The organism is Oryzibacillus soli (assembly GCF_051594765.1).
Taxonomy (GTDB): domain Bacteria; phylum Bacillota; class Bacilli; order Paenibacillales; family NBRC-103111; genus Paenibacillus_AR.
Genome location: NZ_JBPPGJ010000010.1, coordinates 1 through 57671, shown reverse-complemented (window position 1 = coordinate 57671; position 57671 = coordinate 1). Strand labels below are relative to the sequence as shown.

Here is a 57671-nt window from a genome sequence, read left to right as displayed (position 1 = left end):
CGTTCTCGGCCGAGGTGCTGCCTACGCCGAAGTCGTTATCGTTGACGATAACCAGGGTGCTGCCGTTCACGAGTGCCAGCCCTTCGATCTTCTCATACGGGTAGCGGAAGGATGCCAGATCCACCAACGTGCGCTTGGAGGGAGGCTGGATGCCGGCTTTCTTCAGATCGCTCAGGCTCATCTGCTCTAGCGTCTTGCCGGCCGACTTGGCATCGTCATACTTGCTCAGGATATCGGTCGCTCCGGTGAGATCGACGGCATAGATCCGCTTCAGCTGGGCCTGATCGCCGGCGTTCTTATCCCGCTCATCGATCAGAAGCGTATTCCCGTTCAATGCCACCATATCGGAGATGACGATGTCGGACTGCTTCAAGCCCTTCAGCGCCTTGGCGTCCTCTGTAATGTATGCGTACTCGGCTACCGGCTCCAAGGTAGACAGATCCAGCTTCAGGATCCGCAGCTGCCGGGCATTGTCCGTATCCTTGCTCGGATTGCGGAGCGGGCTCTGCATGGCCATGAACATATATTGGCCGTCGGGGGTGATGCTGACCGCCTCGGCGCCGCGGTTCTGGCGAAGCTTGTTGTAGACGGCGGGAAGGGTTTCCCGGGCGGGAACCAGCGGAGTCGCTACCTGAGCGGCCCAGCCCTTCGGTACGATCCGCTCGATTAGGGTGCCGTCGCGCTTCACATGAATGAGGGACGGACCGTATTCGTCGGATAGCCAGAAGGTATCGTCCTTCGGATTGTAGGCGAGTCCTTCCACATCCAAGCCGTACGGGTCATAGGCCAGCTCCTTGGTGCCGGCGGCATCATAGGGAGTCTCGTCCCGTCCCTTGATGTTCGGAAGTCCGGTAATTCCGGCATTGCCGGATACCGGATCGGTGCCATTGACCTTCAGGGGGGTCTGGCTCAAGATGCGGATCAGGCCTTCCTTGATCTCGATCTTGTAGATCGTGGGGGTGTAGTTGACGAGCGGGAAGGTCCGGACCGTCGTTCCGTTCACGTCCTTCTCTCCGTTCGGGCCCCGGTCTGCGGTCGTATAGAACACATTCTCCGGATCGCCGGGCAGATGGAGGAGGGAGGACCCGATTCCCATCTTGATGCCTGTGGCCAAATCCGGTGCGGACAGCTTGTACTTCCCGGTCAGCTTCGGAGCGTCCGTCAAGGACACTTTATGGCGGAACTCATCCCAATCCACATATTTGCCGGTGGCTTCTCCAATGGCCCTCAATGGCAGGTACAGGTGTCCGTCAACGGATAGAGCCGGCGAAGACGGGACGACAGCCTGTCCGTTGCTGGAATAAGTGATGCCTTCCTCCGCGGCCTCCTGCGTGCCTGCGGCAGACACGCTTCCTGACCCCGATGCCAATGTAAGTACCGCCGCTGCGGTGATCAACCATGTTCTCTTCATATCTCCTGACACTTCTCCCCTCGATGGTGGATTGCCGAATCCTCCTGAATATACCAAGGGATTGTTAACGCCATGCAAAGGGATTATGAAGAGTTCATGAAGCCTCATCGGCTGTCTCATGCAGACGGTCAGGTGTAGGCTTCTCCGGCGGCTTGCGCTGCGGGGCACTGCGGTGCTCCCCGAGGAAGGCCGCCTTCTGAAGCGTGCAGATGGATTCAGCCTTCCGCATCTCGGAATCGTCCCGGCAGCGGATGACGAGCAGGAAGTCCAGGTCGTTGCGGCTGCGCAGGCCCGGACGCCGCTTGATCTTCCTGCGGTCCAGGAGGTAACCGATGCCGGCTCCGGCGACAGCTCCGAGGATGCCCAGTGCAACCGGGCCAACCAGGACCTGGGAGCCGTAGATCACCCCAAGTAGCATGCCTGCCATAGCCCAGGCCGCCATGCCGTCGGATAGGCTGATGCCGTCGGAATGATTCAGATTGTCCAGAATATGGACATCACTTCCGCCTTGGGAGCTTAAGGGAATGACGGTAATGCCATGCTCCTCTACACCTTGGGTGATCAGTTCCTCAATGGCGATTTCCAGATACTCACTGGATTCGAAGCCTGCAAAAATGTGCATAAGTTCACCTTTATATAGAAATAATGGTAATAGTATACACATGAAGTAATACACATATACTCTGGAGGTCTGGGCGGTGGAGGATCGGATTCCACAAGTTCGCTTGGCGGCACCAAGGCGGTCGAAGATTCACATCGGCGTTTTTGACATCAACTACTTGGTGAAGCGGAATCCCTGGGTACCGGCCTGGTGGTCCATGGCCCTGCCCGGTATGGGCCATCTTCATCTGGGGATGTACATGAAGGGCTTCATCCTCATGAGCGGGGAGATCTTCCTGAACACCGCAGGCCACATCAATGAAGCGATCCTCTACACCATGACGCTGCAGTGGGACAAGGTCAATCCAACCATCAACCACAATTGGGCCTACATCTACGTCTTGATCTGGGTATTCGCCATTTGGGATTCCTACCGGCTGGCCGTCGATCTGAACAAGCTCACCTTGCTGGAGAGCAGGCAGCCCGGGCGGAATATGAAGAAGATGGTGCTGAGTACGGTCGGCATCAATTTTTTGGACAAGCGGACGCCGTGGATGTCAGTCTTCCTCTCGCTCTCCTTCTCCGGATTAAGCCATATCTGCAACAGCAAGCTGATCAGCGGGCTGACCATGCTGGGATGGATGGTGGCGATCTCCACCTATACGCATTATCCAAGTCTCATCGTCTATACGTTCACCGGCAACTTCGACCTGCTGCACGATGCGGTCAACTACCAATGGCTGCTGTTTTTTCCGTCGATCTATTTTTTTGCCGCGTATGACGCCTATGCTCACGCCATTCATTCCAACAATCTGTTCAAGGAGGAGCAGCGGGAGTATTTGACGGAGAGGTTCGGGAGGAACGGCTTCCGGCTGGAGGAGTAGCGGCAGGCTCCATGGAAAGCGACGGCAAAGGAAAGGTAACGAAGCGCATGCGCCCCTTAACGTGTCATCGGTCCAGCCCCCGGTGAGTGCGGGAGGGGTTTTTGTTATGGAGAAAAAACTAGAATTCCATGATAATGAGAATCAATTTCAACAATACGCGATTGTGTGACGGTTAGCTGCGGCCTTCTGCTGCGGCTTTCGTATTTAGAATCACTATAATGTGATAATGATGGTGCCCAATTTTTCCAAAAAGTCGTTGACAATAAACGATGATAATGATTATCATTATTAACATAGTGAATTTTGGGGGTGTAGGGTTGGAAGGGTTATATACGCAACAATTGGACATCGCTTATGGCGATCGGCTGATCGTGGAGGATCTCCATCTGTCGGTCCCTATGGGCTGCATTACCGCCTTGGTCGGGGCCAACGGCTCCGGAAAATCCACGATCCTGAAGACCATGGCCCGTCTGATGAAGCCTAAGGGAGGAACCGTGTACCTGGACGGCCATTCCATACATAGCAGGTCCACTAAGGAAGTCGCCCGCCAGCTGGCCATCCTGCCGCAGAATCCGACTGCTCCGGAGGGGCTGACCGTCAGCGAGCTGGTGTCCTATGGCCGGTTCCCGCACCAGAAGGGGCTGGGAACCGTATCCGCCAAGGACCGGGAGATGATCCGCTCAGCCATTGAGATGACCGGAATGACGGAATTCGCAGAGCGTCCGGTGGATCAGCTGTCCGGAGGACAACGGCAGCGGGCTTGGATCGCCATGGCCCTGGCCCAGGAGACGGGCATTCTGTTTCTTGATGAGCCGACGACGTTCCTCGACATGGCGCATCAGCTGGAGGTGCTGAAGCTCCTGCACAAGCTGAACGAGGAGGAGCAGCGGACCATCGTCATGGTAGTGCACGATCTGAACCATGCCGCCCGTTACGCCCATCATATCGTGGCGGTCAAGCGGGGCAAGATCGTCCGTGCCGGGACCCCGCAGGAGGTCGTGACGGCCGAGGTGCTTCGGGAGGTATTCGGCATTGAGGCGGATGTCATCCCCGATCCCCGAACCGGTTATCCATTGTGCTTGCCGTATGAATTGGCATAATTCCTATAATTCTATATCCCTACTGGAGGAATTCGATCATGCAACGCTTATCCCGCGCTCTTGCGCTTAGTCTATCGGTTATGATGCTGTTGGTGGCCGCTGCCTGCGGCTCTGGCGGGAATGACAAGAAGGAAACCGCTTCGTCGTCCGCTCCGGCTGCCAGCGTACAGCCTTCCCCGTCTGCTGCACCAGCCGTGAAGTCTATTAAGCACGCCATGGGAACCGCTGAAGTGAAAGGAACGCCGAAGCGAATCGTGGCACTGGAATGGACGTATGTGGAGGATCTTCTGGCATTGGGCGTTCAGCCGGTAGGGGTAGCGGATATCAAGGGCTATAAGACCTACCTGAACATTCAGCCCGCATTGTCCGCCGATACGGTCGATGTGGGAACCCGCCAGGAGCCCAATCTGGAGGCCATTACCGGCCTGAAGCCGGATCTGATCATCACGTCGTCCAACCGGGCGAAGACCAACTATGAGGCATTGAATAAGATTGCTCCGACCATCGTTTTCGAGCCGTATCCGGCCGAGGGTGCCGGCGATCAATACGCCGAGATGGAGAACACCTTCAAGACCATTGCGGACCTGGCCGGCAAAAAGGCGGAGGCCGACAAGGTGCTGGCGGACCTGCAGAAGGCTTACGACGACACCAAGGCCAAGCTGAAGGCCGCCAACAAGGAAGGGGCGGAATTCGCGCTGACCCAGGCGTACAGCAATCAGAATGCCGCCGTGCTCCGCCTGTTCACGGACAACTCTCTGGCGGCTCAAGTCTTGAAGCGCGCAGGGCTGAAGAATGTGTACAAGTCGGATAAATTCGAGGTATACGGCTTCGCGACCGGCTCCGTGGAATCGCTGCCTGCCGTTCAGAACGCCAGCTTCCTGTATATCGTACAGGACAACGACAACGTATTCGAGAAGCAGCTGAAGGACAATGCCGTCTGGAAAGGCCTCATCTTCGTCAAGGAGAACCGGGCCTACAAGCTGCCGGGCAACACCTGGCCCTTCGGCGGACCGATGTCGGCTAAGCTCTTCGCGGAACTTGCCGCAGACGCCATGATCAAGGGCAGCGGGAAATGATCTCGTCTTCGCCGCTTCCTAGCAAGCCGCTATGGCAGATCGGGCTGGTCTTCGGGGGCGGCTTCCTGGCCCTGATGCTGATGATGGCCGCCGGGCTGACCCAGGGGGAAGCGAAGATCCCCTTGCGGACGGCTGTGGAGGCGCTCACCGGTCCGAAGGATATCCTCGAGCACCATCTGGTGCTCGGGGTTCGCCTGCCGAGGGCCGTGCTCGGTCTTTTGTCCGGCGCTGCTCTGGCCGCCGCCGGCGCGCTTCTGCAGACGGTGACCCGCAATCCGCTGGCTTCGGCCTCCACGTTGGGCTTGAATGCGGGAGCTTATTTTGTCATTGTGCTGGCGGCGGTGTATTTTCCGGGATTGAAGGCCGCCGCCCCGCTGCCGCTGGCCCTGGCCGGCGCCTGCGGAGCCGCTGCCATGGCCTATCTGATGGCGGGCGGGCGCCGCAGCACTCCGGTCCGGACCGCCCTCTCGGGGATGATCGTCTCGCTGGTGCTGGCCTCGCTGACGAGCGCCCTCCAGCTGCTCTACGAGAACGAGACGAACGGCTTGTTCGTCTGGGGCTCCGGCTCGCTGCTCCAGAACGATTGGTCCGGGGTCCGGTACGCCTGGCCGTGGATCGCTGCCGGGATTGCAGCGGCCTGCCTTCTGGCCCGGACGTTGGATCTCTTGGAGCTGGGCGAGGAGACGGCCCGCTCCTTGGGACAATCGGTGCAGGGCGTCCGCCTCTTCGCCCTGGCCCTGGCCGTGCTCTTGGCAGGCGTAACGGTCAGCGTGGCGGGGCCGATCGGCTTCGTGGGCTTGATCGCCCCGCATCTGGTCCGCCTGATGGGCTTCCGCCGCCACCGGCTGCTCCTGCCGGCCAGCGCCCTCTGGGGCGCCGTAGTGCTGACCGGCGCGGATACGCTGGCGCGGATGTTCCGCAGCACGCTGGGCGAGCTGCCGGCCGGCGCGGTAACGGCTGCCATCGGCGCCCCGTGGCTCATCTGGCTGGCGCTGCGCAGCGCGCGGGGCTCGAGGACGGCGGAGAGCTCGTCCTCCATGAGCGTGGGCATCCTGACCCGCCGGGTGCCGTACCCGGTGATGGCCGCCGTGATGGGTGCCGGTCTGCTCCTGCTTCTGACCGGCGGACTGATGGCGGGGACCATGCGGCTGTCCTTCGGCGACGTATGGGCGGTCCTGACCGGCGGCGGCTCCGACATGGCGGGGAATATCATCCTGAACCTGCGCCTGCCCCGGGTGCTGGTCGCCGCTGTCGCCGGAGCGGCCTTGGCCGTCGCCGGGGTCATGATGCAGGGCGCGGTGCGCAATCCGCTGGCGGATCCGTCCATCGTCGGCGTCACATCGGGCGCCGGGGTCGGCGCGCTGCTGCTCCTGGTGGCGTGGCCTCAGGCGCCGGGGGCGCTCTTGCCGGCCGCAGCGTTGGCCGGAGCGTTAGCTGCCGCCGGCACGGTGTACGCCGTCTCCTGGAGCAAGGGGCTGAACCCCGTGGTGCTGGCCCTGGTCGGAATCGGCGTATCGGCCATCGGCTCGGCCGTGATCCAGCTCCTGGTCATCCAATCGGGCATGAATGCGGCCTCCGCGCTGGCCTGGCTGGCGGGAAGCACCTATGCCCGGGGCTGGGGCGAGCTGCTCCGCTTAGGCATTCCGGCCGTGGTCCTGATCCCGGCCGCCTGGGCCCTGGGCCGAAGGATCGATCTCTTATCCTTCGGAGACCTGGTCTCGCAGGGGCTGGGGCTGAAGCTCCAGCGGACGCGGCTCGTCGCCGCCGCCGTCGGCGTCACCCTCGCGGCGGCTGCCGTGGCGGGAGTCGGCACGGTGGGCTTCATCGGCCTGCTGGCTCCCCATGCCGTGCGGCTCTTCACCGGACAGAACCAGCGGCGCTCCGTGGTCCTGTCCGCTCTCCTGGGAGCGGCGCTGCTCGTTGCCGCCGATATCATCGGCAAGACGGCCATCGCTCCCAAGGAGGTGCCTTCGGGCATCGTCGTAGCCCTCATCGGGGCCCCGTACCTGCTTTTGCTCATGGTTCGAAGCGCCGCCCGGCGCTAAGCCGAACACACCCAAACACATCTGAACACACCCGAACACACCCACAAGGGGTGTGTTTTTTTGTTGGAGAGAGAGGGCGGAGAGTGATTTAGCCCTTTTCGTTCAATATGACAAAGAATCTATTATGAATATGAATGATCTTCGTTTTATTATTTAAGTAAGCCATTATGAAAGTCAGAGTGAAAAACGAAGGCATGCCCCTACCTTCACGTCAGCGTCATGGATGATGTATTTCTGTAAGTGCTAAATAGAGTGCTTTTATGAATAGTATACTAGCTTATCAATAATATATGGGTAAGCAACTAGTTATTGTTGTAAAAAATTCTATAAAATGGTACTATGGGTTTGCGATTGTTAATTTATTCGACTGTCGTTACTAATCCATCATCAGGAGGTTGATAGAATTATGAATGCAATTCTTAAAATCGTGAAAACCGCCACTGCTGTTGCTCTTATAACGGTAACGGTCCATCTTGCTCCGGTAATGAATGCAAATGCAGCTTCTACGCAGGATAAAACTGCAGAGAATGAACGCATTCAGCCTCCCTACATTATTTCCGCTTCCGGAATTCACAGCATAGCCAAAGATACTGAAGGGAATGTATGGTATTGGAATAATGTCTATACCAATTTCTTTAATCAAAAGGTAGCTCAAGATAAACGTCCGAAGTTTAATTTTTCAAAGGACATCGCCTCCATTCAAGCTGGGCAGGAGGACCTGATAATAAAAAAAGACGGCACCGTTTGGGAGACGGGATACTTGTGGGACAACATCCTGAATGAATATACATTCTGTGCTCCCAAGCAAATTGACGGTTTGCAAAATATTGTAAAAACCACTTCAGAGGGAGGTTCATACGCCGCCATTGACGCAGATGGTTCAGTATGGGTATGGAGCTCTAGCCCGGAGCGAACCAAGCCAATTAAACTGGAAGATATTAAAGCCATAGATATTTCAATCAATGATGACCTCTATATACTTAAAGACGACAAGACTGTTTGGAAGTGGACCCCCTATCTGGGTGGATCGATTTTTTCTTTGCCCAAGTTCAATACCAGCAGGAATGTTTCACGGATTGAGGGGCTAAGTAACATCGCCTCTCTATCGCATACAGTACGCTCCAAAGGTTATTTTTTGGTGATTAAAAATGACGGTACCATATGGGGTTGGGCGACGGGGTATAACAGTTCGAACCCCTTTGGGCTTACGGACGTTATGAAGCCTACTTTAATTTCCAGCTTAACAGATGTTAAATCCATTATTACGATATTTGATACGGTCATCTTTCTAAAAAATGACGGTACTGTTTGGAAGGTCGGACGTGAATTAGGTTTATTTCTCGGGGAGGCGCCATATTTCAACATGCCGGTAAAAGTGGAGCCCCTTAAAGATATTGCTTCCATCGCTGCTGGCGAAAAGCATGCTCTGGCTCTTACGACGGACGGAGTTATCTGGATGTGGGGTCATTATGGAAATCACGGATACAACGATCCAGAGCCTCCTCACCCCTTGATGTTACCGGAAAAATAAGAAAGCGAGTATAAATCTGATATATAGCAGGTTACTAATGGGTTACTAGAACCATTATTAGCCTGCTTTTGTTATCTTGATAGTTACAAGGTCTCCAGAAAGAAAAAGCAAGCCCCTCGCTATTGCGGAAGGAGCTTGTAGTACACCTCTGCTTATGCCGTCACGAACCGGTTGACCAGCCCGTTCAGCTCCTGGGCGATCCGCTGGAGCTCCTCGAGGGAGGACTGGGTCTGGTCCATGGCTTGGACCTGCTGGGCCGACCTCTGGGAGTACTGCCGGTTGACCTGGGTGACGTTCTGGGAGTAGGTCTCGATCCGCTTGATGGAGCCGTCGATCTGCTCGCTGCCGGCAGCCATTTCCTCGATAACGGCGGTGATATCCTGCACCCGCTCGTTGATGTTCTCGATCCACTCGTGGATCAGGCGGAAGGAGGTGGAGATGTTGTCCACCTTGGTCTGGCCTTCGTTCATCTCCTCGGACCAGAGGCGAGAGGACTGAAGCAGGCCGCGGGTGCTCTCCTGGATGCGCTCCACGACCAAGCCCACACGATCCGCCGAGGCCTTGCTGTTCTCGGAGAGCTTGCGGACCTCCGTGGCCACGACTGCGAAGCCTCGGCCTGCATCTCCGGCCCGGGACGCTTCGATGGAGGCGTTCAGCGCAAGCAGGTTCGTTTCCTGGGCGATCTGCTTGATGGTCGCCATGACGCCGTCGATCTCCGCAGTATGGTCACCCAAGTCGCGGATGATGGTGGAGATGTTCTGGAATTTCTCCCGAATGGAGGACATGGTTGCTACGGCATCCGATACCACTGTTCTTCCTTTGGACGAAGCCGCTTCCATATCTCCCGAGAGGCTGCTGATATCGTCGATGCTGGTGGCGGCCTGCTTCAGACCGATGGACATTTCCTTAATGACCACAGCATCCTCGGTTACTTGGGCGGCCTGCCGGCCCGAGAGCTCCGCAGCCTCCGTCAGCCCGGTGTGAATCTCCTGCGAAGCGTCGCCGGTGGTCCGGGCATGGCCTTGAATATCCAGGGAGATGGAGGTTAAGAGCTCGACGGCTTGCTGAGTCTGGACCACGATAGCGGCAATGCTGCGGCGCATGGTCTCGAAGCCGGCTCCGAGAAGGCCCAGCTCGTCCTTCCGGTCTATAACGAGAGGGCGGGACAGGTCGCCCGACTCCACGGACTTGAAGGCCGACAGGATTCGCCGGACTGGCGTCAGGATGGATACGGTCATAAGCGTCCCCAGAAGGCCGGAGATGATCAAGGAGACGATCATGATCAACAGTGTGGACTGCTTAATCTCTTGGTTCATCTCCACGGACGAGGTATACCGGCTGTCGGCCTTGCTCTGATTCATCTCGATGAAGCTGGCGAAGATCCGCTCTGCGCCGCTGACCTTGATCAGCATCTCCTTGTCATAGACGGAGCGGGCAATATCGTTCTGGTTCTGATCGGCATAGCCGAAGAACTTGTCGATGGTCTTGGTGTGGTTGCTCCACAGCGCCTTGAACAGGCTCAGCTCCCGCGCCTCTTCCTCCGAGAGCGTACGCGTCTCGATCTGGGCCATCAGATCATCGATGGACTTGCGGTTGGCGGTAATCAATTCCTTATTCTGCTTGCGGGAATCGGCATCGGTCAGAAGCAGGTAGCTGCCGACCGACGTGTTGATCCGGTGGAAGGAGGCGGCGAGCGTCCCGACGTCTTTGATGGTTTTCAGATCGTTCTCGTAGAGCTCCATCATGTTGCGGCTCATGTCGTTCGCATTCGTTAGCGCTTTGGCATTGCCGGCCATCATGATCAGTAGGATGACAGCGAAGCAGCCGATGAATTTGACGGAGATCTTCAGGTTATGAAAGGCTTTCATGATGTGTGTCCCCACCCTTTGTCGTTTAGTTGGTCTGGTAGCTAATTATGTATCGGCGTACTCCCATCATAGCGGATTTTAGGCCATCCACACAGGATAAATTATTGGAAAAAAAGCCTGACCGCCCGCCGGTCGGGCTTTTTCGCTATGTTTGGCCGCCGGGGGCTGTCCCCGGTTGGCGGGGGATTTTTTGGCCGGTGGGGAAGGGAAACGGGGGACAGGGTCGAATATACGGGTAGCTTCCAGTACGCGAGAGATGGGGTGCCCGAATGTTCTACTCCCTTAAGAACCGCTTGATCGCCTTCTTCGCCATCCTCCTGGTGTTCTCGTTCGGGACCATGTCCTACCTGGTGTTCCAGGAATCACGGGCCACCATCCGTTCCTATATCGAATCCTCCGCTCTAGAAAAGATGGGGGAATACGGCTCCTACGTCTCCATGCTGCTCTCGCAGCTGTACGACCTGTCGTCCATCGTCTTCAACAGCGACATCACGAAGAGCTGGGACAGCACCCAGTCGGAGCATACCGCCACCGAAGGGGAGAAGAAGCTGTCCAGCATCGCCTTCAGCCAATTCCTGACCAAGACGACGAACAGCTACTCCAACGTCTCTTCTGTAACCGTTTACCGGGAGAATGGGGAATGGGTCGGGGTGGACAACAGCCTGACTCTCGACCGGACCTTCCTGGGGCAGAGCTGGTACCAGGAGTTCAAGACCGGGAGCGTGCATTGGGTGCGGGCTCACACGGACGCCTTCGAGTCCCAGCGCGGCAAAAAAGACCCCGTCGTCAGTCTTCTCCTGCCGGTGGGCACCTTCGAACCGACGCAGGCCAGGAGCGTCATGAAGGTCAACGTCAGCTCCGCCGTGTTCACGGAGCCGCTGAACCGGATCCACCTGGGCGAGAGCGGCAGCATCTATCTGTTGGACCACGAAGGCCGGCCGGTGGTGTCCCAGGAGGAGTTCGAGTCGCAGCATGCCGACGCGGTGCCGGGCATCCGGGAGATTCAGCAGGCCGTGCTGGACAAGGAGGGCATCCGGTACGTGAAGAACGAGCGGGGCGGCCGGGATATGCTGGTGTACAAGAAGCTGGCGCAGAACGGCTGGATCCTGGTCGGCTTCGTCTCCGAGGAGGACCTGTTCGCCAAGCTGTACCGGCTCCGGTCCACCATCGCCGTGTTTACCGGGGCGCTGCTGGTTTTTGCCATCATCATGGCTACCTGGCTGTCCTACGGCATCACCAAGCCCTTGTCCCGTCTGGCATCGGCCATGCGGTACATCCAGAAGGGCGACTTCGCCCTGGCGGAGAGCCGGATTCCGCCCCAGGGCAGCGTCCGCAACGAGGTCGGCTACGTGACCGCCACCTTCCGGACGATGGTGCAGCAGCTGCGGCACCATATCAAGACGGAGTTCGAGCTGAAGCTCCTCCGGCAGCAGGCGGAATACAAGGCGCTGCTCATGCAGATCAATCCGCATTTTCTGTTCAACACGCTGGAGCTCCTGTCGAGCCTGGCCATGCAGCAGCGGACCAACGATACGGTCCAGGTCATCGAATCCCTGGGCAAAATGATGCGCTTCTCCCTTCGGATCAGCGACGACCTGGTGCGGCTGAAGGAGGAGTGGACCTACCTCCGGTATTACGTCTCCATTCTGGGCATCCGCCTCGGCGAGCGGCTGACCGTGACCATGGAGGAGGAAGGCGAGCTGGACCGCGTGGAGGTGGTCAAGTTCATCCTGCAGCCCCTGGTGGAGAATGCGGTGAAGTACGGCGCCCAGCACCAGACGGACATCCGCATCGCCATCCGGGCGGCCCGGGAGGGAGACCGGCTCCGATTAGAGGTAGCCGACAATGGTCCGGGCATGCCGCCGGAGCTGGTCCGGGAGCTGCAGGAGGAGCTGGCTGCGGCCCGGCTCGAGGAGGTGCTGCGCACGGCGGACCGGCAGATCGGCCTGCGCAACGTGCTGGCCCGGTGCCAGCTGTACTACGGTCCGGGCTTCCGGTTTTCCATCGAATCGGAGCCCGGACTCGGCACCCGTATCCGCTTGGAAGTGCCGGCACAAGAGAGGGGGGACGCCCATGTACCGCGTATTGATCGTGGATGACGAACCGGAGATCCGCCACGGGCTGAGGTTGAAGGTGGATTGGGAGAGCCTGGACCTGGCTGTCGTCGGCGAGGCGGGCAATGGCCTGGAGGCGCTGGAGCTGCTTCAGGCCCAGGCTGTGGATATCCTGATCACCGATATGAACATGCCGGTGATGGGCGGAGCCGCCCTGCTGGAGGCCTGCCGGGAGCAGCACCCCCACCTGCGGCTGGTGGTGCTGACCGGCTACGAGGACTTCCAGTATGCCAAGGCGGCCATCCGCAATCAGGCGAAGGAATATCTCCTGAAGCCTGTGGCCCGGGACGAGCTGGTGGAGGTGCTGGCCAAGATCAAGCGGGAGCTGGACGGGGAGCGTACGGACCAGGACGAGCAGGCGGCCATCCGCTGGCGGCTTACCCAGTATTACAAGGAGATGAAGGAGCATTTCCTGCTGCATCTGGCCAAGGGGGAGGCGGGCGGCACCCGGGAGGCCGGGGAGCGGGCCCGGCTCTTCGAGCTGGAGGTGTGGGGGGAGGAGCCGGTCCGCTTCGTCACGGCGGGGCTTCGGGAGCGGAGCCCGGCAGCGGGGGGGCCAGCAAGTCCAGCCGGCTCAGCAGGCACGGCGGACCAAGGAGCCATAGCGGCTCTGGCAGCCCCGGTGCCCCCGGCAGGCTCGGCGAGATCAGCCTCCCCGCCGACTCCAGCGGCAACGCCAGCGCCCGTATCCCCGGCAGCTGGCAGCGCAGCGGACAGCCCCTCTCCGGCCGGAGCTGCCGGGAACCGGACGCCGGAGAAGCTCCGGCTGCCCTTCGAGCTCATCGGCCGCGAGTTCGCCGCCGGGTACCGGGAGCCGGTGCAGGTGTTCCGGGATCCCCAGTATCCCGGACTGCTGCATGCCGTGCTCCGGGAGCGGAGCGGGCCGGCGGCCGCCTTCGTGGCGGAGCTGCGGGACTGCGTGCGGACGCAGCTGGGCTACGAGCCGGCGGTGACCGTGGGCCAGCCGGTGACGGGCTTCGCAGACTGGAAGGACGGGTATCTGTCCTCCCTCCTGGCTTGGCATGTCACCGAGACCCGGCTCAAGGCCACGGCGGCGGAGGCTGGCGAGACCAAGTCCGGGCTGGCCGACGAGACGGTCAAGATGCTGGAGCGATGCCTGGCCCGGGGGGAACGGGACGCCTTCGCCCGGACCGTACGGGCCGAGCTGGCGGAGGCATTCGGCCTCTCGCAGATCCAGTTCGTGAAGCGGATCTTCCACCTGAGCATCCTCCTCGACAAGCTGCATCATCCGATGCACCCCCGGGAGGAGGACGGAGGACAGCTGTGGCTCCGGCCGGATCTGGCCCTCGGCCTGGATACGGTGGACAAGGCGGCGGATTTTCTCATCCGCCAGGCGGAGCGGGCCGGTCTGGGGCGGAAGGACGAAGCCGCCGATCCGGAGACGGCGGCGCTCCGGGCGGCCTGCAGCTACATCGACGAGAATTACATGTACGATCTGAACCTGACGGAGCTGGCCGAACGGTTCAATTACCACCCGACCTACTTCTCCGAACGGTTCAAGGCCAAGATCGGACGCAGCTTCATCCAGTACCTGACGGACGTCCGGATGGCCCATGCGGTCCGGCTGCTGGCGGACACGGCGTTGAACCTGTGGGATATCGCCGAGCTGACGGGCTTCTCCAACGCCAGCTACTTCAGCTCCAAGTTCAAGAAGGTGTACGGGGTAACCCCGTCCGAATACCGCCAGCGCGCATCCGAAAAAATTGATACCGAACTGCCGAAGAAATAAGATTCAAGCCGGGGGCCGAATTCTTTAAGCTAAGGATACGAGAAGCAGCACGCCATCGTATATCCTGCCTTAAAGGAGGAGGCCCCTATGTCCGCCATCCGCCGCAAGTCGCCTCTCGGCCTGCAGAACCGAACGGCCTACCTGTTCCTGACCCCGTGGCTCATCGGATTTTTCGGCTTGACGCTGATTCCGATGGTCGCCTCGCTGTACCTATCGTTGACCAAGTACAATCTCCTGAACGCGCCCCGGTGGCTGGGGCTCGACAACTACAGCGAGATCTTCCGGGCGGACGACGCCTTCCGCCATTCGCTCGTCATCACGTTCCAGTACGTGCTGTACGCCGTGCCGCTCCGGCTCATCTTCGCCCTCCTCGTAGCCATGGCGCTGAACAAGGGCATCCGGGGCCTGGGCATCTACCGGACGGTGTACTACGTGCCTTCTCTCCTCGGGGGGAGCGTCGCCATCGCCATCGTATGGCGGAAGATCTTCGACGGGGAAGGGATCGTGAACCGGGGGCTGGAGTGGTTCGGCATCCACGGGCCGTCCTGGATCTCCCATCCGAGCTACATCATCTACACCATCGTCACCTTGTCCGTCTGGCAGTTCGGCTCGGCCATGGTCATCTTCCTGGCGGGACTGAAGCAGATCCCCCAAGACCTGTACGAGGCCGCACAGGTGGACGGAGCCAGCAAGCTCCGGCAGTTCTGGCGCATCACCCTTCCGCTCCTGTCGCCCGTCCTGTTCTTCAACCTGGTCATGACGATCATCAACTCGTTCCAGGTGTTCACGCCGGGCTTCGTCATCGGAGACGGGCGGGGGGGCCCGATCAACGCCACGCTCTTTTACACGCTGTATCTGTATCTGAAGGGCTTCTCGTTCTTCGATATGGGCTATGCCGCCGCCCTGGCCTGGATCATGGTGGCGATCATCGGATGCTTGACGGCCGTGGTCTTCCTGACCTCGAGGTACTGGGTGTTCTACGGCGACGGCAAGGACGGAAGGGGGTAAGCGCACATGGCCAATCGACTCTTCATCTCCAAAATGCTCCGCCACCTCATCATCGCCGGCTTCGGCGTGCTGATGCTCTATCCTGTGCTGTGGCTCGTCGTCAGCTCCTTCAAGCCGAACTCGCTGATCTTCTCCGACCCGGGCCTCTGGCCCAAAGAGCTGACTCTGCGCAACTACACCCAGGGGTGGAAGGGGCTGCAGGGCACCTCCTTCGGAGTCTTCTTCAAGAACTCCGCCGTCATCTCCGTCCTGGCGGTGCTGGGGAACATCGTCACCTGCTCGCTGGCGGCCTTCGCCTTTGCCCGGCTGGAGTTCCGGCTGAAGAAGCTCTGGTTCGCCCTCATGCTGGTCACCATCATGCTTCCGTACCACGTGACGCTGGTCCCGCAGTACATCATGTACAACAAGTTCGAGTGGATCAACACCTTCTTCCCGCTCATCGTGCCCAAGTGGCTTGCTCATGACTCCTTCTTTATCCTGCTCATGGTGCAGTTCATCCGGGGCCTGCCCCGGGAGCTGGACGAGAGCGCCACCATCGACGGCTGCGGACAGGGCCAGATCTACTCCCGCATCATCCTGCCGCTGCTGGTGCCGGCTCTCATCACGACGGCCATCTTCACCTTCATCTGGACCTGGGACGACTTCTTCAGCCAGATGATCTATCTGAACAAGGTGAATCTGTTCACCGTGCAGCTGGGCATCCGGTCCATGTTCGACCCGTCGGGCGAGTCCGATTGGGGGGCGCTGCTCTCCATGTCGGTGCTGTCCCTGATCCCGATCGTCACCATCTTCTTCTCCTTCCAACGGCACTTCCTGGATGGAATCTCCACCACAGGATTGAAATAACGGTCCAACGGACCATCCGAAAAAAGTGATAGTGAAGTGCCGAAACATTCACATTCCGGGTCCAAGCGCTTTCCAGTAAGATGATCTCACCGGCCAAGGCCTAAGGGCCAAACAAACTTTTCTAAGGGGGAAAAGGGAATGAACAAGAAGTGGGTGTATCCGGTGTTGGGCGCCATGCTGGCCACGACGGTGACGGCATGCGGAGGGAAGGACGATACGGCCGCTCCGGCGGCAAGCACGGGAGCGGGATCAGCCAGCCCGTCGGCCGCCGCCAAGCAGGAGCCCGTGGAGCTGCGCATCATGTGGTGGGGCGACCAAGCCCGTGCCGACCGCACGAATCAGGCGCTCCGCAAGTTCGAGGAGAAGAACCCGAACATCAAGGTGGTGGGCGAGTTCGCGCCGAGCTCCGGGTATTTTGACAAGCTGAACACGATGCTCGCCTCGGGCACCGCTCCCGACATCTTCTTCCTGGGCGGCAACGTGGTGGATTACGTGAACAAGGGCGTGCTGCTGGAGCTGGACCCCTATGTGGGCAAAGAGCTGGATCTGAACGACATGGACAAGAGCATGATCAACTACGGCACCTTCAAGAGCAAGCTGATGCACATCTCCGTCGGCGCCAACGCCCGGGGCGTGGTCGTGAACACCGAGATGTTCAAGAAGGCCGGCATGGAGGTGCCGAAGGACGGCTGGACGTGGGCCGACTTCGCCAAGATCTCCAACGACATCACCCAGAAGCTGGGCAAGGGCTTCTACGGCTCCTACGACATGACCGTGGACGGCATGGACATCTCGCTGAAGCAGAAGGGCAAGCAGCTCTATGACATGGAGGCCGGCAAGCTGGGCTTCGAGCAGAACGACGTGGTCGACTGGTTCAATTATTGGAACAAGCTGGAGAAGGAAGGCGGCGTGGTGCCCGAGGAGGTTCAGGTGGCCAATCCGCCGAGCGACGCCAGCAAGTCGCTGATCACCACCGGCAAGGTGGCCATGGGACTCATCGCCTCCAACCAGCTGGTGGCCCACCAGAAGCTGACCCAGGATAAGCTGACCATGGTGCAGCTGCCCCGGGGCGAGAAGGGAACGGGCGTCGTGTTCGAGTCCTCCCAGGGCATGTCCGGCTACAACAAGACCAAGCATCCCAAGGAAGTCGCCAAGCTGATCCACTTCTTCATCAACGATGCGGATGCAGCGAAGATTCTGGGCAATGACCGGGGCGTGCCGGTCACCTCCAAGAACCGCGAGCTTCTGAAGGCAAGCGCCAACGAGGTGGACGCCGTCATCTACGATTACACCAACCGGGTCTCCGAGGCCGTGAAGAAGGAGCCGTTCAAGATCAGCTACAACCCTCCGGGATTCACCGAATACGACAAGCTGGCCAACACCACCATGCAGGAGATCGGCTTCGGCAAGAAGGACGTGAAGAAGGGCGTCGAGGATTTCTATAACGGGACGCTGAAGATTTTTAACAACAACAAGTAAGGGATGGGGGATGGGCTGCTGCGGCAGCCTGTTCTTGTTCCGCAAGCGGCGGGAGGATGCAGGATGGAGAAGGAACGGCTGTTGAACCGGTTGAGAGAGAAGCGCTTCGGTGACGGAGCGGGTGAGGGGGGGGACGGGCAGAGCTCGGCGGATACGCGGCAAAAAGCAGCTTCGAGGCCAACCCTCCTCGAAGAATGGGCGCGGGCGGACGTCCGGTTCGCCTCCGCCGGAGGCAGCGGCAAGCTGGAGGCGGTGCACGACGCGGCCCGGCATGCTCTCTTGGAGTGCATCGTGCCGGTGGACGGCAGGCCCATTCTGTTCGAGGGCGGCGTCTACTCCGGCAGCTGGATGGAGAGCACCGCCACGATCAACGCGGAGCTCTTGGCTCGGTTCCTGCCGTCGGTGGCGGAGTCCACCTACCGGGCGCTGTCGGAGCATCAGCGGGCGGACGGGCAGCTGCCCTACAAGGTGACCGTGAACGGCCCGGCATACCGGCAGATTCAGATGGTTACCCCGCTGGCCCGGTGTGTCTGGCACCATTACCGGCTCAACGGAGCGGGGAAGGCGTTCCTGCAGCCGATGTACGAGGCCATGGTGCGGCATGACGAATGGCTGGTCCGCTACCGCAACACCCGGGGCACCGGCTGCGTGGAAGCCTTCGGCACCTTCGACACGGGCCATGATCTGTCGCCGCGCTTCTGGCACGTGCCGGACACGCCGTACGGAGGGGACGCCCGGGTCTGCGACCCGGATTCGCCCATCCTGCCGTTCCTGGCCCCGGACCTGACGGCCAACGTCTACTGTCAGCGGCTCTATCTGGCCCGGATGGCGGAGGAACTGGGGGACGAGGCCGGAGCGGCGGCATGGCGGGAGAAGGCGGAGATCAGCCTGAAGGCGCTGGTGGAGCACTGCTACGACGAGAGCGACACCTTCTTCTATGACAGGGACTGGAACGGTGAGCTGGTGCGGATCCAGTCCGACGTGCTGCACCGGGTGCTGTGCTGCGAGGTGGGGGATCTGGCATTCTTCGACCATGCGCTGCGGCGGTACCTGCTGAACACGCGGAAGTTCTTCGCCAAATATCCGTTCACCTCCATTGCCATGGATGACCCCCGGTTCGACCCGTTCTCCAGCCACAACAGCTGGGCGGGGCCGACCAACTTCCTGACGCTGATCCGCACGCCCCACGCCTTCGAGCACCATGGGCGCTATGTGGAGCTGTCCTGGGTGCTGCAGCCCATCGTCTCCGCCATGTCGCGGATGACGCGCTTCTCGCAGTGCTTAAGCCCTTGGACCGGAGCCGAGGGCTATACCGATACGTATTCGCCGGCGATTCTGGGCGTGCTGGATTTTGTGGAGCGGCTGTGCGGCATTCTGCCCACCCGGGACGGGGAGCTGTGGTTCACGGGACTGCTCCCCAGCGCCATGGACCACGGCGAGACCATTGCGGACGAGACGGCTTACAGCCGGACGGCGGATGGCGTGCGCTACGAGCTGGTGAACACCCGGGAGACGTGCGTGGTGTATGCGGACGGTATCGAACGGGGCCGCTTCCCCGCCGGACTCCGGGTGGTCACGGACCGGGCGGGCCGTCTGGCCGGCGTGGTCGGCATGACCGTGCGCACCGTCGCGGGTGTGCTCCGCTGGGACGGACTAGAGACGGAGGTGCGGGTCAAGGGCAACGAGCGGCTGGAGCTGCACGGGGGCCGGTGGGTGCAGGCGGCGGATCCCGGCGTGGTGGCGCCGAGGTACTCGTAGCCGTGCGGCCGGTCGGTGATCCCTCCCGGTGGCGGCGGGACCTGGTGGAGAAAAAGATGGTGGAGAGGGGCGAGTGGGCATGGGGCTTACGCTGAAGGACATACAGATCCGCGACCCGTACGTGGTGCCGGCGGATACGGAGGGCAAGTATTATCTGTTCGGCAGTACGGATAAGAATATCTGGGGGCCGGGGACCGGCTTCGACGGCTACGTGAGCAAGGACTTGGAGCATTGGGAGGGGCCTTATCCGGTGTTCCGGCCGGAGGAGGGCTTCTATGCGGAACGGAACTTCTGGGCTCCGGAGGTGTATGCCTACGGGGGACGGTATTACATGTTCGCCACCTTCCGCAGGCGGGACAACGATCTGCTGGGCACGGCGGTCCTTGCGGCCGACAGCCTGCTGGGCCCCTTCCATCCGTGGAGCGACGGACCGGTGACGCCCAAGGAATGGAGCTCCCTGGACGGCTCGCTGTATGTGGACGACGAGAGCCAGGCGTGGATGGTGTTCTGCCACGAGTGGCAGCAGGTGGCGGACGGCGAGGTCTGCGCCGTACGGCTGACGGCCGATCTGCGCGAGGCCGTTGGGGAGCCGGTACAGCTGTTCCGCGCGTCCCAGGCGCCGTGGCCGACCCCCTTCGTCTCCGCCCGCTACCAGCGGGACAACAACTACGTGACGGACGGCACGTTCATGTACCGGGCGGCCAACGGCCACCTGCTGCTGCTCTGGGCCAGCTTCATCCACGGCACCTATGCGCTGGGCGTCGCACGCTCCGAGAGCGGCAGGCTCGCGGGGCCGTGGGTCCACGAGGAGAAGAGCCTCTTCTCCGCGGACGGCGGCCACGCCATGATTTTCCGCACGTTCGGCGGGCGGCTCATGCTGGCGGTTCACACACCGAACAAGACGCCGGACGAGCGGGCGCTCTTCGTGGAGCTGGAGGAGCAGGACGGCAAGCTGGGGCTGAAGGAGTCCTAAAGACAGCGTTCGTTGATAGCCCGAACCGATGAGCAATAGCCATATAGCGAAAGACCTCTCTTATGTTCACTTCGACCCGGAGCCTGCAGGCTCCGGGTCATTTTTTTTGTGGAAAATGGACCGGTATCATGCCTTGGGGCTGTAACCTTTCGGGTCTGCGGCCGTCTATAGGGTAATGATCCGCTAAGGGGTGTGGAGATGAAGACAAAGACTTATCGGCTTGGCTTGGGATGGACTCTGCTCCTGGCAGGGGCTGTGGCAGGGACGGCTTGCGAGCGTTCGGCAGAGCCCGGGCTTCCGACAGCTCCTGTGGCGACGATGACGGCATCGCCCGCGCCGGGAGAGCAAGCCACCCCACGCGCTGCAGCCGGCACCACGGCGCCGGACAGCGGGAGCTGGAGGCAGACGGCTCCGGTCCGGGTGATGGAGGACGTGCGCTCCATCGGCACGGGAAGAGTGTTCGATGCCGCCGGCTACGGCTGGAGACCGGGTACCTCCTACGCGGTGACCGGAGACGGAAGCGCTTGGGTATGGGGGTACCGGGGGGAACGGGGCCAGGCCGATTACCCCGTGAAGCTGAACGTTCCCGGCGAGGTGCAGCAGATCTCGGGGGACTACGTCCTTACGACAGACGGGCAGGTGTGGAAGTCGGAGGCTGCCGGTACCGGGTTCGTCAACGTTCCGGGCGGCACCGGCGTGCAGAGCATTCAGCATCTATGGGATATGAGCGGAACCTTGTTTCTGCTGAAGGGGGATGGGACGGTGTGGCAGCTCCCCCCGGACGGAACAGGGCTGAAGAAGCTGGAGGGGACCGGGAAGGCCCGCGCGATCTATGGAACGGCCTTCTCCTTGTTCGTCGTGGATGACGCGGGGAAGCTGATCTACTACAACGGACTCCAGGGGAGCCTGCGTCCGGGCGTTACCATCGGAGGGCTGCCGGAGCCGGTGATGCAGCTGGCTGCAGGCTACGGAGATGAAGCGCTGATTCGGACCGCCAGCGGGGCTCTCTATGAGTTCCGCGAAGAGTCGGTCCCTCCGGTGCGGAGAGAAGCGGCGGACCATGCGAAGGCCATGGCGGCTACGGGCACGGGAGTGTTCGTGATCGCCAAGCCGGACGGGACGGTATGGGGATGGGGCCGCGCGCATGACAATCTGTTGGGTCCGGGCAGAGACGGAATGGCGGAAGAGCCGGTTCCCCTTGCCGGACTTCGCGGAATCGTAGAGCTGCAGGCCGGAACAGACCATATCTTGGCCCGGGATGACCAAAGCCGCGTCTACACCTGGGGGAGCAATATGACCGGGCAGCTGGGAAGGCTGCCGATGTGGTTCGACGGCTGGACGGAACGGGGCCGTCTGGATCGGGTGAAGGCGGTCTCTACCCGGCTGCCCAAGCCGTATCTGATCCGCGAGGATGGAACGGTCTGGGGGATGGAGGCCGGAGGAGCTTTTTACCAGGTGGAGGGGACCGGGAGGGTCCGGACTGTTACGGGCTTCTCCGGGATTCCGGTGACTGTGGATGAGGAAGGTAAGGTTCGGGTATGGGGGCCGTCCTTCGGAGGCTTCCAGGAGCTGGACCTTCCTTACCGGGTGAGAAATCTAACGGCGGGGGATGACGGTCTCCTGCTGGAGCGGGAGGGCGGCGGCTTCGTCAGGGTGAAGCTGAGGCCCGTGACGGCGGAGAGCGGCGGCCGGACGGTAACGGTCGGGGCCCAGGTGGAGAGCACCTCGACCGTGGAGGCGGAAGGGGAGTGGACGAAGCGGGTCAAGGCGATGTACGCCAACTCCTACGCATACCTGGTCTTGACCGAGACGGGGGAGGTGTACTACACCGACGGCGGGACAGCCGGCCCCTATGTCTTCCGCCCGGTGGCAGGCTTGCCCCAAGTGAAGGAGCTGGCGCCGGAGGCTTACGTCCGGTATACGCTGGAGCCGTCCGTGGTCCGGGCGCTGAGCGTGAGCGGAGTGGTGTTCGAGTTCGGGATGAAGCCGGTCCTGGACGCCGGGACCCTGAAGGGGGTGGAGCTGGGGACACCCGAGATCGTGGACGAAGGAATCCAGGCCGTCAGCGGGAAGCTGCAGGTGGCCTTCGACGGCACGATCCGCTATGACCCTGGCAGATGGGGAGGGAAGGACGCCGTTCTAACGGCAACAGAGCCGATCCGGCTTCTTGCCTCGTACTACAACTACGCCATTGAGGGTCCGGGCAGTCACTACCATCTACTGGTCACGGAATCCGGCAGGGTGGCCCTGCTCGGAGTGAACCCGTGGGGCGGGCAATCCGCTGTGCCGGAGCCCGTGGTGGTGCCCGTGAAGTGAACGGTCCATCGCGGGCCGCAGCGGGGACCGGGCGAATGGACGAGCGGAGGACAAATGCTTCCTAGATATAGGCAAAATTGAATGGAGAGCTGCCGCGACATATCGCCGGCAGCTCTTATAACGTTATCAGGCGGGATATTTACAAAAAAGAGGAAGGAGCTAATCGGAGAGCGAAAAATACAATATATGTGAATTTAGTGTTGGTGTAAGATTTTCCAGGTAAGAGGATGATTTGGGAGGTAACAGGATGTCATTAGAAACGATGAAGGACTCAGGCGATATTCTCACAATGTTGGATTCCCTAATGAGAGAACCGGCTCCATTTTGGAATGGTTTTTACAGTGATAGAACAAAGAAGATTCCATTCTTTGTAGATTATCCAGATGAGAATTTAGTATCTTATATAGACTCTGGAATAGTACAAGGGGGGCGGATGTTAGATTTAGGTTGTGGGCCGGGGAGAAATTCCATCTACGCAACTTTAAACGGGTTTATAGTAGATGCAATTGATATTTCTGAGGAGGCCATAGCTTGGGCCAAGGAAAGAGCGGATACTAAGAAAATATCTGTAAATTTCATGTGTAAGTCAGTATTTGATTTGAATCCCATTGAGGAATATGATTTCGTTTATGATTCAGGTTGCATGCATCATTTGTGGCCACACAGAAGGATCGGGTATATTCAGATGATTCATAATGCTCTTAAGAGTGGAGGTTACTTTGGTTTAACTTGTTTTGCCCCTGGTTTTACTGATAAAGGAGGGGCATTTGAATTAAGTGATTATGAAGTATACAGGGAAAGAAGCATGAAAGGTGGACAAGCTTACAGTAAAGAGAAGCTAATTGATATATTAGGAAAGCATTTTGAATTAATTGAATGTAGGATGATGAACGAATGTAGTCAAGACGAACACCAATTTGGAGTAAGTTTCTTGTGGGCTTCGTTATGGAGGAAGAAATAATTTGAAAGATAATTCTTGATTTTCTTCTCTTGGAAAATCAATTGGGCTACAACAATCATCAACTTGCAAAATACATCCCTAGAAAATAAACAATTTGAACCAGTTGTTCTAGAAAAGGATGAAAATGACTGGATTCAATGTAAGCTGAACGAGAGTTCCTTTGAAGGGTTTGGCGGTCCTTCTAACCTTGAGGAGATAATCACTGTTTTCAAAAACTGGGTGGAATTTGAATTAATCTAACGAAGAACTTTACTTCGACGGGATCTTTAGCTGCCAAGCAGTTAAGGATCCCATTTTTCGTTAAAGTAATGGGCAGGTTTGCGTAGTATTTCGTGTTGTTTATTTCCACCAAATGGGATAATGTTAGTATAGTCTGTCTTAAATAGAGGTGTCAGGGCTGAGAAGTTTAAAAAGAAGTTCATATGTAAAAATTGTCGGTTTCATTATTTTGTTTGGAGGTATACTTCACCCTATTGGTGTAGCCCCTAAGGCCATATATTTCTTTACGGAATTACCAGGTTCCATCATATTATTTTTTGGCTATTGGCTAAATGCAAAGAAAGTAAAAAAATAAATCTAACGACAAACAGGCTGCCGCGGACATCACGGCAGCCTTCGCTAAAGTAACGGGGAGTTTACTTAATAACATGAGTGTGGTGAAAATAGTAATTGTTATAGAGTGCGAAGTTAATAAAATTGTGGTGGTGAAGCTGTGAACATAGTATATAATGACGAAAAAAAGGATTTACCCTCTGAGCAACTGCATCGCTTATTCAAGTTGGTGGGTTGGGCAGATGGAGCGGAGAATTCTGATATGTTAAAGTACTTCAATATGCCTTTTATAAATTCAACACTTGTTATTTCAGCATGGGAAAATAACCGCTTGGTTGGAGCCGTGAGGGTATTAAGCGATAAAATAATAAGGTCTATCATTTATGATTTAGTTATCGACCCAGAGTTTCAAAACAAGGGAATTGGTCAGGAACTGGTAAAGCGATGTATTGAACACTTTCCAAACTCAGAGTGGGCAGTTCAAACAACTGAAGAAATTTCATGTTATTACCAAAAAATTGGCTTCAAAATCTATAAAGATGTTTTTTTGAGTATACCGTCAAGATGGCAATGAGTACTATGTTTTAGTATTGTGTAACTAGGAGGGCAAGAAAAACTGCCCTCTTTGACTACGGTGAACCGTATCATTAAATAGAAACAGGGTTCTTCCGCTAACGGAGAACTTTACTTGAATGGGATCTTCAGCTGCCCATGCAGTTAAGGATCTCGTTTTTTCGTTGAAGTATGGGCATATTTGCATAATAGAGGAAATCTTATTGCTCGCGTGGAATTATGTGATATTTTATATTTTTCTTATCATTCTGTTGGTGACACTCATGATAAATCAGACCTGAGGACAGACTGGCGTTTACCTTTAAGCTCTTACATAACCTGTTAGTTCCATTTGCCACTGTATAAGGTGGGGCGTTCTTATTTACCTCGACTTTTGTTTTCGTCGGAAAAAGTTGGTATTGATGTTGATGATCTTTAACGTTGGGTTCGTCTGAACCTTTTCATAGCTTTGCAAATTGTAAAGCCAATGTGCGATCAAATACATCGAACTCAAAATAAAGAACGAATATGTATAGGCCCAATTCAACTTTTTGTACATTTGAATGGATGCAAGTATAGGCATACCTATATACGCTGATACTCCGGCATATATTATTGCCTTAATTATTGCTATAACCTTTGGTTTAATTTGAATGAAGAACATGGCAAATACGGGTAATACCGAAAGTCTAAACGAGAAGCTTAAAGTTGGGGATGGGACAACTTTTACCGGATACGACCACAAGCCGAACTCAATGCCCAACGTATCCAAAACGGCTGAAAAAATCATTACAAAAAATCCTGCACATAGAAGCCGACCGGTACTTTTCCTATCCCTAAAAATAAACCACGTAACCCAAGGTAATACAATGAGCGCTACACCGAACCACCATCTCCAAGTGAAAATAAAGGTGCTCATTATTACATCTGTGACGGTACTATTAGCGTCGACTATTTGTTGATTCGCTTCATTAACCTTCTTCAAGCCTTCATCAAAGTCCATATTGCGTTCCCCTTACGGTTTTTTTATAATTTGTACCATTTTAGATCTTGCTATCCATAGCAAACGACGCTTGTAAGAACGAATTTAGCTAACGGAGAACGATAGTTGAATAATGACATCATGAGGCTGCCGGGTATTCTACCGGCAGCCTTTGCTCACCTAATGGGCAGAATAGTTACAAAAAAAGGGAAAACTATATTTCTGTCGAATTCTGTGTTGTAGCTCCGTGTAGTGAGTCTAAAGATATGGAGGAGAGCGTTTGAACAAGATTTTTACAGTATTAGGATCACTCATGATCCATGCTACTAGTAAAGTAAAAAAATCCTTCGCATTCACCGTCATTCTATCTGTTCTGTTGTCAGGCTGTCAGAAGGACGCATCTGTTTCTAACGGGGAAACTAGCCCGGCAGCTGCTCCAGTGGGAACGGCTTCTCCGGTCGTACAGACGTCTGTTTCCTTAGAAGCAACGGCAGCAACCGAAGCTTCCATCGCATTTAAGGAGCGGGAGCCCGACCGGACTGAAGAAAATATTACAGAGCTAATCCGCAGCTACCAGCGAGAACTGGTTCATGCGATTAATACGAATACCTTCTCTTATGTGGAGCCCTACATTATACCAGGTAGCAGCTTGTACCAAGCTCAGAAGGAGCTAGTGGCGAGCCTGTATGCACGCAAAATCAAGGAGCATTTCGTGGATTCGGAGGTCTATAACTTTACCTATGACCAAGATCGTTACAAAGTGGAGGTAACGGAGCAGGTTGGGGTTGGTGTCGCAGAAAAGGGCGAGAAGATTAACAACTACCAGTGGATTTATACAGTGGAGCCGTCCGGTGGGAAGTTGAAGCTAAGCGGTCTGGAGGTATGGAAGACTTACGAAAAGGACATGAAACAGCGGAACGCAGGCGCGAAGGCAAACGGATATTATGCGCGGGAGTTGATGCAATCTTATTCCGCCCTGTTGGAGTCGTCCGTCAACACGTTGGATATTACTGACTTGAAACATATCTCATCTAACGAGACGGTGCTGGAGAGACAAAAGGAGTTGATTTGTAAGCTGCGATCCTTCGGCAAGGACTACACCATCCAAGCATCCATCGAATCGGAGGATACGGAAAGTGAAGATTATATCCTTGAATTTCGATATCGGTACAAGGACTTTGAGGGCCGCGAACAAACAGGCAGCGAGAAATTGTTCTTTCAGTTGGGAGAAATTCGTAAGCACTATCGGGGCCGAGCCGTGATCGAATATATCTCGGGTACCGATTCTCTTCCAGCACTGCAGGATGCCGGAGGTACGGTTCGCTATAAAATACTTCGTATGCATCCCTCCATGCCGGAGTATTTGCTGCGTATATACGCCCGGCCCGATGAGGTGGGGCGCCAAAACGGTCGGTATGTCACCGAGCAGATGGATCTTCTGCTAGTCGATCCAACGGGGGAAAAGGTTCTTCAGAGGATTCCTGTCGAACAAGCGTACACTTGGGGCAAAAGTGGAGTTAACCCCGTAGTCGAGGATATGAACTTCGACGGTTACGAGGATATTCGGATCCAAAACGGCACGCCAGCGGGGCGGAATATTCCCTATCTCTATTGGTTGTGGGATCAAGGGACTGCGTCCTTTGTACCGAATAAGGATCTGGAAGAGATCGTCTCCCCAGTATTCAATCCGGTGTCTCGGACTATTGAAACTATGGAACGGGTTGGCGCTGGGGCCTACTGGGAAGGCACTTACCAGTATAAAAATGGCCGTCCGGTCTTAATCAAGAAGGTTGAAAGAGTAGTGGATCCCGAGAAGAAAGTTTGGGTCATTTCCTTGAGTGAAGAAATAGGCGGGCAAATGAAAATGAAGAAGCAATATGAAGAACCGTTAATGGATGAGTAAGTGTAAACTTCACCACTTGCCTGATCAGCCGCTAACTACTCAAATAACAAAAATACGATAGTACAACAAACGTCAAAAAACAGCAGTCTACCAAACGATCGATTGCTATATGTATTGAACGGTTCTACCCACTTGAATCCAGGTCGTTGCTTGCTGTATAATGACAGCAATTTAATAACCTATTGTATAACCTCAATAATATGGTTTGAGGGTCTCTACCAGGAGCCGTAAAATCCTGATTACAAAAATGTGTATCTCAGATACATGTTTTTGTGATCGGGATTTTTTTATTACTCACAGAGTCAGGAGTGTAAACGATGGAGCAAAACGTTTCAACTTTGCGTTCGCGTATCCGAGTCGCTGCCAAACAGGATCCAGCAGATGTGGTCATTCGTAACGGACGTATTGTTAATGTATTTACAGGCGAACTGATGACAGGCGATATCGCAATCACAGGAGGGATCATAGCCGGCATCGGAACGTACGAGGGAAAAGAAACCATCGATGCGGATGGACGGTATATCGTGCCGGGATTCATCGATGGTCATGTCCACATCGAAAGCTCGCTTCTCACGCCACAGCAATTTGCTCGTGTGCTGCTTCTGCACGGGGTTACAACGGTCGTGACGGATCCGCATGAAATCGCAAATGTCGCAGGTACTGCGGGGATTCAGTACATGCTCGATGCTGCCGAACATTTGCCGATCGACTGTTATGTCATGCTGCCTTCCTGTGTGCCGGCAACCCTGTTCGAAAGCAACGGCGCACAGCTTGATGCGGAGCACCTAAAGCCGTTCTACAGTCATCCCCATGTACTGGGATTGGCGGAAGTAATGGATTATCCCTCCGTAGCCAATACGGAAGCTCGTATGTTGAATAAGCTTATAGCGACTCAACAGGCGGGTGCCCTCATCGATGGACATGCTGCTGGGATCAGCCGTGAGGGGTTAAATGTATATATGGCTGCCGGCATCCGAACAGATCATGAAAGTATCAGCCCGCAAGAAGCGCAGGACCGACTTGATATGGGTATGTATGTGATGATTCGTGAAGGGACAGTAGCCAAGGATCTTGATGCGCTGCTTCCTGTCGTCACACAGCGGAATGCAAGACGCTGTCTGTTCGTCACCGACGATAAACTGATCGACGATTTGGTAAACGATGGCAGCATCGATCATATCGTAAGACTCGCAGTGGCCAAGGGACTCGATCCGATCACCGCCATTCAGATGTCGACGCTCAACACGGCGGAATGCTTCCGCCTCCATCAGCATGGTGCGATCGCAGCAGGATATCAAGCCGATTTGCTGTTGCTCGACGATCTGGAACAGGTAAAGATTCATCAAGTGTATAAGCGAGGGCGTTGCGTCGTGGATGCAGGCAGGTTGGTGGAGGAAGAGGATCTGCCGAAAAATCCGATTGGCAGCTTGAGCGGCTGCATGCTTGGACTGAACGCTCAAAAGGTCGAACCATCAAAGCTTGCAATTCCACTCAAAGGTAATCTGTGCCACGTCATCGAGGTCATTCCGAACTCGCTCGTAACTCATCACCGAATCGAACAGGTCGATGTGAAGGACGGAATGTTCTCGCCATCCATAGACAAGGACTTGTTGAAGCTAGCGGTCATCGAACGGCATCATGCGACGGGGAATGTAGGCGTTGGCATAGTCAAAGGCTTTGGACTCAAACGAGGAGCGATCGCAACCACCGTAGCGCATGACTCCCATAACATCGTGGTGGTCGGAGCATCCGACGACGAGATATTGTCCGCAATCGAAGAAGTCACGCGCACCGGCGGCGGTGCCGCAGTCGTAGCGGGCAGCGAGGTTCTCGCTTCCCTGCCGCTCCCGATTGCCGGATTATTGTCCGACCGGTCCTATGGGGAGGTATACGAGGGGTTGATGAAGCTGGTGAAAGCGATGTCTGAAATCGGAGCCTCGCAGGCTTTTAATCCGTTGCTGACCTTGTCCTTCCTGACACTTCCCGTTATTCCGCATTTGAAGCTGACCGATAAAGGCTTGTTTGATTTCGAATCAAACTCGCATATAGCGATAGAAGCGTAATAAAGCGGGTATCCGGCTAGAGCAGAGGCGTTCCCCCAGGCTTGGGGGACGGCTCTTTTTTCGTAGGCAAGCTCTTGTCCCCGGCTGAATATGATAAAGAGGAAATCCAGGAATCATGTGGAAATGGTAAGGTACTATTCCTGCAGCGAGGTACGAGATGAATCTAATAACGGAAGCTTATGTGGACAGTCTGGCGATGAATGCAAGCGCGATCAAGAACGGGAAGGACCTGGTCAAGAAGAACAGCTTCCCGAAGCTATGCCGCTCGGAGGACGATACCCTCCTGTTCGGAGAGTGCAAGGGCAGCGGCAGCGAACCGTACCGCTGCTCGGTGGATCTGGCGAAGGAGGGGCAGCCCGTGTTCCGGTGCTCCTGCCCGAGCCGGCAGTTTCCCTGCAAGCACCTGCTGGGGCTGATGTATGCCTATGCCGGCAGCAAGCCCTTCGAAACGGCACCGATTCCTCCTGATATCCTGGAGAAGCGGGAGAAGGCGGAGAAGCGCGAGGAGAAAAAGGCCGAGGCCGCCGCCAACCCCGCCGAAGCGCCCAAGCGCAAGCCGAACAAGTCGGCGCAGGTGAAGAAGCTTGCCGCCCAGCTGGACGGCATCGCCCTCCTGGAGAAGCTGGTCCTGCAGACGGCCCAAGCCGGGCTGGGCAGTCTGGACAAGAAGATGCTGCAGACGCTCGACGACCAGGCGAAGCAGCTGGGCAACGCCTATGTGCCGGGGCTTCAGACCGCCCTGCGGGAGCTGACGGCCCTCCTGAGATCCGACGAGGACAAGGAGCGGGTCTATACCCAAGCGGCAGAGCAGCTGTGCCTCCTTCACACCCTGGTGAAGAAGAGCCGTGATTATTTGCAAAATCGGGCCGCCGACCCCGAGCTTCCCCCCGATACCGACTCCACCATCGAGGAGTGGATCGGACGCGCGTGGCAGCTGGCGGAGCTGAGAGAGCTGGGCCGAACCAGATCCGGTCCGGAGCTGGTGCAGCTGGCGTTCCGCTGTTATAGCGACATGGCGCGCGGGGAGTATGTGGATGAGGGCTATTGGGCGGATGTGAGCCCATCCTCTCCCGGAGGCGTAGTCGTCACCCGGACCTACCGTCCCTTCCGGGCGGCCCAATATATCAAGGAAGAGGATTCCTGCTATGAGGTTATGAAGGTGAAGGAGCTGTATCTGTACCCGGGTGAGCTGAATCCGCGGGTGCGTTGGGAGGAGTCTGTTCCACGCCCCGTTGCCCCAGAGGATCTGGAGGCGGTCCGTTCCCAAGCCGTTTCCGGGTTGGCGGAGGCGGTGAAGCAGGTGAAGAACCAGATTAAGAACCCGCTGTCCGAGAAGCATCCGGTTCTGCTGGTCGCTTCTTCCGGAATCCTGCAGGACAGCAGCGGCGTCCCGGTTCTCGTGGATCCACAAGGGAAAACCATCCTGCTGTCCGATCTGCCCTCAACCGGCAGGCCCACCACCCCGCTGCTGCCGCTCTTGAAGCAGGACCAGCTGCGGGAGTCTGCGGTTCTGCTCCGGTTCGGTCAGGACCGGGAGACGAACCGTCTGACCGCACAGCCGCTCAGCATCATAACCGGTACCGGCATCGTCCGGCTGCTGTACTGAACCGGAGGAGGAGAAGCCGATGAGCATGGAGATCTTGTACGAATTAGACCGGGACGTTCGCCGTCTCATGATTGCCGGCAGTGCAGTGGCAGCCGGAGATATGAATCTTCGGAGGCAGCTGCCGCCCCTGATTAAGCTGGGGGAAGCCTCGCCCGTCTTCAAGCGGCTGGCTCAGGTGGTGCAGGAGCTGCTGGAAGCGGGCCGGGACGAAGGGGCCGCCAAGCTGCTGGAGCTGGGGACGCTGCTGAACTCGGTGCTGTATACCCAGGGCAGGACTGAAGCGGCGGGGGAGCTGGCTCCTCTGCCAGGAACGGACATTCAAGCGTCCACCGCCGTTCCTTACCGGAAGCTGGCTCCGGCCTTGGAGGCATTGACCACCAAGGGCCAAGGCAGGCTGGAGACGCTGCGGCAGGCTCATGAGGCGGGCTGCCTGAAGGATCTGCGCGTCCTTCCTGCCGCAGTCGCCGCTTTGGGGGACAGCTATCCCGACGTGGCGGAGTTCGTCCAGCAGGCGGTGCTGCCCGTCTACGGCAGCGATGCCCTCCCTGTACTCCGGGCGCAGCTGAACCTTAACGGGGGTCGTGGAGATGCCCGCAGGCTGGAGCTGATGCTTGGTCTGATAGGCTCCGAAGGGCTGGAGCTGTACCTGGAGGCGGCGCGGGAGGGCTCGCCGGAGGTACGGGCTGCCGCCATCGAGCTGCTGGGCCACTACCCGGAGCAGGAGAGCTTCGTGCTGGAGCTGGCGGAGGAGAAGCGGAAGGACTTGCGCCGGGCGGCATTTGACGCTTTGGCACGCTTGGACACCACACGCGCGAGGGAGCGGCTCTTGCGGGCGCTGGACGGCAAGGACCGGGAGCTGGCCGTGGAGCCGCTTCGCCGGATGCGGTCGGAGGAGGTGAAGCGGGGGGTGCTTCGCCATGCGGAGGCCGCTTGGGAGCAGCTGCTTAGCGGAGTGCAGCGGGAGGAAGCCGTCGCCTCGCTGCATATTGACCTGGTCTGCCTTCAGGGCTGGGATACCCCAGGGCTGCTGGAGCTGCTGCGTAGGGTCATTGCCGCTCCTGAATTCCTCGCTCCGGATACGGAACGGCTCCAAGAGGAAGCCATCCGGCTGCTGCTGGCCATGGAGGCGCCGGAGGCCGGCCTCTTCGCCCTGGAGCTGCAGCAGTTGCATCAGGGACGTTTTATCGGGGCCAGCCTGGAGGCGGCTGTCCGGATTCTGCCGGCGGAGCAGGTCTACGACCGGTTCGCTCCGGAGTTCAAGACCAAGCGGTCCGCCAAGACGAAGGAGCTGCTTCGGGTCATGAAGGAGCGGATTCCGGATATCGACAGTCAGCTGGAGGCCTCCGAGGAAGAAGGGGAATGGATCCTCGAGTGGGATTCCCGCTGGGTGCCGCTGTTGATCGACATCGACGATGAGGATTTGGTGGCCCGGCTCGTGCGGCGGCCGGACCGGAAGGCTGTGGACTACTTGATCCGCAAGGTGCGGGAGAGCAAGGATTTTCAGAAGTGGGGTACGGTGGAGAGCCTGCTGGCCTTGTTCCGGCTTGGCGCCAAGGAGGCGCCGGAGCTCTTGATGGACACATTGGAGCACAAAGGCGGGCGTCCCTACTATTACATGGACCGGATGAGGCTGGCGCTGCTCGGCATGCTGCCGGCGGTCTATGCAGACCGGCTGCGGGCATATGGCGAGACGCTGGCATATCCCAGCTTGAAGATGCAGGTGCTGGAGATCGCGGAATCGCTCCCGGAGAAGCAGCCTGCAGTGGAGAATGAATCGGAGGAAGGGACGGGGATATGGGCATGGCTGAAGAACAAAATGTCTTAAGACTTCCGGCGGAGCGTCTGTATGCGAAGGAGCTGGAGGCCATCAAGAGCGCGGACCGGGATGCCCGGCCCACAGGCTGGCAGCTCTCGCCGAAGGGCGTGCTGACCTTCTTGACCGGAGGGAAGGCCGGCGGCGTCTCCATCACACCCAAGTACATCGGGAACAAACGGCTGGTGGAGATGGCCATCGCCACCCTGCTGACCGACCGGGCCTTGCTGTTGATCGGGGAGCCGGGCACGGCCAAGTCCTGGCTGTCGGAAAATCTGGCCGCCGCCATTCACGGCGACTCCTCCAAGGTCGTACAGGGCACGGCAGGCACCGGCGAGGAGCATATCCGCTACTCGTGGAACTACGCCATGCTCTTGGCCCAAGGCCCTTCGGATGCGGCTCTCATCAAGAGCCCCATCTGCCGGGCCATGGAATCCGGGACCCTCGCCCGGTTCGAGGAGATCTCCCGCTGCGCCTCGGAGGTGCAGGATGCGCTCATCTCCATCCTGTCGGAGAAGACGATCTCGGTCCCGGAGCTGGGACGGGAGATCCCGGCTGTCCGGGGCTTCTCCGTCATCGCCACCGCCAATACGCGGGACCGGGGGGTCAACGACATGTCGGCAGCCTTGAAGCGCCGCTTCAATATTCTCGTCCTGCCGTCCCCGTCGGATCTGGAGACGGAGGTGGACATCGTCCGCAAGCGGGTCGGGGAAATCTCGGCCAGCTACGAGCTCCAGGCGGAGCTGCCGGAGGACGAAGCGGTCCGCAAGGTGGTGACGGTGTTCCGGGAGCTGCGCAGCGGGATGACCCTGGACGGCAAAGAGAAGGTGAAGCCGACGAGCGGGGTCATCTCCACGGCGGAGGCCATCTCCCTCTTGACCGGCAGCATGGCGCTGGCCGCCAGCTTCGGCAACGGGAGCGTCACCGAGGAGGATCTCGCAGCGGGTCTGCAGGGAGCCATCGTGAAGGATGACGAGAAGGACCGCTTGGTCTGGAAGGAGTACCTGGAGAATGTGATGAAGAAGCGGGGGTCGTCATGGCGGAGCCTGTACAACGCATGCTCGGAGATCAACGGTTGAGCACGGGCGGGGATCACGCTGCGGAAGGCGCGTACTCCGGCTGTGGAGGAAGCGTGGCTGCGGAGGAGAGGGATGCGGTCTGTGATTCGGACGGGGTACCCTTCCATGTATTCGGCATCCGGCATCTGTCTCCGGCGGGAGCGTTCCACCTGCGCCGGTTCCTGGAGGAGATTCGGCCTACGGCCATCCTCGTGGAGGGGCCCAGCGACGCCAACGGGTACATCCGGCAGCTGACTCAACGGGGCGTGGTTCCGCCTGTCGCCCTGCTGGCCTACACGGAGAAGCTGCCGGTCCGGACGCTGCTGTATCCGTTTGCCGATTATTCGCCGGAGTATGAAGCCTTCCGCTGGGGGAACCGGAACGGGGCTGAGGTGGCATTCATGGATCTGCCGTCGGATGTTTCCCTGGCGCTCTATGGGAAGAGGAGGGAGCCAGTAGAAGGCGGGGCGCCTGACGGCGTGGAGACGGGGGAGCTGGTGACGGAGCAGGAGGACCCGGATGAGCAACGGGAGAACCGCCGTCGGATGATCCGAAGCCAGCACGATCTGTACGCGGCCATTGCGGAGCTGTCCGGAGAGCCGGATTACGAAGCCTACTGGGAACGGCATTACGAGCACACCTCCAAGGTCGGGGCTTACCGGGAGGCCATCCGGGCGTTCTCCCTCCAGCTTCGGCAGTTGACCGAGGACGAGGAGCGGGAGCTGGCTCCGGGTGAAGCGGCATACAATGAGCTTCGTGAGGCTTATATGCGGCGCCGGATTCAAGAGGTCTTACGGGCCGGGCATGCCCCGGAGAAGCTGGTGATCGTGACGGGGGCGCATCATGCGTCAGCACTTCGCCCGGACCTGCCCGCTCTTACGGATGAGCAGGTGAAGCGGCTTCCGCGCGCCGGAACCAAGCTGACGCTCATGCCCTACTCCTACTACAAGCTGTCGACCCATTCAGGCTACGGGGCGGGAAACCAGGCGCCGGCTTATTACGAGCTGTTCTGGCAGTGCCTGCAGCAAGGGGATCCCGGCCGGCTTCCGGCGGTATACCTGTCTCGAATAGCCGGCTACCTGAGGGGGAGCGGCACTCACCGTTCCACGGCCTCCGTCATCGAAGGGGTCCGGCTGGCGGAGGCGCTGGCCTCTCTGCACGGAGGCAGCCGGCCCACCTGGCGGGATCTTCGCGATGCGGCTGCCGTCGTATTCGGCTACGGAGAGCTGTCCGTCATTGCAGAGGCGCTGGCCCGGGCGGATGTGGGGACGGCCATCGGCAGCCTGCCGGAGGGAGTCAGCCAGACGCCGATTCAGGATGATTTGAAGCGGGAGCTGAAGCGCCTGAAGCTGGACAAATACAGGTCTGCCGTTGCCGCCAGCCTGGAGCTGGATCTTCGGGAGAACCGCAGGGTGAAGTCGGAGGAAGCGGCTTATCTGGACCTGAACCGGTCCGTGCTGCTCCACCGGCTGGAGCTGCTCGGCATCAGCTTCGCCAAGAAGGCGAGGCTGAGCCAGGACTCCGCCACCTGGGCGGAGCAATGGACCCTGCGCTGGACGCCGGAGGCGGAGATCGAGACGGTGGAATCCACCCTGAAGGGGGAGACGGTGGAGCTGGCTGCGGCTTTTGTGCTTCACGAGAGGCTGCAGGAGTGCGCCGACATTGCGGAGGCCGCCCGGATCATCCGGAGCGCTTGCGACTGCGGGCTGCCCAGTCTGATGGAGCAGGCCCGGAGCGTGCTGCAGCGCCTGGCGGTGGATGCGGGAGACTACGGACAGATCGCGGCCACGGCCTATGATTTGTCCGTCATCATCGGATACGGCACCATCCGACGGACGGATACGGACTCGCTGGTGCCGCTCTTGCAGCAGCTCTTTCTTCGGGGGGCGCTGCTCCTGCAGGATGCGGCGGCCTGCAATGACGAGGCGGCTAAGGGCATAGCCCAAGCCATGCAGCTCCTGCATACGGTGGCCCAGGAGCATTATGCCGTCGTGGATGAGGGGCTGTGGCTCACGAAGCTTCGGGAGCTGGCTTCCCGGGACGACCGGAACGCGAAGCTGTCCGGGCTGGCTTTTGGCATCCTGATGGAACGGGGGGAGGTCTCCGAGGCATCTTGCGGGACCGAGGTGTCGCGGCGGCTGTCGCCCGGCATTCCTGCGGATCTCGGAGCCGGCTGGTTCGAGGGTCTGGCCATGCGGAACCGATACGCGCTTCTGTCGCGGGCCTTCCTGTGGAAGCAGCTGGATGCCTACATTGCCTCGCTGGAGGGAGAAGCGTTCCGCCGGTCTCTCGTCTTCCTGCGGAGAGCCTTCGGGGCCTTCGAGCCGAGGGAGAAAGCGGACCTTGCGGAGCTGATGGGAGAACTGTGGGGCCTTGGCGGCCAGGCTGCCGGGGAAGTGCTTCAGCAGCCTCTTAGCGAAAAGGAGAAGGAGACATTGGATGAGCTTAATGACTTTGATTTCGGGGATTTGTAGCCGATGACAGGGGACCATGCAGAGCAGATCAGACGGTGGCGGCTGATCCTCGGGCAGGCCTCGGAGGAGAAGCTTCAAGCCCTTTCCGGAGCGGGGGCCGAAGGGCTTCTGGATGAGGAAACGAGGCTGATGGACGAAGCGTTGGCAGCCATCTACGATGAGACCTCTTCAGCGGCTGGCGGAGGCGGCGGTCGGGGACCAGCCGGTGCAGGAAGCTCGCGTTCGGCAGGGCTGGGCTCATCCTCGCCCAAGCTGGCCAAATGGCTGGGGGATATCCGGACCTTCTTCCCTCAAGATGTGGTGTCGGTGATCCAGTCCGATGCCATCGAGCGCAAGGGGCTGACACAGCTCTTATTCGAGCCGGAGCTTCTCTCCCAGGTGAAGCCGGATATTCAGATGGTGGCCACCTTGATGGCCTTGAAGGGCCGTATTCCGGAGAAGACCAAGGACACGGCACGCCAGCTGGTCAAGTCGGTGGTGGACGAGATCGTGAAGCGGATGGCCGAGGACCTGCGGCGCGCGGTGACGGGGGCTCTGAATCGGAGGAGGCATTCGCCGATTCCTTCCGTAACCGGGCTCGATTGGGGCACCACCATCCGCAAGAATCTGAAGCATTATGACCTGGAGCGGAAGCTTCTGGTTCCGGAGAAGGTCTACTTCTATGATCGGGCCCGGAGGAGCAAGGAATGGACCGTGATCCTCGATATCGACCAGAGCGGCTCCATGGCCGGCTCCGTCATCTACGCCTCCATCGTCGGCTCCATCTTCGCCAGTATGCCGGCGCTGGACACCCGGGTGGTGGCCTTCGACACGGAGGTGGCGGATCTGAGCGAGCAGTGTGCGGACGATCCTGTCGATATGCTGTTCGGCATCCAGCTTGGAGGCGGAACGGACATCAACAAGTCGGTGGCATACTGCGGATCGTTCATCACGGATCCGAAGAAGACCCTGTTCATCCTGGTCTCGGACCTGTACGAGGGAGGGAACCGGTCGGAGCTGCTCCGGCGCATGGAAGAGATGGCACAGGCCGGCGTGAAGGTGCTCTGCCTCCTGGCTCTGTCCGACCAGGGTATTCCCTCCTATGACGACGCGGTGGCCAAGAAGCTGGCCTCCTTCGGCATCCCCTGCTTCGGCTGCTCGCCCGACAGGCTTCCCGAGCTGGTGGAGGGTGCGCTGAAGGGGCTGGATCTGCAGGCCTTGGCGAAACGGATGGGGGACGGAAAAGGAACGGCGGGGTAAAAGATAGAACAGATGAGGCGGGGAGGCGCAAGGCGGCCTTCCCGTTTCGCTTCCCGTCGAGTTGGACATGACTAATGAGGCTGTACATATCCCTGAGAGGTGAACCAACTATGGAAAAACGCCCATTCGGCCGAACCGGTGCCGAATTCCCTATTCTGAGCTTCGGCGCCCAGCGTATTGTGGACGAGCACCAATGCACCGAGGACGAAGCTATGGCCATCGTGAATCGTGCCATCGATGAAGGCATCACATACTTCGATACGGCCCCGAAGTACTCCAACGGCCAGTCGGAGGAGCGGCTGGGCAAGTCCTTCGGGAAGCGGCGCGACCAGGTGTGGATTGCCACCAAGACTCATGACCGCACCCGCGACGGCTCCCTGCGTCTATTGGAGGGCAGCTTGAAGCGGCTGCAGACGGATCATGTGGAGGAGTGGCGCCTGCATCACGTGACGACGATGGACGAGGTGGACCAGATCTTCGCCAAGGGCGGAGCCATGGAGGCGCTGCTGGAGGCGAAGGAGCAGGGGCTCGTCAAGCACCTGAGCATCAGCGGCCATACGGATCCGAGGGTCCAGCTGGAGGCGATCGAGCGCTATCCCTTCGACAGCGCCCTTGTGGCGGTATCGGCCATGGATCATCTGATCTACAGCTTCGCCCATGAGTTCCTGCCGGCGGCCAACGCCAAGGGAGTCGCCGTCGTGGGCATGAAGCTGCTGGCCCTGGGCGCTCTGGCCCCGTGGTATGAGAAGGCGCTGCAGTATACCTTCTCGCTGCCCATCTCCACCGCCATCGTCGGCATGGAGTCCATGGAGCAGCTGGAGCAAAATCTGGCGGCTGCCCGTGCCTTCAAGCCGATGACCGAGCTGGAGCAGCTGGAGTTCTTCAAGGAGATCATCCATCTGGCCAATCCGAACGTGCTGAAGTGGAAGGCGCAGGGCTGGAATTCCGGCCAGTGGGTCACCCGCTAGTTATGCGGAGAAAATGGGGAAGCCCCGGAGCTATTAAGCCCCGGGGCTTCTTGCTATGGAACGAAGGCCATCCGTGGCCTTGAGCCCCGCGCGGGGAGCCGCGTCCGGCGGCGCGCTCCCCCAACTCTAACACCTGGAAGGCCCCACATATCCATGGGGGGCCTCCTGGCATCAATCGTACATATTCTTGCCGTAGTAGATCTCGTCCATCTCCATCCGGACCCGCTCGGTGATCTCCTCGGCCTCGGGGGGAGCGAGCCGCTCCTTCGTGTAGCCGAAGAGGTAGTTGTTCAGGTCGAACTTCTTCAGCTTGCACTTGGTGTGGAAGATGTTCTCCTGGTACACGTTGACGTCGATCATGTCGTACAGGGACTTGATCTCGTCGGGAATGTAGTTCTGGATCGAGCTGATCTCATGATCGATGAAGAGCTTATGCCCGCTGATATCTCGCGTGAAGCCCCGGACCCGGTAGTCGATGGTCATGATGTCCGTATCGAAGGAGTGGATCAGGAAGTTCAGCGTCTTGAGCGGGGAGATCTCTCCGCAGGTGGAGACGTCGATATCCGCCCGGAAGGTGCTGATCCCCTCGTCGGGGTGAAATTCCGGGTAGGTGTGGACAGTGATGTGGCTCTTGTCCAGCGCCAGCACCACAGCCTCCGGCAAAGGCCCCGGAGATTCCTCGTAGGACTCCGTCGGCACCTCCACCACCGGCCCCTCGGATACGAGCATGGTGACGCTGGCCCCTTGGGGCACATAGTCCTGCTTGGAGATATTCAGGACATGGGCGCCGATCATATCGGCCACCTGCTTCAGGATGGCGGTGAGCCGGTCGGCGTTGTACTGCTCGTCGATGTAGGCGATATAAGCCTCGCGCTCCTCCTTCGAGCGGGTGAAGCAGATATCGTACATATTATAGCTTAAGGTTTTGGTCAGGTTATTGAAGCCATGCAGCGTGACCCGCTGGTCCGGAGTCCCTTTCACGGTAACGCCCCCTTGTACGGCTGTGTCGGCCGGCCGGCTCGGGCCGGTCCGCGTTACCCCCTAGTTATTTCCTAGCGGGGAGGGGTTCATACGTCGGGGTGCCCTGACGGCCGAAGGCTCCGGACTCTGATCATGCCTCCTGGCGGAGAGCGCGCAGCTTGCGGTAGTCGCCCGGCGTCATGCCGACGACCCGCTTGAACACCCGTCCGAAGCTAATGGAGTTGGCATAGCCCACCTGCTCCGCAATATCCTGGAGGCTGTCCTCGGTGGTGGTGAGAAGCTGCTCCGCCCTCCGCATCCGCAGCTGGGCCAGGAAGTCCACGAACCGCATGTCGAATTCCTCCTTGAACAGGTAGCTGGCATACTTGTCGGAAATCTGGAACCGGTCGCTCAGGTGCTTCAGGGACAGGTCCGGATTGTCGAAGTTCTCCTCGATGTAGACTCTCATCTCACTGATCATGGCGCGATAGCTCTTCGATTCGTTGACGGATACGTAGATGCGGTAGATCTCCGCCAGCCACTTCAGCATCACCTCGCGGACCTCGTCCAGAGTGGTGCCGGTCTTGATCTCCCCGTAATAGCCCTCCAGGCTGAGAAGGCCGAAAACCCGCTTCAAGCCCTCCGACAGCTGTCCCAGCTCACGGTCCAGCATCTGGATCAGCATGCTGAGCATCATGTGGATGTCCTCATCCTTCACCTGCTCCTCCGTGAACCGGACGAACAGCTCCTCCAAGAGCTGCCGCCAGCCGTCATCCGCCACGCGGAACCTTCGCACGATCTCACCCAGCAGCTGCAGATAGGCGTAGGATTGGAACGAATCATGGGCGGGCAGGTCATCACTGGACACCACCATCCCTCTCCCCGAAGAAAGCTTGTGCTTCAGCGCTTCATCCGCCCCGCCGACCGACTCCGGAAGGGCCTCCAGCCCCCGGACACAAGGCCCGATGCCGATGGTTAGGGAGACGCCCAGATGATCGCCGACCCAAGCCATGAAGCGTCCCGCCAGCCGGTGGAGTCCTGCCTTCTGCTCCTGCAGATCCGCTTCGGAGCTGACCATCAAGCCGATCCGGCTGCCGCTGATCCATTCGGCCCAGCCCTGCAGCCCTTCCTCCGCAGCCAGCTCCTGCAGCAGATTCACGAGAGTGAGCTTGAGCATATTCTGCTCCTGGTCCGGGTACTTGCTCCGGAAGCCCTCGTACCGGTTCAGCTCCACGGCCAAAAACACATAATGCGTCGTTCCGTCGCCGAATGGCCGAAGGCGCTCCAGCCGGCTCTGCAGCAGGGAGAGACTCTCTCCCTCCATCAGGTCCATGAATAGCCGGCGCCGCTGCACCAGCAGATTCTCGTCGTGCTCCTCCTGGTATTCCATGGTCTGCCGGATCAGGGTCTCCAGCGCCCGGTCGATGAGCTGCAATTCGTTCCGGGCCTCCCGGTCCAGGCTGTCCTCCCGCAGCTGCAGGGCTTGAATCCGGTTCATCATGACCCGGATCGGGCGGTAATTGCGGCGGGTGACGTAGGTCATGTAGAAGATACCGGCGCCAACAGCCAGGATGCCGAGCAGGATCCACACGTAAGAGATGACGGACATCCAGGCGAACAGCTCTCCGGCCCGGATTCCGCTCTCGAAGGTCCATCCGGTGGATTCGGAGCGAATCCGGGTCAGCACCTTTCCCGAGGGGGTGTCGCCGGCCTCGAGATCCGCATAGAGGACGTCGCCGCCGCCGTTTACCACCCGCATGAAGGAAACCTTGCTGTCGGTCATGCCGTCGATCAGCCGTTGGAGCTTATACATGCTGACGTTCAGCGCCAGAAGCCCCTCGGAGCCGAAGGGCAGCGGCAGGGGCTTGGCCATGCTGATGGCCTTGACCGGCGGGTCGGAGGCGTTCACGACCAGGCTCCGGGCCGGACCCCAGCCGGGAGGCTGCGCTCCCGCCAGCGCCGAACGGACCCACAATTGGTCCGGGAACACATCCAAGGCAACCAGGCCGTTCAAGGTGAGCACCCGCCCGTCCAGCTTGCGGTAGAGATAGACCGATTCCACCAGCTGGTTGCGGTACAGAATGCCCTTCATCTCGTTGGCCGTATGGTACAGCTTGCTCCGATCCCCTTCATCGCTGGCCCCGCTAAGATAATCGTCGTAGTCCGGGTTCGTCTCCATCTCCTGCAGCACAGACAGCTCCACATCCCGAAGCGCATTCTCCACGGCTTCCACCACGTAGCCGGTGGAGACCCGGTTGGCCTTCTTGGTCTGGCTCCGGGAGAGCTCACCGACGACGAGGAAGGAGAGGAAGATGACGACGGACAAGGTCAGAATGAAGACCGGAAGGTAGGAGAACATCATGCTTCCGGACCATTTCCAATTCCGCTTCACAAGCGCCTCCCCCTTTCTGTAACCGGTCGAAGCCTTGTCTTGCCCTAATCCGCAAGACCGCGCTTGGCCGGCCGCCCCATTTTATGGATCCAATATAACATAGCCGCCCCGATGAACGCACTGAAAGTGCAGGTCATATACATGGCAGCCGCCCCTCCGGCGTTGTACAAATAGCCGTTCAGCAAGTTGCCTACGATGCCTCCCATTCCCGAGAACACCATGTAGAACACGCTTTGGCCGGTGGCCTGCATCCGCTTGCCGGAGACCGCCGCCACGTATTCCACCGCCGCCACGTAGAACAGGCCGAAGGAGAGCCCGTGCAGGATTTGGATGCCCATCATGACGGCCGGAACGGGGAAGAGCCATTGGATGGCCCACCTCAAGGCGTAGAAGACGGCGGCCAGCAGCAGGGTGCGCTCGTGGCCCAGCCGGTTGACGACTCTGGACGCCAGCAGCATGGTGGGAAGGTTGGTCATGGACGCCAGCAGGAGGGCGGTGCCGACCAGGGAGTAGCTGCCTCCGGCGCTTTTGAAGGCCAGCACGAAGAAGGAATTATAGGCTGTTAAGGTCTGGTTGACGAACAGGCAGGCGATCAGGAAGACGACGAACACCCGGTTGCCTAAGAGCTCCTTCAGCCCCTCGGACAGGGTGATGGGGGAGGCCTTCCGCTCCGTCTCTCCCGACAGGAGCAGGACGGTGCAGGCGCCGGCCAGGCTCAGGATCAGGAAGGGCAGCCACAGCTCCAGAATGCCGAACCGGGACAGATAGAGCCCGCCCAGATACCCGCCCAGCGCCGTGCCCACACTGCCCATCATCCGGATGGTTCCGTAGGAGGTTCCCGCGCGGCTGGCGGCAGAGACCGCATAGGAATCGGCGATCGGCGATTGGATGACATGGAAGACAATGTACAGCATGTAGACCATGAGAATGACGGCGGCCGCCTCCACATGATAGAAGAACGACAAAAAACCGGGGACCGCCACACCCAGGAGCAGCACGGTCTTGGTCTTCCGGTACCGGTCCACCAGCATCCCCCAGACCGGCTGGACGATGATGGACAGGAAGGTGCCGATGGACATGTAAACCCCGGCCAGGTTGGCCGGAATGCCCTGGTGAACGAAGAGGGTCGTCAGATAGGGATTGAACAGGCCGCCTGCCGTGCCGGTGAACAAATACAAGAGCCGGAGCTTGAAGAGCTCCATCCGCGCTGCCGAGGGAATCGCCGCTGCCGCAGGCTTCACGGCCGTCTCACTCTGCATGGCCGTTCCGCTCCCGTTCCGGATCCATCCGAAGGGTAAAATGCATCACCCGGCTCCCCTCGTCCGGGTGGTACGGGTAGATGATCTCCAGCCGGTCCTCCGGCTCGGCCCGGTGAATGACCGGCTCCGGCGCATCGGCTTCCACTTGGCAGGCGAGACCGGGAAGGAACCAGGCCGACGGGGTGACGGCGGCGCCGGACGATCCGGGACCGGAGATGTCGAAGTACACTTCGAGCTCCGTCTCCGTGTCCAGATGCACCTCCACGTCCAGCCGGTCCTGCTCCACGGATGCCTCGAAGCGGATGCCCCGGAGGTGGCTGTTCCAGCTCTTGCCCTTCTCCCTGCGCACCAGCCGCAGCTCATGCTTGCGGCCGGCCTCATCCAGCCAGTGAATCGTGGCCGGATGCATCTGGCCGTTGGTGTTGCGGCTGCCGGACATGGCACCGATCATGCGGGTGCCGCCGATCCACGCCGCAGCGGTGCACAGGTTGCGGTTGGACAGCCGGTGATCCCGCTCGCAGAGCTCCCGGAACCGCCATTCAACCCGGCGGTCCCCTTGGTGCTCCCGGAGCCGGGACAGCAGCTCGGGTGGGACCTGCACGCCGGCCAGCGCGATTAGCGGGTCATGGCTCGTCTCGCAGTTGATGCCCGCCAGGTGCTTGTGGGAGTCCCCGAACAAGAGGTAGAGGAAGACGCCGATGGAGCTGTGCCCCGTCATCTCCATCTCGTAAGCGCGGGCGAAGGGACCGGACAGATTCTCCATACGGGGGTTGTAAAAATCGGCGATGGCCGTCCACAGCCCCCGCTCGACCAGACTGCCGGCCTCCCGGAACGCCTCCGTCCGGCCGTAGACCCTCCACAGGCCCAGAACGGTCAGGTCCACCCCGTAATAGGTGGTCGTGTTGAACTCGGCCAAGGAGCCGAATTCCCGGAACTCCTCCAGGAAGGCGTCCAGCGTCCGGTCCAAGTGCTGCAGCCATTCCTGGTTGCCGAGCCGGTGCCCGTAATAATGAACGATGAACAGATGCATGAGCTCGATGTTGGAGTTCATGGGGATGGCATCGGAGAGGCGCCGGTCGATGGAGGCGCCGACCGCCTCCGTCATGGAGCTCTCCATCCGCCGGAGGGTCTCCGGCCGCAGCTTCCCCTCGAATTCGTCGAGGATGACCGCGAAGGTGCAGGCGATGAATTCCCGCCAGTTGGGGTCGAAGCCTCTCCACACCTGGGGAATGACCGCATAAGCGGATTGAAGGAAAGTCTCGCGTACCTCCTCCATGCTCAGGCCGGCCGGTTCCACCAGCCGGTTCAGTCCCGGGTGCAGCTCCTTGGCGATCTTCTCCAGAGTATCGTTCCAGAAGTAGGCGAAGCCGGGAGCGAAGGACTTCCAGGGGAAGCTGCCCGCCGGCGGGTCCGGAACCTGAGGGGCGACGCGGAACGTGCCGTGGTAGATCTCCTCCGGGCAGAGGTATTGCATATCCATGACCCGGTGCAGCACCCGGTCAGCCCGTTCCAGATCCCCGGGCCCGCCCCGGATCAGGAGGCCCAGGGCATAATGGGCGCTGCTGCGGGTATTGTGTCGGCCTTCCCGCTCTTCGTCGCGGAGAAGGCCTATGGTATCGTCGTACAGGGCATCCATCATGCCCATGGATTGTTCAATCAGGTACCGCTGCCGGTCGGACAGCCGGTTGATTGTGATCATGCTGCGTTCAACTCCTTCTAGGTTGCGCTTGATTCTTTACCCCTTGACTGCGCCTACCATGATGCCGCTGATGAAGTAGCGCTGGAGGAAGGGATAGACCACCAGGATCGGGAGGGTGGAGAACATGACACTGGCGGCCTTCAGGCTCTCGGGCATCAGCTTGTTCATGCCGACGCCCTCCTGCTGCATCAGCTCGCTGACCTGATTGTTCTGGATCATCTGATACAGCTTCAATTGTAGCGGATACAGCGCCGGTTTGTTAATGTACATGAGGGCGTCCTGGAAGCCGTTCCAGCGGCCCACGGCGTAGAACAGGCTCAGGGTGGCCAGGACCGGCAGGGAGAGCGGCAGGACGATGCGCACCAGGGTGCCCAGGTGGCTGCTGCCGTCCATCTCCGCCGCCTCCTCCAGGCTGTCGGGAATGTTCTGGAAGAACGAGATCAGAATGATCATGTAGAAGGGGCTGATCAGGATGGGCAGCACCAGCGCCCAGATGGAATCCAGCAGGTGAAGGTTCTTGATCAGAATGTACTCGGGAATCATGCCCCCGCTGAAGAACATGGTGACGATGATGATGAACATGAAGCCTTTGCGTCCGCGAAGATGCTTCTTGGACAAGGCATATGCGATACCGATGGTCATAAGCATACAGAGCGCTGTAGCCAGCAGTGTCAGCGTGACGGTGAAGCCCAGGGACCGGACCATGGAGGAATCCGTGAAGACCTGCCCGTAAGCCTCGAAGGTCAGCTCCTTCGGCAGGAAGGTCACCAGCCCGGCGGCGATGGGGCGGCTGGAGCTGAGCGAGATGGCTGCGATATGGATGAACGGCGCCAGACAAAGGATGACGACGCCCGCGATCAGAAGGATATTGACGGTGTCGAACAATCGTGCGGAGGTGCGCTCCTTCATTTTAAGTTTCCCCCTTGCGTCGGTCACGATGAATGATCGTGGGATGGAATGGATCCTGTTAGAGAATGCTCTCGTCGGTCAACCGCTTGGACGTATAGTTGGCGCCCAGGAGGAATACCAGGCCCACAACGGCCTGGAAGAGGCCGACGGCCGTGGCCAGGGAGATCTGGCCGGATTGGATGCCGACCCGGTAGACGAAGGTGCTGAGCACCTCGGAGTATTCCCGGACGGCCACGTTCCCGATGATGAAGGGGCGGTCGAAGCCGATGGTGATCATATTGCCCAGGTTGATGACGAGCAGAGTGACGATGGTGCTCCGGATGCCCGGCAGGGAGATGTGCCAGATCTTGCGGAACCGCCCGGCCCCATCCACATCGGCGGCCTCGTACAGCTCCTTGTTGATGCCGGTCAGGGCTGCCAGGTACAGAATGGTGCCCCAGCCTGCGCTCTGCCACACGCCCACAGACAGGTAGGTCAGGAGCCAATCCCCCTTTTGGGTCAAGAAGGGAATGGGCTCCATGCCCAGGGAGGTCAGCAGGTTGTTGATGAATCCGGACTGGGTGCCGAATACCTGGAGTACGATGCCGCCGATGATGACCCAGGAGATGAAGTGGGGGATATAAAGAATGGTCTGCGCCACCTTCTTGAACCAGAGCACCCGCAGCTCATGAAGCATAATGGCCAACAGCAGCGGGGCCGGGAAGGAGACGATCAGATCCAGGGCGTTCAGCATCAGCGTATTGCGTAGGGCTTGGAAAAAGTTGTGGTTCCGGAATACCTCCCGGAAGATGTCCATACCCACCCATTGGCTTCCGGAGATGCCTTGGAAGAAGTTGAAGTCCTTGAAGGCGATCTGCACCCCGTACATGGGGCCATACCGGAAGACGATGAAATAGAGAAGCGGCACGATCAAGAAGAGATACAGCTGCCAGTGTCTGCGCAGATAAACGAGGTTGCTCACGGTCTTCACACTCCTTATACGGATCCGCCTGCAGCGAACGGCGGGATGCGCCAGGCACCCGCCGGCCGCCCGTGCCGGAATGCAGCGGTTTATTACTTCTTGCCGGTCATTTCCTTATAGGCTGCGGTCCGCTCCTCTTGAATGGCTTGGCCGCCGCTGGCCATATAGTCCTTCATCATGGTGTCGAAGGTGCTGTCGAACTGCTCCGGCTTCACCATGGACAGCTTGACGATCATCTCTTGGTACTTGTCGGTCAGAGCCGTGCCGTACTTGGCTTCGGCGGCGATCGGACGGTCGAAGCGCACCGGCTTGATGGTGTCGGTGTTGGAGATGACGACGGATTTCTTCATATCCGCCTGATACTTCTTCGGCGTCTGTGCAATATAGGCCGCTTCATTTTTGGCTGCGTCCCCGACGAACTTGCCGTTGACGATGATGGCGATATCGCCGAAGTTATAGATGCGGTCCTTGGCTTCCTTGGTGGCATCGGCCTTCACGACCGGCACGCCGTCCTCCAAGGTGTAGTTCTCGTTCTGGATGCCGTATTGAATATCGAACAGATTGCTGCCGGAGGCCATCCAATCCAGATATTTCAACGCGTTCTCCACGTTTTTGCTGGACTTGGGGATCATCACGTACATGGCGTTGGGGGCGTATTCCGGCTTGGCATGCTTGCCCTCCGAGTTGGTGAAGGCATCCACCGGCGTCATGACGGCGCCCGGCACGTTGGCCTGAAGATTCTCATAGCCGCCGTTGGCGGTGAAGTACAGCTCACCGGCGTCCTCGGTGTAGAAGCCGACCAAGCCGTTCTGCATGCTCTGCCACAGCTGCTTCTTATCCTTGTCGAGGCCGAAGTCCTTGCTCACCAAGCCCTCGTTGTACAGCTTGTTCAGGAACTTCAGCGAATCCTTGAAGCCCGGGAGCAGGGTCGGGTAATCGCTGGAGCCCAGCTTCTGGGTCAGCGTGTACCGCTGCTCTTCCGTGACCGGCTTGATGAAGGACCATATAACCGGATCATACTGGGCCGCGGCCAAGCTCATGCCGAAGGGGATCAGCTTGCCCCCTGTGCCGCCCGGATCCTTTTCCTTGAAGGCCTTCAAGGTCTTATAGAGATCGTCGGTGGTTTGCGGAACCGGCAGGCCCAGCTTATCCAGCCAATCCTGGCGGACATAGCCCGCGTATTTACCCAGCACCAGCCGCTTGCCCGGAATGGCGAACTGCTTTCCTTTATACTGGCCGTAAGCCAGAGTCTCCTCTCCGAGGAACTTCTTCAGATTCGGCGCATATTTGTCCACCAGACCGGTCAGGTCCGTCAGCCCGCCCTGCTCCGCGTACCGGTTGAAGGTTCCTGAGTCATACGTGAAGACAATGTCCGGCACCTCGCTCTGGCTGGCCATCAGCACGTTTAGCTTCTGTACTTCTTCAGAGCGGGGGACGGGGACGAATTGGACGTCTATATTGTTCGGCTTGCCGAAGCGTTCCTTAACCAACCGGGTCAGGTAGCTGTCCGTGATGGTGTAGCCCGCAGGGGAGTTGCCCCGGTCGAAGATTTCGACCTTCAGGTTAGAGGGCGCCGAAGCCGCCGAGGAGCCCGGGGTGGAACCTGAAGACGTTTCGGTTGTGGAGGAGCAGGCGGATAATAGGAAGGCGGAGGCCAGCGTAGCTGCTATTGCCGGAGCGGCCCATCCTTTTGACTGTCTTTGTCTCATACTCACATCACCTTAGCCTTTCCGTAGTTAGAGTTATGGTGCCGGGAGACATTGGACATCTTCGTCGGCGTCTCATGTGAGTTATTATTACGTGGATTGATTCAATCGCACAATAAACCATTTTCGGATGGGGGGATAACAGGATTTTGTGTTAGATATTATAACATAATAAACCGAATTCGTAGGGATAAACGATTTTCAATATGCAGGAATGATCGGGTTGATCTCGAATAGGTACTGCAATCAGAACCATAAATGGATTCGCAGAAGGAGTTGGAAACGATGATCAAAGGCTTCGGTGGCGTATTCTGGAGAACGAAGGATCTTGAAGGGACCAAGAAGTGGTACCGCGACGTGTTGCAATTGGATATCGGGGATTGGAACGGAACGGTCATCCAGTCCCCGGCTGAGCATGAGACAATCTTCTCGTTGTTTGCCGAGAATGACCGATATTTTCCCGCTGAGCAGCAAGTCATGTTAAACTTCCAGGTGCATAGTCTGGAGGAGACGATGCAGCATCTGGAACGGATGGGGGTCCCCCTGGCGAAGGAACAAGAGAGCAGTGAATACGGGAAGTTCATCTGGATTCGGGATCCGGACGGCCGGCTGGTCGAGCTGTGGGAGAAATAATGAGCCGTACCCATACGGAATAACGGGAGTTGAATGAATCAGGGAGCAGACTGCCACGGCAGATGCTTCCTTTTTTTTTGCAAAAAAGGTGTTGACCTGGAGTCGGCTCCATCCCCCTAGAATAACCATAAAGGAGGCGAGAAGGGATGTATTCCATCGGGCAAGCGGCGAAGCTGGCGGGCTTCAGCATCGATACCGTGCGGTATTACGAGAAGATCGGTTTGATGAAATCGATTGCGAGAGGGCCGGGGGGGGATAAGGTCCTATAGTGAGGATGACGTTCGAATGCTGTCTTCCCTGCACTGTCTGAAGAAGACGGGGCTGTCGCTGGAGGAGATGAAGGTGTTTCTGCAGGAGGGTAAATGCTTCGCGAATGCCCCTTCCCCGCTTAGCGGCGAGGACCGAAGGGGGATCGCGGAACGGGTACACATTCTTACCGGGCATCTGAACCGAATGGAGGCGCAATACGCAGCGCTGGCGGGCATTATCGGCGAGACGAAGGAAAAGCTGGATTTCTATAACAGGATCTTGGAAAAGGAGGCAGCGCCAACATGAAGATCGCTTCGATGGGTTCGGGCAATATAGGGGGGACCTTGGGGAAAAGATGGGCCGCACTTGGACACAGCGTCATGTTCGGATCCCGGGATCCACATAGCCGGAAGATGAAGGACTTGCTGCAGGATGCGGGCCATGACGCACAGGCCGGAACCATCCGGGAGGCCGCAGCCTTCGGAGACGTCATCCTGCTGGCTGTTCCGCCTGACGGGGTGGAGCACGCACTGGCCGAGGCTGGGGATCTGGGTGGCAGGATCCTGATCAACTGCACCAACCGGTACGACGGCCAATCCGCGGATGCGGAGGTCCGGCGTCTAGCCAAGAATGCCCGGATCGTCCGCGCCTTCCACACCATGCCTTGGGAAGTGCTGGCGAACCCGCATTATGAAGGGGGCACAGCGGCGGCCTTCTTGTATGGGGATGATTCCGCAGCAGTAGAGACGGTGGCCCGGTTGATCACCGAGCTGGGGCTGGATCCCATCGACGTAGGCGGCCCCGATGAAATGACCGCGTTGGAGACGGCCAATGGGACCTTGTGGAGGATTTTTGCTCCGGTCTTCGGGCGGGAATACGGACTGAGCATCCTTAGACGTTAGGAGCAATGGGGTTAGAGGTCATAGTAAGGCTGCCGTGTTAGAGACGGCGGCTTTTTATTTTGGCGGGAAATCGGCTAAAGCGGTTTTTTATCTGTTTATCCCGGAGTACTTGTTGGATACTGGCTATAGATGGAACTGGGGAGGCGTAGTATGGACATTGAAATCATCTGTCCGTATGACAATGCGTTGAAGTATGTGAAAGAGATGAAGGCTGGGATGAATCGGGATTCCCAATGGTTATGGGACAGCTATATGATTCAACCCTATTGGGACCGCATTTCCCAATGGGCGCCATTTGACCAGAGCTTCATGAAGCCTGTCAGGGTTGAGGATATCGGTCAACTGGAGCAGCAGCTTCCGCTGCTGGCGCAAATTCATGTGGAGGATCTGAAGAGCGAGTTCGAAAGAATAAGCCGTGAGCTGCCGAAGGACGATGACGACCCCATCACCGTGGCGATATACCCCAATACGGATGCGAAGGTGAGGGAGCGCCAAAATGGAGTGGTGGGTGCATGCGTATTTGGAAATATCCTGCTCCAAGTCAATCCGCTGGCAGAGAATTGGGAGCATTGGATTCCGTACGTATTCGCCCATGAGTACCACCACAGCGTTTGGGGGCACCATTGGTATGTGTTGAATGGAGGATTAGAGGGGAGCTTTCTGGAATATATGATCAATGAGGGACAAGCGGATGCCTTTGCAAAGAGTCTGTTTCCTCATTTAGAGCCGCCATGGCTTAGGACGTTAACCGGGAGCGAAGAAACGGAGTTATGGGAGAAAATGAAGCCGATCCTGCACAGCACGGACCGGAAGGATTTCAACGCCTATATGTTCGGAGATGAAATGCGGGGACTTCCATGGTGTGTAGGCTATATCTTCGGGCATCTCGTGGTGAACCGTTATTTGGAGCTGCATCCTGAAGTCACGCTTGCGGAACTGATAGCGGTGCATCCTAGAGAAATATTGGAAGGCAGCAGGTACGGGGGATAGAGAACCAGCTTGTAGAAGGATCTTCAATTGATGGGGGAACCGACATTCCAAGGTTCCCCCATTTCTTGTTTATATGCTAAGAAACTTAGAGTTAACGGCGGTGTGAATCGCCTGTCTTAATAAACACCGTCAGCGAGGCTTCTTCCCAGCTTACTATGGCGCCGAGAGACTCCGCGATAAACCGGGCCGGGACCAGGGTGCTTCCATTCACGATCACAGGGGCAGTACGTAAGGAAATGCTTGCCCCATTAAGGTACGCTTCCTTGCTTCCCTCTGTGAGCCTGATGATGGTCTCACCTCGTGTTGCGGATACGGTGGAAGTATCGGAATTCCATTCGATGCTGGCACCCATCTCTTCAAATATTTTGCGGAGTGGTATCATAGTGGTGTCATCCACAATCACAGGCGGTTGATCGAACTTTAAGACACGGCCGTCAAGGTTGACCCGGATCTGGTCCTCTTGCAGAACCTCGGATTCATAGCTCTTAATCCACGTCGGAACCGTTCGGTACCATTCGGTTCCATCACCGACAGGGCCATGGCCCCAAGACCATAACGTGTGATCGTCCTTAATGGCCATGGAGGTAAAAGAAATTCCCGATGCGTTGATTTCTTTCACCCGGATCAGCCCCTTGACTTGTACTGGAATATCGCTATTCTCATAAGAACCGATCCCAAGCTGGCCACCGTTGTTTCTTCCACTTGCCCATACCGTTCCGTCGCGTTTGAGCATCAAGGGGCCGCCGGCGCTTGCCTTCAGGGATGCGACATCGGAGATCCCTTCAAGCTGTCGGAGTGCTGAATGGTCGGAGGTATCTTGACCATCCACCTTGCCAATACCATTCGAGCCCCATTGCCACACGGTGCCGTCCTGCTTTAGACCGTAGGAGTAGGCTCCGCCCGCAGCGATCTGGGTCATGTCCGTGATGCCGTCGATGGGGGTTGCCTTGCCGGAGGATAGGGTCCACACGGTGCCGTCCTTCTTCAGGGCAATCATATTCCCCCAGCCGAGAGAGACGGAGATTATCCCGTCAAACCCCTTCAGTTGGATAGGGGTCCTGTAGTTTCCATAGGTGCCGTCGCTTTTTTTGTAATAGAGGCCACCCCATGCCCAGAGGGTTCCGTCCTTCTTGACAGCGTAACACTTGGTCCAATCTGCGGCGATTGCGGCAACATCCGTTACTCCCTTCACTTGCACCGGGAGATAGCGGTCTTCGTTATGGATCACTTCGTGTTTACCCGCACTATACTCCGTCTGAGTCCCGTCCCCGATGATGCCGCTGCTGTTGCTTCCCCAAGCCCACACCGTACCATCCTTCTTCAAGGCAAGGGAAAACCCTTGGCCTGAGGCAACGGCGCTAACTTCAGATAGACCCTTAACTTGAGTGGGTACCCACGATGGTGCCGCATCCTTTCCCCCTTCGCCATTTCCTAATTGTCCGGATTGGTTGCCTCCCCATGCCCATACGGTTCCATCGGATTTGACGGCAATTCCGTCTGATCCTATGGCGAACCATCCGTTAGGAGTCACTTGCGGAGGCTCCGCCATAGCCTGGCTGCTCAAGCTGATAGAGAGTAGAAATACAAGTAGAAAAGATGACAATTTCTTCATGAAGAGCACTTAGATGACCTCCCACATTCTCGAGTTGCAAATATTATTATTTTTTTCTTTATTCTACCACCTTATATCGGGAATTGGACAATGTTATTTCGAATGCAATGTAGGATGAAGGGCATCTGACTGAAGCCCGTTTAAAAGCTCCTCCACTCCGTGGAAGGCGGCTTTTTGGCGTTGCCATCAGGTGTCATTCCCATCGTCCCATGATCCGCGAATGTGATTATCATCCCCGCGGGCCCTTGCGGCGCCTGGATTTGCGCGATAATCCGGGGCGGCGCACCGCCCGCTGGCAAAGTGATTGTAGCCGGGAAGGCCCGGGGCAGGTTACCTTGATGTCGTAAGGGATGCGCATCCCCTTCGCACGTCACCCCGATTGGGGAGGAGGAACCGAATTTGTCTGTCAGCAAGCTCACCGCGCCAACCGGTAGCGGGGTCTCCGTCAAGCGGAGCAGCCTGCCCGGCTGGCTGAAGGCCGCCATCCGCAACCGGTACTTGTACCTGTTGATCTCGCCCGGCCTCTTATATTTCCTACTGTTCAAGTACGTGCCTATCTGGGGGCTCATCATCTCCTTCCAGGATTACCTGCCCTTCCGAGGGATCTCGGGCAGCCCGTGGGTGGGATGGAAGCACTTCGAGAGGTTCTTCTCGGAGCCGACCTTTTGGATGCTGTTCAAGAACACTCTGATTCTCTTCGGCCTGAACCTGATCTTCGTCTTCCCGATCCCCATCGTGCTGGCCCTGATGCTGAACGAGGTGCGCCAAGCCGTCTTCAAGCGGACCATCCAGACCATGGTGTACGTCCCGTACTTCCTGTCCTGGGTCATCGTCGTCGCGCTGAGCTTCATTCTCCTGACCCCGGAGGGCGGGCTGGTCAACAGCATCATCCAATCCTTCGGCGGGACGCCCGTCAACTTCTTGGCCAGCGACATCTGGTTCCGTCCCATCTACATCATCCAGATCATCTGGAAAGAAGCCGGCTGGGGCACCATCCTGTATCTGGCCGCCATGGCGGGCATCGACACCCAGCTCTACGAGGCCGCCCGCATGGACGGGGCCGGACGGTTCCGCCAACTGTGGCACGTGACTCTGCCCGGCATCCGGGGTGTCATCGTGATGCTCCTGATTCTGAAGGTGGGCTCGGTGCTGGAGCTGGGCTTCGACCACATCTTCCTGATGCTGAACTCCATGAACCGGGAGGTGGCCGAGATCTTCGACACCTATGTCTACACCACCGGCCTGAAGCAGGGGCAATTCAGCTACAGCACGGCCATCGGGCTCTTCAAGTCCGTTGTCGGCTTCGTGATGGTGCTGATCGCCAACCGGCTGGCCAAGTGGTTCGGCGAGGAAGGCATCTATTGATGGAAGGAGGAACCCGTTGTGGAGCACCGCACACTGTCCGGACGGCTCTTTGAAGCCGTCAATCTGCTCTTGCTGTCCGTCATCGGGCTGGTGACCGTCATTCCGTTCATCCACGTGATCGCCGTGTCGTTCGCCACTCCCGAGGAATACGTCCGCAAGACCTTCATGCTCTTCCCCACCGCCTTCAGCCTGGAGGCGTACCGCTTCATCTTCAGCACCAACACCGTGTTCCGGAGCCTGTGGGTCACCGTAGGCATTACCGTAGTCGGCACACTGGTCAGCATGCTCGTCACTTCCTGTATGGCCTACGGGCTGGCCCGCAAAGACCTGGGAGGACGGCGGGTGCTCATGTTCCTGGTGGTCTTCACCATCCTGTTCAACGGCGGCATGATCCCGTCCTTCCTGATCGTGAAGCAGCTGGGGCTCATCGACTCCTATGCCGCCATGATCATCCCGAGTACGGTGAGCGCATTCAATCTGATCATCATGCGCAACTTCTTCATGGGGCTGCCCGACGGCCTCGAGGAATCCGCCAAGATCGACGGCTGCAACGACATCGGCATCCTGGTCCGCATCGTGCTGCCGCTATCCAAGGCGGTGCTGGCCTCCGTAGGACTGTTCTACGCGGTGGGCTATTGGAACACCTTCATGCAGGCGGTGCTGTTCGTGGACGATTATGCGAAGTGGCCCATCCAGGTGCTGCTGCGCCAGATCGTCATCATGGCGGCAGGCCTGTCCTCCAATCCGGAGATGATGACGCAGGATTATGTCCCGCCTCCGGAGCAGACTATCAAGATGGCAGTCATCGTCGTAGCGACGGTTCCGGTGCTGGCGGTGTATCCGTTCCTGCAGAAGCATTTTGCCAAGGGAGCGCTGCTCGGGTCCATCAAAGGCTAGATCACAATATGGTATAATCATTTCTATTAGGGGGATATCCAGATGACATTTCTTATACCCAACCGTAAAAAGATGCTGGCAGTAACCATCACCACCCTGGTGGCAGGAACCCTCGCCGGCTGCGGCGGCGGAACGGACTCTTCGGCAGGGGGCGCCTCCGCGCAGCCCCAAGCCAGCCAAGGCGCAGCCACAGCGGCTGCCGACAGCGGCAAGAAGCTGGAGCTCTCCATGCTGGCCCTGCTCTACGGCGCCAACCCGCCGACGGATACGGTGCTAAAGCTGGTGGAGGAGAAGACGAACAGCAAGATCGATTTTACCTGGGTGCCGGCCAACGTCTATACGGATAAGCTGACCACGGCCATCGCGGCCAACACGCTGCCGAAGATCGTCCAGGTCCCCAACACCGAGATGAAAAACACCGCCGTCGTCAACGCCATCCGCTCCGGCATGTTCTGGGAGGTCGGTCCCTATCTGAAGGACTACCCCAACCTGACAAAATATATGGACCCTAAGATTCTGGAGTCCACCAAGTATTACGGCAAGCTGTACAGCCTCTTCTACGAGATCGACATCTCCCGCCAGGGCACCCAATACCGGAAGGACTGGCTCGACAAGCTGGGGCTGAAGGAGCCGACCAACCTGAACGAGCTGTACGAGGTGCTGAAGGCGTTCACCTATAACGACCCGGACGGCAATGGAGTGGCCGACACCTACGGGGCGGTGGACCGGAACGAGCTGCCATACAGCGCCTTCAAGGAAATCGCCATGTGGCACGGGACGCCTCATGAGTGGGGCATCGACGAGAGCGGCAAGCTGAAGCCGGACTTCATGTACAAGGAGTATATGGATGCCTTGAAGTACATGAAGAAGCTGTATGACGAGAAGCTGATCAACCAGGACTTCACCGTTACCAGTCCGGCCCAACAGGAGGAGAAATTCCTGAACGGCAAGGGAGGCATGATGCTCGGGAATATCTTCGCACGGCAGGAGAAGCTGACGAAGATCAACCCGAACGGCAAGATCGGCATCTTCAACCGCATCGAAGGGCCTAAGGGCTACCGCAACTGGGGCGGCACAGGGCTGGCGAGCCTGTACCTGTTCCCGAAGACCAGCGTGAAGACCGAGGCGGAGCTGAAGCAGATTCTGGGCTTCTTCGACAAGCTGCTGGTGCCGGAGACATACAACCTGCTGGGCTTGGGCATCGAGGGACGCCACTACAAGAAGGTGGATGACGCCACCATGGAGTTCCTGCCGGAGGCGACAGATCTGAAGACCAACGAGGTCAATCCGCTGTCCAACGTGCTGCACTTCGCAAACTTCAACTTCCTGAAGCAGAAGCAGACTGATCCGGTGTGGGCCGAGGTGCTGGACGCCATCGCCGACAACAAGAGCATCGCAGTCATGAACCCGGCCGCCTCTCTCCTGTCTCCGACTCAAGCGGAGAAGGGGACGGAGCTGCAGAAGATCATCACCGACGCCACGTACAAATTCATCCTCGGCACCATCAATGAGGACGGCTTCAACAAGGAGGTCGACAAGTGGCGCAAGGGCGGCGGCGACAAGATCATCGAGGAGCTGAACGAGCAATATAAAGCGAGCAAGTAAGCGCCCGCTGGGGAGTCCGTGTGAAGCGGGCTCCCCTTGGTGCGTGGCGGGCAAGCAGCTGGGTGGAGGGCAAGTGGGCGGGCACGAGGAGGGCAATCGGCGGCAGAATTGCCGCTGGCTGTCCCGGTGGCCAGCCGGAGAGGCGAACGAGCGGCAAATATGCCGCTGGTGGAGGGAAGGCCGAGTAGGCGGGCGCGCGTGGGGGCAATCGGCGGCAGAATTGCCGCTGGCTGTCCCGGCGCCCAGCCGTAGGCGCGAACGAGCGGCAAATATGCCGCTGGTGGACGGCGAGGCCGAGTGGGCGGGCGCGAGGAGGGCAATCGGCGGCAGAATTGCCGCTGGCTGTCCTGGCGCTTGGCCGTAGGCGCGAACGAGCGGCAAATATGCCGCTGGTGGACGGCGAGGCTGAGTGGGCGGGCGTGAGGAGGGCCATCGGCGGCAGAATTGCCGCTGGCTGTCCCGGCGCCCAGCCGTAGGCACGAAAGAGCGGCAAATATGCCGCTGGTGGACGGCGAGGCCGAGTGGGCGGGCGCGAGGAGGGCAATCGGCGGCAGAATTGCCGCTGGCTGTCCTGGCGCTTGGCCGTAGGCGCGAACGAGCGG

44 protein-coding genes and 1 riboswitch (1 of these 45 running past the window's edge) are annotated in these 57671 nt (G+C 58.5%); of the genes, 32 read left to right on the top strand and 12 right to left on the bottom strand.

The window, feature by feature from the left end:
• Together ACSEXW_RS15015 and ACSEXW_RS15010 are read right to left on the bottom strand one after the other, a co-directional pair.
• Nucleotides 1-1411, bottom strand: partial view of an esterase-like activity of phytase family protein gene (locus ACSEXW_RS15015; RefSeq protein ID WP_438446989.1) — the 5' portion only. Its footprint begins 44 nt before the window's first position; 1411 of the gene's 1455 nt are visible here — the first part of the coding sequence; its start codon is at nt 1409-1411; the stop codon falls past the left edge of the window.
• A 94-nt stretch (nt 1412-1505) separates the two neighbouring features.
• The gene (locus ACSEXW_RS15010) at nt 1506-2033 is read right to left on the bottom strand and encodes a hypothetical protein (protein WP_438446988.1); all 528 of its coding nucleotides are present in this window, start codon (nt 2031-2033) and stop codon (nt 1506-1508) included.
• A 76-nt stretch (nt 2034-2109) separates the two neighbouring features.
• Here ACSEXW_RS15010 and ACSEXW_RS15005 point away from each other — a divergent pair, with 76 nt between their 5' ends.
• From ACSEXW_RS15005 to ACSEXW_RS14985, 5 genes are all read left to right on the top strand, one after another.
• Entirely contained in the window at nt 2110-2895 is a 786-nt protein-coding gene (locus ACSEXW_RS15005; RefSeq protein WP_438446987.1) for a hypothetical protein, read from the top strand.
• Nucleotides 2896-3212: 317 nt separating this feature from the next.
• On the top strand, nt 3213-3995 hold the full coding sequence (locus ACSEXW_RS15000) for an ABC transporter ATP-binding protein (RefSeq protein WP_438446986.1): 783 nt from the start codon (nt 3213-3215) through the stop codon (nt 3993-3995).
• Between the two features lie 38 nt (nt 3996-4033).
• On the top strand, nt 4034-5071 hold the full coding sequence (locus ACSEXW_RS14995) for an ABC transporter substrate-binding protein (protein WP_438446985.1): 1038 nt from the start codon (nt 4034-4036) through the stop codon (nt 5069-5071).
• The gene (locus ACSEXW_RS14990) at nt 5068-7116 is read left to right on the top strand and encodes an iron ABC transporter permease (RefSeq protein WP_438446984.1); all 2049 of its coding nucleotides are present in this window, start codon (nt 5068-5070) and stop codon (nt 7114-7116) included. Before ACSEXW_RS14995 ends, ACSEXW_RS14990 begins: the two co-directional genes overlap by 4 nt.
• 406 nt (nt 7117-7522) lie before the next feature.
• Complete coding sequence (locus tag ACSEXW_RS14985; RefSeq protein ID WP_438446983.1) at nt 7523-8647, top strand: RCC1 domain-containing protein; 1125 nt, start codon at nt 7523-7525, stop codon at nt 8645-8647.
• 152 nt (nt 8648-8799) lie between these two features.
• On the opposite strand, the gene ACSEXW_RS14980 is transcribed toward ACSEXW_RS14985, so the two are convergent.
• Entirely contained in the window at nt 8800-10515 is a 1716-nt protein-coding gene (locus ACSEXW_RS14980) for a methyl-accepting chemotaxis protein (RefSeq protein WP_438446982.1), read from the bottom strand.
• Nucleotides 10516-10784: 269 nt separating this feature from the next.
• Here ACSEXW_RS14980 and ACSEXW_RS14975 point away from each other — a divergent pair, with 269 nt between their 5' ends.
• The 11 genes from ACSEXW_RS14975 to ACSEXW_RS14925 all read left to right on the top strand — a co-directional run bounded on the left by ACSEXW_RS14975 (nt 10785) and on the right by ACSEXW_RS14925 (nt 24846).
• Nucleotides 10785-12614, top strand: a complete 1830-nt coding sequence (locus tag ACSEXW_RS14975; protein WP_438446981.1) for a cache domain-containing sensor histidine kinase — start codon at nt 10785-10787, stop codon at nt 12612-12614.
• Nucleotides 12589-14379: a response regulator gene (locus tag ACSEXW_RS14970; protein WP_438446980.1), complete on the top strand. Its 1791-nt coding sequence runs from the start codon at nt 12589-12591 to the stop codon at nt 14377-14379. Before ACSEXW_RS14975 ends, ACSEXW_RS14970 begins: the two co-directional genes overlap by 26 nt.
• A gap of 87 nt (nt 14380-14466) precedes the next feature.
• The gene (locus tag ACSEXW_RS14965; RefSeq protein WP_438446979.1) at nt 14467-15387 is read left to right on the top strand and encodes a carbohydrate ABC transporter permease; all 921 of its coding nucleotides are present in this window, start codon (nt 14467-14469) and stop codon (nt 15385-15387) included.
• 6 nt (nt 15388-15393) lie between these two features.
• Entirely contained in the window at nt 15394-16233 is an 840-nt protein-coding gene (locus ACSEXW_RS14960) for a carbohydrate ABC transporter permease (RefSeq protein ID WP_438446978.1), read from the top strand.
• A 138-nt stretch (nt 16234-16371) separates the two neighbouring features.
• Nucleotides 16372-17712 carry an ABC transporter substrate-binding protein gene (locus ACSEXW_RS14955; protein ID WP_438446977.1) on the top strand — a complete coding sequence of 447 codons (1341 nt, stop codon included), beginning with the start codon at nt 16372-16374 and terminating at the stop codon, nt 17710-17712.
• 63 nt (nt 17713-17775) lie between these two features.
• On the top strand, nt 17776-19470 hold the full coding sequence (locus tag ACSEXW_RS14950) for an MGH1-like glycoside hydrolase domain-containing protein (RefSeq protein ID WP_438446976.1): 1695 nt from the start codon (nt 17776-17778) through the stop codon (nt 19468-19470).
• Between the two features lie 79 nt (nt 19471-19549).
• A complete protein-coding gene (locus ACSEXW_RS14945) occupies nt 19550-20443 on the top strand; it encodes a glycoside hydrolase family 43 protein (protein WP_438446975.1) in 894 nt (297 codons plus the stop codon).
• Between the two features lie 198 nt (nt 20444-20641).
• Nucleotides 20642-22759: an RCC1 domain-containing protein gene (locus tag ACSEXW_RS14940; protein WP_438446974.1), complete on the top strand. Its 2118-nt coding sequence runs from the start codon at nt 20642-20644 to the stop codon at nt 22757-22759.
• A gap of 247 nt (nt 22760-23006) precedes the next feature.
• Entirely contained in the window at nt 23007-23720 is a 714-nt protein-coding gene (locus tag ACSEXW_RS14935; RefSeq protein WP_438446973.1) for a class I SAM-dependent methyltransferase, read from the top strand.
• 15 nt (nt 23721-23735) lie between these two features.
• Nucleotides 23736-23960: an Imm53 family immunity protein gene (locus ACSEXW_RS14930; protein WP_438446972.1), complete on the top strand. Its 225-nt coding sequence runs from the start codon at nt 23736-23738 to the stop codon at nt 23958-23960.
• 472 nt (nt 23961-24432) lie between these two features.
• Nucleotides 24433-24846 carry a GNAT family N-acetyltransferase gene (locus ACSEXW_RS14925; protein ID WP_438446971.1) on the top strand — a complete coding sequence of 138 codons (414 nt, stop codon included), beginning with the start codon at nt 24433-24435 and terminating at the stop codon, nt 24844-24846.
• Nucleotides 24847-25206: 360 nt separating this feature from the next.
• On the opposite strand, the gene ACSEXW_RS14920 is transcribed toward ACSEXW_RS14925, so the two are convergent.
• Nucleotides 25207-25827 carry a CBO0543 family protein gene (locus tag ACSEXW_RS14920; protein ID WP_438446970.1) on the bottom strand — a complete coding sequence of 207 codons (621 nt, stop codon included), beginning with the start codon at nt 25825-25827 and terminating at the stop codon, nt 25207-25209.
• Nucleotides 25828-26086: 259 nt separating this feature from the next.
• Here ACSEXW_RS14920 and ACSEXW_RS14915 point away from each other — a divergent pair, with 259 nt between their 5' ends.
• The 8 genes from ACSEXW_RS14915 to ACSEXW_RS14880 all read left to right on the top strand — a co-directional run bounded on the left by ACSEXW_RS14915 (nt 26087) and on the right by ACSEXW_RS14880 (nt 38930).
• On the top strand, nt 26087-27709 hold the full coding sequence (locus ACSEXW_RS14915; RefSeq protein WP_438446969.1) for an XAC2610-related protein: 1623 nt from the start codon (nt 26087-26089) through the stop codon (nt 27707-27709).
• A gap of 162 nt (nt 27710-27871) precedes the next feature.
• A riboswitch (purine riboswitch) is annotated at nt 27872-27971 on the top strand.
• Between the two features lie 55 nt (nt 27972-28026).
• On the top strand, nt 28027-29772 hold the full coding sequence (ade, locus tag ACSEXW_RS14910; protein WP_438446968.1) for an adenine deaminase: 1746 nt from the start codon (nt 28027-28029) through the stop codon (nt 29770-29772).
• 157 nt (nt 29773-29929) lie between these two features.
• Complete coding sequence (locus tag ACSEXW_RS14905; RefSeq protein WP_438446967.1) at nt 29930-31378, top strand: SWIM zinc finger family protein; 1449 nt, start codon at nt 29930-29932, stop codon at nt 31376-31378.
• Between the two features lie 19 nt (nt 31379-31397).
• Entirely contained in the window at nt 31398-33203 is a 1806-nt protein-coding gene (locus ACSEXW_RS14900) for a HEAT repeat domain-containing protein (protein WP_438446966.1), read from the top strand.
• On the top strand, nt 33179-34270 hold the full coding sequence (locus ACSEXW_RS14895) for an ATP-binding protein (RefSeq protein ID WP_438446965.1): 1092 nt from the start codon (nt 33179-33181) through the stop codon (nt 34268-34270). The genes ACSEXW_RS14900 and ACSEXW_RS14895 overlap by 25 nt, the downstream gene beginning before the upstream one ends.
• Nucleotides 34249-36723 carry a DUF5682 family protein gene (locus tag ACSEXW_RS14890; RefSeq protein ID WP_438446964.1) on the top strand — a complete coding sequence of 825 codons (2475 nt, stop codon included), beginning with the start codon at nt 34249-34251 and terminating at the stop codon, nt 36721-36723. Before ACSEXW_RS14895 ends, ACSEXW_RS14890 begins: the two co-directional genes overlap by 22 nt.
• Nucleotides 36724-36726: 3 nt before the next feature.
• Nucleotides 36727-37962, top strand: coding sequence for a VWA domain-containing protein (locus ACSEXW_RS14885; protein WP_438446963.1), 1236 nt, complete (start codon nt 36727-36729; stop codon nt 37960-37962).
• 110 nt (nt 37963-38072) lie between these two features.
• Nucleotides 38073-38930, top strand: coding sequence for an aldo/keto reductase (locus ACSEXW_RS14880; RefSeq protein ID WP_438446962.1), 858 nt, complete (start codon nt 38073-38075; stop codon nt 38928-38930).
• A 171-nt stretch (nt 38931-39101) separates the two neighbouring features.
• Here the strand turns inward: ACSEXW_RS14880 and speD are convergent, their stop codons facing one another.
• From speD to ACSEXW_RS14845, 7 genes are all read right to left on the bottom strand, one after another.
• A complete protein-coding gene (gene speD, locus ACSEXW_RS14875) occupies nt 39102-39911 on the bottom strand; it encodes an adenosylmethionine decarboxylase (protein WP_438446961.1) in 810 nt (269 codons plus the stop codon).
• A gap of 130 nt (nt 39912-40041) precedes the next feature.
• On the bottom strand, nt 40042-42282 hold the full coding sequence (locus ACSEXW_RS14870; RefSeq protein WP_438446960.1) for a helix-turn-helix domain-containing protein: 2241 nt from the start codon (nt 42280-42282) through the stop codon (nt 40042-40044).
• Nucleotides 42283-42326: 44 nt separating this feature from the next.
• Nucleotides 42327-43541 (bottom strand): MFS transporter, encoded by a 1215-nt coding sequence (locus ACSEXW_RS14865; RefSeq protein ID WP_438446959.1) that lies wholly within the window; start codon nt 43539-43541, stop codon nt 42327-42329.
• Nucleotides 43531-45240: a DUF8769 domain-containing protein gene (locus tag ACSEXW_RS14860; protein ID WP_438446958.1), complete on the bottom strand. Its 1710-nt coding sequence runs from the start codon at nt 45238-45240 to the stop codon at nt 43531-43533. The genes ACSEXW_RS14865 and ACSEXW_RS14860 overlap by 11 nt, the downstream gene beginning before the upstream one ends.
• Before the next feature lie 36 nt (nt 45241-45276).
• A complete protein-coding gene (locus ACSEXW_RS14855; RefSeq protein ID WP_438446957.1) occupies nt 45277-46149 on the bottom strand; it encodes a carbohydrate ABC transporter permease in 873 nt (290 codons plus the stop codon).
• A gap of 58 nt (nt 46150-46207) precedes the next feature.
• Complete coding sequence (locus ACSEXW_RS14850) at nt 46208-47110, bottom strand: ABC transporter permease (protein ID WP_438446956.1); 903 nt, start codon at nt 47108-47110, stop codon at nt 46208-46210.
• Between the two features lie 92 nt (nt 47111-47202).
• Entirely contained in the window at nt 47203-48819 is a 1617-nt protein-coding gene (locus ACSEXW_RS14845; RefSeq protein WP_438446955.1) for an extracellular solute-binding protein, read from the bottom strand.
• 282 nt (nt 48820-49101) lie between these two features.
• On the opposite strand from ACSEXW_RS14845, the gene ACSEXW_RS14840 reads away from it, so the two are divergent.
• From ACSEXW_RS14840 to ACSEXW_RS14820, 5 genes are all read left to right on the top strand, one after another.
• Nucleotides 49102-49449 carry a VOC family protein gene (locus tag ACSEXW_RS14840; protein ID WP_438446954.1) on the top strand — a complete coding sequence of 116 codons (348 nt, stop codon included), beginning with the start codon at nt 49102-49104 and terminating at the stop codon, nt 49447-49449.
• Between the two features lie 146 nt (nt 49450-49595).
• Nucleotides 49596-49718 carry a MerR family DNA-binding transcriptional regulator gene (locus tag ACSEXW_RS14835; RefSeq protein WP_438446953.1) on the top strand — a complete coding sequence of 41 codons (123 nt, stop codon included), beginning with the start codon at nt 49596-49598 and terminating at the stop codon, nt 49716-49718.
• A gap of 16 nt (nt 49719-49734) precedes the next feature.
• Nucleotides 49735-50004: a MerR family transcriptional regulator gene (locus tag ACSEXW_RS14830; RefSeq protein ID WP_438446952.1), complete on the top strand. Its 270-nt coding sequence runs from the start codon at nt 49735-49737 to the stop codon at nt 50002-50004.
• Complete coding sequence (locus ACSEXW_RS14825; protein WP_438446951.1) at nt 50001-50600, top strand: NADPH-dependent F420 reductase; 600 nt, start codon at nt 50001-50003, stop codon at nt 50598-50600. Before ACSEXW_RS14830 ends, ACSEXW_RS14825 begins: the two co-directional genes overlap by 4 nt.
• 150 nt (nt 50601-50750) lie before the next feature.
• Nucleotides 50751-51590 (top strand): DUF2268 domain-containing putative Zn-dependent protease, encoded by an 840-nt coding sequence (locus tag ACSEXW_RS14820; protein WP_438446950.1) that lies wholly within the window; start codon nt 50751-50753, stop codon nt 51588-51590.
• A 91-nt stretch (nt 51591-51681) separates the two neighbouring features.
• On the opposite strand, the gene ACSEXW_RS14815 is transcribed toward ACSEXW_RS14820, so the two are convergent.
• Nucleotides 51682-53139: a stalk domain-containing protein gene (locus tag ACSEXW_RS14815; RefSeq protein WP_438446949.1), complete on the bottom strand. Its 1458-nt coding sequence runs from the start codon at nt 53137-53139 to the stop codon at nt 51682-51684.
• 522 nt (nt 53140-53661) lie between these two features.
• Between ACSEXW_RS14815 and ACSEXW_RS14810 the strand changes: the two genes are divergently transcribed.
• From ACSEXW_RS14810 to ACSEXW_RS14800, 3 genes are read left to right on the top strand one after another with little or no spacing between them, the layout of a single operon-like run.
• Nucleotides 53662-54567, top strand: a complete 906-nt coding sequence (locus ACSEXW_RS14810) for an ABC transporter permease (protein ID WP_438447154.1) — start codon at nt 53662-53664, stop codon at nt 54565-54567.
• A gap of 18 nt (nt 54568-54585) precedes the next feature.
• On the top strand, nt 54586-55464 hold the full coding sequence (locus ACSEXW_RS14805; RefSeq protein WP_438446948.1) for a carbohydrate ABC transporter permease: 879 nt from the start codon (nt 54586-54588) through the stop codon (nt 55462-55464).
• A 42-nt stretch (nt 55465-55506) separates the two neighbouring features.
• Entirely contained in the window at nt 55507-57069 is a 1563-nt protein-coding gene (locus tag ACSEXW_RS14800; protein ID WP_438446947.1) for an extracellular solute-binding protein, read from the top strand.
• Nucleotides 57070-57671 lie beyond the last annotated feature (602 nt).

Coding starts and splice junctions, on each gene's coding strand:
- ACSEXW_RS15010 (WP_438446988.1), bottom strand. CDS start 2,033: ATGCACATTTTTGCAGGCTTCGAATCCAGTGAGTATCTGGAAATCGCC.
- ACSEXW_RS14995 (WP_438446985.1), top strand. CDS start 4,034: ATGCAACGCTTATCCCGCGCTCTTGCGCTTAGTCTATCGGTTATGATG.
- ACSEXW_RS14990 (WP_438446984.1), top strand. CDS start 5,068: ATGATCTCGTCTTCGCCGCTTCCTAGCAAGCCGCTATGGCAGATCGGG.
- ACSEXW_RS14985 (WP_438446983.1), top strand. CDS start 7,523: ATGAATGCAATTCTTAAAATCGTGAAAACCGCCACTGCTGTTGCTCTT.
- ACSEXW_RS14980 (WP_438446982.1), bottom strand. CDS start 10,515: ATGAAAGCCTTTCATAACCTGAAGATCTCCGTCAAATTCATCGGCTGC.
- ACSEXW_RS14975 (WP_438446981.1), top strand. CDS start 10,785: ATGTTCTACTCCCTTAAGAACCGCTTGATCGCCTTCTTCGCCATCCTC.
- ACSEXW_RS14970 (WP_438446980.1), top strand. CDS start 12,589: ATGTACCGCGTATTGATCGTGGATGACGAACCGGAGATCCGCCACGGG.
- ACSEXW_RS14965 (WP_438446979.1), top strand. CDS start 14,467: ATGTCCGCCATCCGCCGCAAGTCGCCTCTCGGCCTGCAGAACCGAACG.
- ACSEXW_RS14960 (WP_438446978.1), top strand. CDS start 15,394: ATGGCCAATCGACTCTTCATCTCCAAAATGCTCCGCCACCTCATCATC.
- ACSEXW_RS14955 (WP_438446977.1), top strand. CDS start 16,372: ATGAACAAGAAGTGGGTGTATCCGGTGTTGGGCGCCATGCTGGCCACG.
- ACSEXW_RS14950 (WP_438446976.1), top strand. CDS start 17,776: ATGGAGAAGGAACGGCTGTTGAACCGGTTGAGAGAGAAGCGCTTCGGT.
- ACSEXW_RS14945 (WP_438446975.1), top strand. CDS start 19,550: ATGGGGCTTACGCTGAAGGACATACAGATCCGCGACCCGTACGTGGTG.
- ACSEXW_RS14940 (WP_438446974.1), top strand. CDS start 20,642: ATGAAGACAAAGACTTATCGGCTTGGCTTGGGATGGACTCTGCTCCTG.
- ACSEXW_RS14935 (WP_438446973.1), top strand. CDS start 23,007: ATGTCATTAGAAACGATGAAGGACTCAGGCGATATTCTCACAATGTTG.
- ACSEXW_RS14920 (WP_438446970.1), bottom strand. CDS start 25,827: ATGGACTTTGATGAAGGCTTGAAGAAGGTTAATGAAGCGAATCAACAA.
- ade (WP_438446968.1), top strand. CDS start 28,027: ATGGAGCAAAACGTTTCAACTTTGCGTTCGCGTATCCGAGTCGCTGCC.
- ACSEXW_RS14905 (WP_438446967.1), top strand. CDS start 29,930: ATGAATCTAATAACGGAAGCTTATGTGGACAGTCTGGCGATGAATGCA.
- ACSEXW_RS14900 (WP_438446966.1), top strand. CDS start 31,398: ATGAGCATGGAGATCTTGTACGAATTAGACCGGGACGTTCGCCGTCTC.
- ACSEXW_RS14895 (WP_438446965.1), top strand. CDS start 33,179: ATGGCTGAAGAACAAAATGTCTTAAGACTTCCGGCGGAGCGTCTGTAT.
- ACSEXW_RS14890 (WP_438446964.1), top strand. CDS start 34,249: ATGCTCGGAGATCAACGGTTGAGCACGGGCGGGGATCACGCTGCGGAA.
- ACSEXW_RS14885 (WP_438446963.1), top strand. CDS start 36,727: ATGACAGGGGACCATGCAGAGCAGATCAGACGGTGGCGGCTGATCCTC.
- ACSEXW_RS14880 (WP_438446962.1), top strand. CDS start 38,073: ATGGAAAAACGCCCATTCGGCCGAACCGGTGCCGAATTCCCTATTCTG.
- ACSEXW_RS14865 (WP_438446959.1), bottom strand. CDS start 43,541: ATGCAGAGTGAGACGGCCGTGAAGCCTGCGGCAGCGGCGATTCCCTCG.
- ACSEXW_RS14860 (WP_438446958.1), bottom strand. CDS start 45,240: ATGATCACAATCAACCGGCTGTCCGACCGGCAGCGGTACCTGATTGAA.
- ACSEXW_RS14855 (WP_438446957.1), bottom strand. CDS start 46,149: ATGAAGGAGCGCACCTCCGCACGATTGTTCGACACCGTCAATATCCTT.
- ACSEXW_RS14845 (WP_438446955.1), bottom strand. CDS start 48,819: ATGAGACAAAGACAGTCAAAAGGATGGGCCGCTCCGGCAATAGCAGCT.
- ACSEXW_RS14840 (WP_438446954.1), top strand. CDS start 49,102: ATGATCAAAGGCTTCGGTGGCGTATTCTGGAGAACGAAGGATCTTGAA.
- ACSEXW_RS14835 (WP_438446953.1), top strand. CDS start 49,596: ATGTATTCCATCGGGCAAGCGGCGAAGCTGGCGGGCTTCAGCATCGAT.
- ACSEXW_RS14830 (WP_438446952.1), top strand. CDS start 49,735: ATGCTGTCTTCCCTGCACTGTCTGAAGAAGACGGGGCTGTCGCTGGAG.
- ACSEXW_RS14825 (WP_438446951.1), top strand. CDS start 50,001: ATGAAGATCGCTTCGATGGGTTCGGGCAATATAGGGGGGACCTTGGGG.
- ACSEXW_RS14820 (WP_438446950.1), top strand. CDS start 50,751: ATGGACATTGAAATCATCTGTCCGTATGACAATGCGTTGAAGTATGTG.
- ACSEXW_RS14815 (WP_438446949.1), bottom strand. CDS start 53,139: ATGGCGGAGCCTCCGCAAGTGACTCCTAACGGATGGTTCGCCATAGGA.
- ACSEXW_RS14800 (WP_438446947.1), top strand. CDS start 55,507: ATGACATTTCTTATACCCAACCGTAAAAAGATGCTGGCAGTAACCATC.